The organism is Streptomyces sp. CB02400 (assembly GCF_001905725.1).
Lineage (GTDB): Bacteria > Actinomycetota > Actinomycetes > Streptomycetales > Streptomycetaceae > Streptomyces > Streptomyces atrovirens.
The window spans coordinates 227,472-285,142 of the sequence record NZ_LIWB01000007.1; the positions used below are offsets into that span (position 1 = coordinate 227,472).

Genomic DNA, 57,671 nt, shown 5'->3' on the forward strand with positions numbered 1-57,671 from the left:
GAGTGTGCAGATCTTCTCGAGCGGGACCTGGACGTCGAAGACGCGCAGGGTGACTCCGGGCTCCTGGGGCGGCACGTCGGCCTGGGACGCGGAGCCCGGCCGGGCCGATGCCAGGGGGGCTCCCCAGAGCCCGCCCGCGACGAACGCGCCGACGAGCAGTCCTGTCAGGGATCTTCGGGCGCGCCGGTACAGCCGTGCGTCCATGCTTCCTCCTGCTGAGTCGACCGGAGGGCCGGATAACTCCGGTGCCGAATGGGCGAAACGCCAACGGTTGCGGCCGACACGCTAGGAGACTTCTGCTCAACCCGTCCATACTTTGTCATCGATGAGTTCAAAGTCCTTCCGGTGGGCAGCATTCATCGATGTAATGGGTGCGCTGTGGAACCGGTGCGCGGTTACGGGGAGGGCGGGAGGCGGTAGACGGAGACGTGGGAGCGCGACTCGGCGGTGAACGCGGCGCCGTCCCAGTCCGCGTGCCTGGACTCCAGCTCGAAACCGGCCAGTTGGGCCATGAGGTCGAGTTCGGCCGGCCAGATGTAGCGGTGCGGGCTGCGGAACAGCTCCGCCTGCCGGCTGTCGTCGAAGTGGAAGTGGTGCGACACGACGTGCTGGCGCAGGACGTCGTAGGTGTCCAGGCCGATGTACCCGGACTCGGAATGCCAGACCGTGGCCGTCTGACCCGGTGGGAGTTTGCGCAGTTCGGGGACCCAGAGTTCGATCACGAACCGTCCGCCGGGGCCGAGGTGACGGGCGGCGTTGCGGAAGCACTCGACCTGCTCGGCCTGGGTGAGCAGATTGGAGATGGTGTTGAAGACGAGGTAGACCAGGGTGTACTCACCGGGGGCGACCGTGGTCGCCATGTCACCGATGATCACGGGGATCGTCGCCTCGTCGGCCTTGGTACGCAGTTGCTCCACCATCGGCAGGGACAACTCGACGCCGGTGACGGGCACTCCGCGCCCGGCGAGCGGAACGGCCACCCGGCCCGTGCCGATGGCGAACTCGAGTGCCGCCCCCTCCCCCGCGAGCCGGGCGAGGCGGTCCACTGCCGGGTCCAGAACCTCGGGCGCGAACATGCCGGTGCCGGGCGTGTCATAGCGCCGGGCGGTGTCCGCGTCCCAGATCTCCTTCTGCTCCATGCCCCCAACGCTCGCCGCCGCGCCCGGTGCTGTCCAGCGAATTACGTCAGGGCTTGCGGGCGAGACCGCCGTGCTCACCGATGGGTTCCGGGGCGGGGGTGTCGCTGTCCGGGCGCCAGAGCGGGACCGAGACGACGCCGGGCTCGACGAGGTCCAGGCCCTCGAAGTACGCCGCGATCTGATCGATGGTGCGCAGGTTGTAGGGGACGGCGCCGCTCTCGTTGTAGGCGTCCTGGGCCTGCTCGAAGACGGGGTCGATGCCGCGCGAGCCGTCGTTGACGGAGAGGTAGCTGCCGGAGGGCAGTGCGGCCATCAGCCGGGTGACGATGGAACGGGCCTGGTCGTAGTCGGCGATGTGGCCCAGGATGTTGCTGAGGATGAGGGCGGTGGGACGCTTGAAGTCCAGCGTCTCGGCGGCGACCTCCAGGATGCGGTCGGGGTCCAGGATGTCGGCGTCCACGTACGCGGTCGCCCCCTCCGGGGTGGAGTAGAGCAGGGCGCGGGCGTGGGCCAGGACCATCGGGTCGTTGTCGACGTAGACGATCCGGGACTCGGGGGCGATCCGCTGGGCGACCTGATGGGTGTTGTCGGCCGTCGGCAGTCCGGTCCCGATGTCCAGGAACTGCCGGATGCCCACCTCGCCGGCCAGATAGGTGATGTTGCGGCGCAGGAAGGCACGGCTGCTGCGGGCGATGGTGACGATCCCGGGGAAGACGGCGGTGTAGGCGTCGCCGGCCTCCTCGTCGACGGGGTAGTTGTCCTTCCCGCCCAGCCAGTAGTTCCAGATGCGGGCCGAGTGCGGCACCGAGGTGTCGATCTTCTGCTGCGCTGATCCGGGCGCCGCGGCAGGGTCGGTCATGAGTACCGTCCGTAGTCGTTCGGGAGCTGTTCTGGCCAACGCATAATCTACGGTCCCACAGCTCGGCGGCGCAGGCTTGTTCGGCAGGGACACGGGGCGACTTCACATCGCGCGGTCCGCGAAACGGGCCAGGTTCACCGCCGCGCCGCGCGGTCCGGTGGCCGCTGATTCCTCGCTCCCGCCGCCCCTTCCCGTTCCCGTCCTCAAGGGGCGCTGCCCCTTTGCCCCCGACGTGCGGGTGGGTGGGGGTTGTTCGCGTCCACGCGGCGGAGCCGCATATCGACACGGCCCCGCGCCCCTGCAGGGGCGCGGGGAACTGCGCGAACGGGGGTCCGGGGGCGGAGCCCCCAGGGACGGGAAGGGGCGGCGGGGGCGATGACCGCCTCTGGCAGCAGACGGCGGGAGCACCCTGCTGACCAGGCGGGCCGCCCAGCAGGGCGGGTCCAGCCGGCCGAAGGGCGGTCGAGGTGCGGCAGTCGGTCCACGGCGCCATCCTCCGTGCACCGGAACAGCCGAGCCGGCTCCCCTCTCAGCCGAGTTCCACCAGCAGGTCACCGCCCTCCACCTGCTGGATCCGGTTGATCGCCAGCCGGGCGACCGTGCCGGACTTCGGGGCGGTGATCGCGGCCTCCATCTTCATCGCCTCGATCGTGGCCACCGTGGCCCCGGCCGCCACCTCGTCGCCCTCGGCGACCGCGAGGGTCACCACACCGGCGAACGGGGCCGCGACATGGCCGGAGTCGGCGCGGTCGGCCTTCTCGGTGACCGGGACGTCGGAGGCCGCCGCCCGGTCGCGGACCTGGATCGGCCGCAACTGGCCGTTCAGGGTGGACATCACGGTGCGCATGCCCCGCTCGTCGGCGTCGCCCACCGCCTGCAGCTCGATGAGCAGCCGCACACCGGGGTCGAGGTCGACGCTGTACTCCGTGCCGGGGCGCAGCCCGTAGAAGAAGTCCTTGCTGTCCAGGACGCTGGTGTCGCCGAAGGACTGGCGGTGCGTCTCGAACTCCCGGGTGGGGCCGGGGAAGAGGAGCCGGTTGAGGGTCGGCCGGCGGTCCTTCGCCAGGCCCGCGCGGTCGTCGGCGGTCAGTTCCCGGACCGGCTTGGGTTCGGCGCGGCCCCGCAGGGCCTTGCTGCGGAACGGCTCGGGCCAGCCGCCGGGCGGGGTGCCCAGCTCACCGCGCAGGAAGCCGATGACGGAGTCCGGGATGTCGAACCGGTCGGGCTCCTCCTCGAAGTCCTCCGGGGAGACGCCCGCGCCCACCAGGTGCAGGGCCAGGTCGCCGACCACCTTCGACGAGGGAGTGACCTTCACCAGACGGCCGAGCATCCGGTCGGCGGCGGCGTACATCGCCTCGATGTCCTCGAAGCGGTCGCCGAGACCGAGGGCGATCGCCTGGGTGCGCAGGTTGGAGAGCTGCCCGCCGGGGATCTCGTGGTGGTAGACGCGGCCGGTCGGCGAGGCCAGGCCGGCCTCGAAGGGGGCGTAGACCTTGCGGACGCTCTCCCAGTAGGGCTCCAGGTCGCCGACGGCCGTCAGGTCCAGGCCGGTGGGGCGCTCGGAGTGGTCGGTCGCGGCGACGATCGCCGACAGGGAGGGCTGGGAGGTGGTGCCCGCCATGGAGGCCACGGCTCCGTCGACCGCGTCCGCGCCGGCCTGGATCGCGGCGAGGTAGGTGGCGAGCTGGCCGCCGGCGGTGTCGTGGGTGTGCAGGTGGACCGGCAGGTCGAACTCCCGGCGCAGGGCCGACACGAGGGTCGCCGCCGCGGGGGCCCGCAGCAGTCCGGCCATGTCCTTGACGGCCAGGATGTGCGCGCCCGCCTCGACGATCTGCTCGGCCAGACGCAGGTAGTAGTCGAGGGTGTAGAGCCGCTCGGACGGGTCGGACAGGTCGGCGGTGTAGCACAGGGCCACCTCGGCGACGGCCGTGCCGGTCTCGCGTACGGCGTCGATGGCGGGCCGCATCTGGGAGACGTCGTTGAGCGCGTCGAAGATGCGGAAGATGTCGATGCCGGTGGCCGCCGCCTCCTGCACGAAGGCGTCGGTCACCTCGGTCGGGTACGGGGTGTAGCCGACGGTGTTGCGGCCGCGCAGCAGCATCTGGAGGCAGATGTTGGGCACGGCCTCCCGCAGGGCGGCCAGCCGCTCCCAGGGGTCCTCGGCGAGGAAGCGCAGGGCGACGTCGTACGTGGCGCCGCCCCAGCACTCCAGGGAGAGCAGTCCGGGCAGGGTGTGCGCCACCACGGGGGCGACGGCGAGCAGGTCCTTGGTGCGGACGCGGGTGGCGAGCAGCGACTGGTGGGCGTCGCGGAAGGTGGTGTCGGTGACGCCGGTGGTCGGGGAATCGCGCAGCCGGCGGGCGAATCCGTCGGGGCCGAGTTCGGCGAGCCGCTGCCGGGAGCCGGCCGGCGGTTCACCGGCGGGCAGCGGCGGCAGCTTGGTGAGCGGGTCGATGAGCTGGGGCCGCTCGCCGTGCGGCTTGTTCACCGTGACGTCGGCGAGGTAGGTGAGCAGCTTGGTGCCGCGGTCGGCGGAGTGGCGGGCGGTGAGCAGCTCCGGGCGCTGCTCGATGAACGACGTGGTGACGTGTCCGGCCTGGAAGTCCGGATCGTCCAGGACCGCCTGCAGGAAGGGGATGTTGGTGGCGACGCCGCGGATGCGGAACTCGGCGACCGCGCGCCGGGCCCGGCCCACCGCGGCGCCGAAGTCCCGGCCCCGGCAGGTGAGTTTCACCAGCATCGAGTCGAAGTGGGCGCTGATCTCCGTACCGGCGTGGGTGGTTCCGCCGTCCAGGCGGATGCCGGAGCCGCCGGGTGAGCGGTAGGCGCTGATCCTGCCGGTGTCCGGGCGGAAGCCGTTGGCGGGGTCCTCGGTGGTGATGCGGCACTGCAGCGCGGCGCCGCGCAGGGTGACGGTCTCCTGCGAGAGCCCGAGGTCGGCGAGGGTCTCGCCGGCGGCGATGCGCAGCTGCGCCTGTACGAGGTCGACGTCGGTGACCTCCTCGGTGACCGTGTGCTCGACCTGGATGCGCGGGTTCATCTCGATGAAGACGTGGTTGCCGTCCCGGTCGAGGAGGAACTCCACCGTGCCGGCGTTGCGGTAGCCGATCTGCCGGGCGAAGTTCACGGCGTCGGCGCAGATGCGGTCGCGCAGCGCGGGGTCGAGGTTCGGGGCGGGCGCGAGTTCGATCACCTTCTGGTGGCGGCGCTGCACCGAGCAGTCCCGCTCGAACAGGTGGATGACGTCGCCCTGCCCGTCGGCGAGGATCTGCACCTCGATGTGGCGGGGTTCGACGACGGCCTTCTCCAGGAACACCGTGGGGTCGCCGAACGCGGACGCGGCCTCCCGGGAGGCCGCCTCGATGGACTCCCTCAGCTGGGCGGGGTCCTCGACGCGGCGCATGCCGCGCCCGCCGCCGCCGGCGACCGCCTTGACGAAGACGGGGAAGCCGATGCCGTCGGCGGCGCGGACGAGTTCGTCGACGTCGGTGGAGGGCGCCGAGGAGCCGAGCACGGGCACCCCGGCCTCGCGGGCGGCGGCCACCGCGCGGGCCTTGTTCCCGGTCAGTTCCAGGATCCGGGCGCTGGGTCCGACGAAGGTGATGCCGGCCTCTTCGCAGGCTTTGGCCAGTTCGGGGTTCTCGGACAGGAACCCGTAGCCCGGGTAGACGGCGTCGGCGTCCGCGCGGCGCGCGGCGCGGACGATCTCCTCGACGGAGAGGTAGGCCCGCACCGGGTGTCCCGGCTCGCCGATCTCGTACGCCTCGTCCGCCTTCAGGCGGTGCAGCGAGTTGCGGTCCTCGTGCGGGAAGACGGCGACGGTTCGGGCGCCCAGTTCGTAGCCCGCGCGGAACGCACGGATCGCGATCTCGCCGCGGTTGGCGACCAGCACCTTGCGGAACATTCTCGATCCCTTCAGCCTGCCGGTGACAGGGACCATCGTGTCGGTGGCAGGTCCGGTACGCCATGTGAGCCGGGCCACTCACTCCCGGCGTGTGGCGCTCAGGATGTCGAGCGCGGCGTCGACCACCTCCTCGGACGTGAACTGCCGCATGCGCGCGGGCTTCGCCCGACAGCCCCGTACGGTCAGGCCTGGCCGGTCTCGAAGCGGGAGATGCGGCCGTCGTCGTCGACGGTGAAGGACCACCGGGTGCGCATCTCGCCCCAGGTGTCGTTGCTGTAGCGGGCGAGGAGGCGGCGGCCGCCGCCGGACTCGTTGTCGACCTCCAGGTGCCCGTGGGAGGAGAAGATCTCCCGGTCGATCCACTCGGTGAGATCGCGCTCGGAACCGTCGTCCGCCATGGTCGCGCCGGGCGCCAGCAGGGACAGGAAACCGTCCCGGTCGTGGTTGTTGACGGCCGTGACGAAGGCGCGGACGGCGGGGTCGCTGAGACGGGTGCTCTGGATCGTCATGTCTGCCAGCGTCGTACCGGCCGCCGGTACCCGCCACCCGCGTCACCCGAACGGCGACCGGTGACGCGCCGGGCCGGTGGTGGGGGTGCGACGGTGGTCGGGCCAAGCCACTGCTCCGGGAGACGACGTGACCTGTTACGACCGACGTGATCTGGGCCTGCTGCTGCTCCGGCTGGGAACGGGCGGGGTGCTCGCGGCGCACGGCGCGCAGAAGCTGTTCGGCTGGTTCGGCGGCGGTGGCATCGAGGGCACCGGCCAGTTCATGGAGTCCATCGGCTATGTGCCCGGCAGGGCGAGCGCCACGGCGGCGGGCCTCGCCGAGGCCGGCGGGGGTGTGCTGCTCGCGCTCGGTCTGGCCACTCCGGCGGCGGGCGCCGCGGCGGCCGGCGCGATGGCGGGCGCGTCCGCCGTGCACGCGCCCAACGGCTTCTTCAACCAGGAGGGCGGCTTCGAGTACGCCGCGTCCCTGGGCCTGACGGCCGCCGGACTCGCCGTCACGGGTCCCGGCCGGCTCTCCCTGGACCACGCCCTCGGCCACGCGGTCAACCGGAACTGGATGATCCCGGTGGCCTTCGCGGTGACCGCGGCGGCCACGACGATGACGGTGGGGGCGCGCGTCCGGCGGCTGCGGAAGGCCAAGGAGGGCGAGCAGGAGACGCTGTTCGAGGAGTAGTCCGAGGGGCCGGCGGCCTCAGCAGCCCGTCGGCTCCGTACAGGGGCCGCCCTCGGGCAGATGCGTCTCGGCCCACTTGCCGAGTTCCTTGAGCGCGGGTCCCAGCGCCGCGCCCGACTCCGTCAGACGGTAGGTGACCCGCAGCGGCGGTCCCTCGTCGACCTCGCGGACCAGGAGTCCCGCGGCACCCAGTTCCGTCAGCCGGTCGGAGAGCATGCGCTCGCTGATGCCGGGGACGGCCCGGCGCAGATCGGCGAAGTACGCCGGCTGTTCCACCAGCACGGCCACGATCGGGCCGGTCCAGCGCTTTCCGAGCAGCTGGAAGACGCGGGTGATGCCGCCGTCCACCTTCTTGCACGCCTCTGCCTCATGCGCCTGCTCGACCGCCATGCGCCCAGGGTACTACGCCCCCACAAGGGGGTGAAAAAAAGTAAGTACCTGTGTTATTCATAGTCGAGTACGAAACTTCAGCGGTGGCGTCGTGACGCCTCCGCCCCTGCACCCATGGGAGAAACCCCGGATGGCCACCCTTCTGCACATCGACTCCTCCGTCTTCCCGGCGTCCGCCTCCGCGTCCCGCGCCGTGGCGGAGACCTTCCGCAAGGCGTGGGAGGAGCAGCACCCCGAGGGCACGGTGATCTACCGCGACCTCGCCGCGAACCCCGTTCCGCACCTCACCGCCGACGCCCACACGGCGGGCTTCGCGGACCCCGCCGCGCACACTCCCGGGCAGGCCGCCGCCTTCGCCGGGCGCCTGGAGCTGATCGAGGAGTTCGAGCGGGCGGACGCGCTGCTGATCGGCGCCCCGATGTACAACTTCACGATCCCCTCCACGCTCAAGGCGTGGCTGGACAACGTGGCCCTGATGGGCCGCACCGCGGGCGAGAACCCCTCCGCCAAGGGCACCCCGGTCACCGTGATCGCCAGTCGCGGCGGCTCCTACGCGCCGGGCACCCCGCGCGAGGGCTACGAGTACGTCCAGAACTATCTGCGGGCGGTGCTGGTCGACTTCCTCGGCCTCGACCTCGACTTCATCGTCCCGGAGCTGACCATGGCCGCGCAGAACCCGGCGATGGCCGAGCTGATCCCGCTCTTCGAGAGCTCCCGCGAGCGCGCCCACCAGGACGCGGCCATCAGGGCCAAGTCCCTCGCCGAGCGGCTGGCGGCGTAACCCGGCGGCGCCCGGCCCGCGGGGTCAGGCCCGGCGCCGGGCGTCCTCCAGGTAGTGCAGCACGGCCGCGACCCGGCGGTCCGTGCGGTCGGTCGGCGCCAGATCGAGCTTGGCGAAGATGTTGCGGATGTGTTTGTGGACGGCACCGTCGGTGACGACGAGCCGTTCGGCGATGGCCGCGTTGCCCAGCCCCTCGGCCATCAGCGCCAGCACATCCCGTTCGCGCGGGCTGAGCCGCCCCAGCCGGGCGTCCGGCCGGCTGCGGGTGAGCAGCTGGGCGACGACCTCGGGGTCGATGGCGGTGCCGCCGTCCGCCACCCGGTGCAGCGCGTCGAGGAACTCCTCGACCCGGCCGACCCGTTCCTTGAGCAGATAGCCGAGCCGGGCGCTGCCCTGGGCGAGCAGGTCGGTGGCGAAGGCCTGCTCGACGTAGGCGGACAGGACGAGGACGGCGAGCTCGGGCCGGCGCCGCCGGGCCTCCACGGCGGCGGTGATCCCCTCGTCGGTGTGGGTGGGCGGCATCCGGACGTCGACGATGGCGACGTCCGGTTTCTCCGCGTCCACGGCGGCCAGGAAGGTGTCGGGGTCCTCGGCCGTGGCCACCACGTCCAGGGACTCGGCGCGCAGCAGCAGTGCCAGCCCTTCGCGCAGCAGGGCGTCGTCCTCGGCGATCACGATCCGCATGGCAGGGTCACCTTCAGGGTGGTGGGGCCGCCGGGAGGGCTGGCCAGTTCCAGTGTTCCGTCGTGCGCCTCGGTGCGTCGGCGGATGCCGGTGAGCCCGGATCCGTTCCGCTCGTCCGCTCCGCCGCGGCCGTCGTCGTGGATCTCCACATGCAACCGGTCGTCCAGGCGGCGCACGACGACACCGGCGTCACGGGCGCCGCTGTGCTTGGCGATGTTGCTGAGGGCCTCGGCGACCACGAAGTACGCCGTCGCCTCCACGGACGCCGCGCACCGGCCGGGGACGTCGGCGTCGACGCGGCAGGGCACCGGGCAGTCGGCCGCCAGGGCGGTGAGGGCGTCGGGCAGACTGCGGTCGGCGAGGACCGGCGGGAGGATGGAGCGGACGACCGCCCGCAGTTCGGCCAGCGCCTGTTCGGCGGCCTCCTGGGCACGCTCGAGGACGGCGTCGGCCTCGGCGGGGTTGCGGGTCAGGGCGCGGCGGGCCGCGCCGAGCAGCACCGTGACCGCGACGATCCGGTTCTGTGTGCCGTCGTGCAACGCCCGCTCGACGCGTCGCAGTTCGGTGGCGTGGGCGTCGAGTGCGGCGGCCCTGGTGGCGGTGAGTTCGGCGACCCGCAGGACGAGGTCGGTGCCGGGGTCCGGGCTGAGCAGCCGCCGTCCGGGCCATGCCTGGAGCCGGGCGAGCGCGGGAACGCAGAGCACGATGGCGGCGACGAACAGCACACCGATCAGGGTGACGGACAGGGCTCCGGGCCAGTCCCGTACGGTCCACCAGCCCAGGGCCGCGGTGGACTCGCTCTCCGGCAGGAGGCGCCAGTACAGCGGGAAGGTGATGTCGTGTGCCGCGTTCAGCGGCAGCGTCGCCCCGATCAGTCCGAGGAGCAGGCCGAAGATCCCGTGCGTGCAGACCCAGCGCGCCTCACGGCGCACCGCGCGGTCCGCGAGCGCCGCCCGGAGCCCGGCCGGCGGCTCCGCGGGACCGATGAGCTCCGGGCCCCACCGGGACAGCCGGGCCCGCTCCCGGTCGGCGACGGCCCGCACCGCGTGCAGGGCGGACGGCAGCAGCAACAGGCCCACACCGGCCAGGCAGGCCACCGCCGTCAGGGCCAGCCACAGCGTCGCGAGCAGCGCCAGCAGGCCGGTACCCATTCCGCCGATGAGGTGTTCCAGGGCGTCCAGCGCGGCCCGCGCGCGGGCCGGCACGGCCCCTGAACGCCCAGGCCGGCCGGCCGCCGCCCCGTCGTGAGTCGCCACCGCCCACACCTCCCAGGCGCGGAGGATAGGGCACCGGGTCCCGGGCCCGCCGGGCCATCCGCCCAGTGGTACGGGACCGGAAGCGCTCCGGGGCCGGCGCGGCGTACTCACTCGCGGATGCCGATGCCCTCGACCGGAGGGGTGCGCAGGAGCCGGCCGACGGGAAGCACCGTGGCGACGAGCGCCAGGGTGACGGTGCCGCCGACGACGACGGCCCAGCCGGCGGCCGGAACGTGGGGCACGCGCTGCCCGGCCACGGCGTTGACGACCGAGGTCAGGGTGACGGCCGCGATCGCGCCGCCGATGACGAGCGCCACGCCCAGCAGGCCGGCCTGTTCGGCGTGCACCATCCGCTTCACCTGACGGCGGGTGACGCCGACCAGGCGCAGCAGGGCGAGTTCCCTGGGCCGGGCCAGGGCGGCCATGACGAGCGTGTTGGCGGCGGCCAGGACCGCGTAGCCGACCAGGACGGTGATGAGCAGCTTGTTCAGCCAGCCGCTGACGGCCAGGTCCTGGGCGATGTCGCCGGTGAGCCGGTCGGCGTCGACCACCGCGGCGGCCGGATACCGGACGGCCAGGTCGGCCAGGGCGGCTCCGACGTCCGCGCCCGGTGCCGTGCGGATGAGCACCTGGTCGTCGAGTCCGGTGACGGTGTGCCCGGCGAGGGTCTTCGTGTGGAGGGTGACGTCACCGAAGCCCCAGCCGCGTTCGTACAGGGCGACGACGCGCAGGGTGACGGGTGTGCCGTCGCCGAGCCACAGTCCGGCCTCGTCCCCGAGGTGCCAGCCGGCGGCGTCCGCCTGTGCGGTGGACACGGCCACGGTGCCTTCGCGCAGCCCGGCGAGGCTGCCCGACCGGACCTTCAGGTCCATCGTCCGTTCCACCCCCTTCGGGTCGATGCCCTGGGCGACCACGGTCCGTGCCTCGAGCTCGCCCGGTACGACGACCGAGGTGCGGCGCACCCCGGTCGCGGCGAGCACTCCGGGGACGCGGCGGGCCTCGGCCGTGGCGGAGGCGGGCAGGCCGGCGGCGCCGGTCAGGGCGTGCTGGGCGAGGATGCCGTCGCGGCTCTGGACGACGGTCTGCCGCTGCAGGTTGTCCTGTAGGAACCAGACGGTGCCGCCGAAGCCGACGGAGAGCACCAGCGCGGTGAGTACGGCGACCATGCCCCGCGCGTTGGCCCGCAGGTTCGCGGCGGCGAGGTAGCCGCTGTCGCCCCACACCGCCCGCAGCACGGGCCCGAGGAACCGGGCCGCGGCCTGGTTGATCCAGGGGGCGAGGAGCGCGACCCCGAGGACGAACGCGTAGAGCATGCCCATCGCGGCACCCAGCGCGGTCTGGCCGTCGGTGGCGCCGGTGAGTCCGGTCAGGGACACCGCGACGGCGAGGCACACCAGGCCGCTCACCACACGCGCCCTGCTGCCCGGGCCGCGCTCGACGGCCGCTTCCCCGAGCGCCTCGGTGGGTTTGATCCGGGTGACGCGCAGTGCGGCGATCCAGGCGGCCAGGAGTGCCACGGCGGCGACGGCCACGGTCACGGCCGCGGCGGACAGCAGCCCGCCCCGGACGGTGAAGTCCTCGGGCACGAACTCCCGGGACACCAGTTCGTCGCGGATGTACCGCGTGGCGAGCAGTCCGGCCGGGACGCCCACGGCGGCGGCGACCAGGCCGATCAGGCCCACCTCCGCGAGGAGCATCCGCCGTACCTGGCCCGGGGTGGCCGCGACGGCGCGCAGCAGGGCGAGGTCGCGGCGCCGGTGCCGTACCGACAGGCCGACGGTCCCGGCGACGGCGAAGACGATGATCATCGCGGCGTAACCGCCGAACGCGCCGCCGGCCTGGAGGGTGAAGGCCCGTGCGGCCGCGGCCTCGGGCTGGGCGGCCAGTCCGCGTTCGTCGCCGGTGTAGGTCGTCGCGTCCGCGCCGTCCGCCACCCGGCGCACTCCGGCGAGTACGGCCGAGCGGTCGGCGTCCGGTTCGGTGAGGACGCCGATGGCGTCGAAGCGGTCCGGGCGGGGGTCGAGGCGGGCCGCCCGCGCGTCGGTGAAGAACAGCGCCGCCCCCTCCCCCGGCGCGCCGTCCGTCTCGACCACGCCGCTCACCCGGTACGGCCGGCTCTCTCCCCCGGTGATGACGTCGATGCTGTCGCCGGGGGCGAGCCTGCGTCCGTCGGCGAGCCGGGTGTCGACGGCGATCTCCCCGTCGGCGCGCGGTGGTTCGCCGGCCACCGGCCGGTACGGGGCGAGGGCGGCGCTCGCCCAGCCGTGCCCCGTGACCGGCAGGTCCGGGGCCGCCGTCGTGGTGACCGGGATCGCACGGTCGCCCACCGCGCGTGCCACACCGGGCACTTCGGCCAGTTCGCCGGTCAGCTCCTCGGGGACGCTGCCGCGTTCGGGAAGCGCGATGGTGGTGTGCTCGGTCTCGCCGAACATCGTCGTGGCCACCCGCAGGTCCCGGTCGGCGACGACGGCGAGCGTGGCGTCATAACGCCCTGGCTGACCCTTGTAACGCCATCCGGACTCCACGAGCAGGGCGCAGGTCATCAGGACGGCGACGCCGGCGGCGAGCGCGACGAACGTGGCGACGAAGCCGCCTTTGCGGAAGCGCACCATCCGCGCGGCCAGGTGGAGCACGGTTCAGCCCTCCCGGCTCGCGACGGGCTGCCGGCGGCCGAGCAGTGCCAGGTGTCCGGCGATCCGCTCGGCGCCGGGCTGTGCCATGTCCCGTACGATCCGCCCGTCGGCGAGGACCAGCACGCGGTCGGCCCAGGACGCGGCGACCGGGTCGTGGGTCACCATGACGACGGTCTGCCCGAACTGGTCGACCACCGACCGCAGCAGGGCGAGGACGTCGGCGGCGGTCCGGGTGTCCAGGGCTCCGGTGGGTTCGTCGCAGAAGATCACCTCGGGCCGGGTGACGAGCGCACGGGCGATCGCGACGCGCTGCTGCTGGCCGCCGGAGAGCTGCGCGGGCCGGTGCCGCAGCCGTCCGCCCAGTCCGACCCTCCCGATCACCTCGGCGGCCCACGCCGGATCGGGCCGGTGGCCCGACAGCCGCGAGGGCAGCAGGATGTTCTGCTCCACGTTCAGCGCGCCCACCAGGTTGAACGCCTGGAACACGAAACCGATCCGGCTGCGGCGCAGTTCGGTCAGCCGCTTCTCGGACATCGACGACAGATCGGTGGCACCGATCCGTACCGTCCCCGAGTCCGGCCGGTCCAGTCCGGCCGCGCAGTGCAGCAGGGTGCTCTTGCCCGATCCGGACGGTCCCATCACGGCGGTCGCCGTGCCGCGCGTGAACACGGCGCTCACGTCGTCCAGCGCCACGACCGGCTGCTCACCGCCGTACGTCTTGTGCACATGGTCGAGGCCGACGGCGACGTCGGCCGGGGTCAGTGACATGGTGGGGCGCCTTCCGGGCGTGGTTCGTCGCGGTACCTGAACGACGGTAGGAGGCGCGGAGGCCGCCGCCCATGCAGCCAGTGACCGAACGATGGTGGTGCAGGCACTACCACCCGGCATAACGTCCGTGGTCGCGCCGTTCGCCCAGGCCCGGCGCGGTTCCGGCGGCGAGGACGCGGGACCGCAGGTCAACGGAAGATCACCTACCGGTCTCGACGGGCCCTCTCCGTGTCGTCTTTGAGACTCACCTGCAACGCTCCGTACCGCACGTTCCGGCCCGCCGCGCCGTCACAGTCACTGAAGTCGACGTCAACCGACCGAGGGGACACGGACGATGAAGTGGCACGGGACACGGCGGCCGGCCGGAGCGCTGCTCGCGCTCGCGGCGGCGAGCTGTCTGCTGGTGGGCGGCTGCGGCGCGGGGAGCGACGGCGGCTCCAAGGCGAGCGACGCCTCCTACGACCGCGGGGGCGACGGATCGGCGCCGCTGCCCGCCCCCGACCGGGGCTCGGGAGGGCGGTACGACGGTGAACGGGACGAGGGCGAGCAGGACTCCCGCGAGGTCGCCCCCGATCCCGACCACCTGTCGACCTTCGCGCTGGACGTCGACACCGCCTCGTACGGCTATGCCCGCCGCACCCTCGCCGAGGGCCGGCTGCCCGATCCGTCGACCGTCCGTCCCGAGGAGTTCGTCAACAGCTTCCGGCAGGACTACGAGCGTCCCGGCGGCGACGGCTTCACGGTCACCGTGGACGGCGCCCGCACCGAAGAGGAGGACTGGTCGCTGGTCCGGGTGGGCCTGGCCACCAGGGCCGCCGATCCGGACGGTGAACGCCCGCCCGCCGCCCTGACGTTCGTCATCGACATCTCGGGTTCGATGGCGGAACCGGGCCGCCTCGACCTCGCGCAGGACTCCCTCGCGACCATGACGGATCAGCTGCGCGACGACGACTCGGTGGCCGTCGTCACCTTCAGCGACGAGGCCGAGACCGTCCTGCCGATGACCCGGCTCGGCGGCAACCGGGGCGAGGTGCACGACGCCGTCGACAGCCTGGAGCCGACCGACTCCACCAACCTCGGGGCGGGTGTGGAGACCGGGTACGAGACCGCCGTCGAGGGGCTGCGCGAGGGCGCGACCAACCGGGTCGTGCTCGTCTCGGACGCCCTCGCCAACACCGGTGACACGGACGCCGACGCGATCCTCGAACGCATCGCGGAGTCCCGCCGCGAGCACGGCATCACCCTGTTCGGTGTCGGTGTCGGCAGCGACTACGGCGACGCGCTCATGGAGAAGCTCGCCGACAAGGGCGACGGCCACACGGTGTACGTGTCCGGCGAGGAGGACGCCCGCGAGGTGTTCTGCGAGCAGCTGCCCCGCAACATCGAGCTGACGGCCCGTGACGCCAAGGCGCAGGTCGCCTTCGCCCCGGAGACGGTCGCCGAGTTCCGGCTCGTCGGCTACGACAACCGGCGGGTCGCCGACGAGGACTTCCGTGACGACCGCGTGGACGGCGGCGAGGTCGGCCCCGGCCACACCGTGACCGCCTTGTACGCCGTACGCATCCGGCCCGGGGCCGACGGGCACCTCGCCACGGCGACCGTGCGCTGGCTCGACCCCGACAGCCGCACCCCTCACGAGGAGACGGGCGACCTTGAGGCCGACGGGCTCGCCGACTCCGTGTGGAGCGCGCGGCGCGGTCTGACGGTCACCGCGACCGCGGCCTACTTCGCCGACGCCCTGCGCTCCTTCGACCACCGCTACAGCGCGCTGCCGGGCGCCCCCGGTCTCGGTGAACTCTCCCAGCGTGCGGGTGACTTGGCGGACCGGACGGAGGACGAGGACATCCGCGGGCTGGCGAAGGCGATCCGCGCGGCGAACCGACTGGACTGACCCCCGCCCATTGACTGATTCCTACGCGCGGGTAAGTTGACTCCGGAGTAAGTAAGTACGGCAGCACCAGCACGAGAGCATCAGCCGCGACCGGGAGCCGTCATGGGCGTACGCAGGGATCTGAAACGGGCGACACGACGCACGGGTCCGACGAGCCGGACCGGAGCCGAGACCGTCAGGGACGAACACGGTGTCGTGCGTGAGGCCCGTACGGCGGCTCTGGCCCCGCGGCGGACCACCGGCAGCACGGCCGACATCCCGTTCACCAACGCGGTCGAGGCCCCCGACGCGGTGGTGCTGCGGCGCGAGGAGCACGGCACCTGGCGCCCGGTGACGGCGGCGGCCTTCGCCCGGGAGGTCACCGCCGTGGCCAAGGGGCTGATCGCCGCCGGACTGGAACCGGGCGACCGGGTCGCCGTGATGTCCCGTACGCGCTACGAGTGGACGGTCCTGGACTTCGCGATCTGGTCCGCAGGGGGCCGGGTCGTGCCGGTCTACCCCACCTCCTCGGCGGAGCAGGTGGAGTGGATCGTCCGTGACTCCGGCGCCCGGTACGTCGTCACGGAGACCGCGCAGAACACGGCCGCCGTCGCCGCCGGCACCGCCGACCACCCGGAACCCCCGCGCGTGTGGGAACTGGACGCGGACGCCCTCGCCGAACTCACCGCGCTCGGCCTGGACGTCCCCGACGAGGAGGTCACCGAGCGCCGTACGGCCCTGACCCCCGACACCGTCGCGACCGTCTGCTACACCTCCGGCACCACCGGACGCCCCAAGGGCTGCGTCCTCACCCACGCCAACCTGTACGCCGAGGCCGCCAACACGGTCGAGCTGCTGCACCCCGTCTTCAAGGAGGTCACCGGCCAGATCGCCTCGACCCTGCTCTTCCTCCCGCTCGCCCACATCCTCGGCCGCACCATCCAGATCGCCTGCCTGCTCGCCCGTATCGAGACCGGCCACTGCCCGAGCATCAAGCCCGACGAACTCCGGCCCGCGCTCAGGGCGTTCCGCCCGACGTTCCTGGTCGGTGTGCCCTACCTCTTCGAGAAGATCCACGACACCGGCCGGGCCACCGCCGAGAAGATCGGCCGGGGCGCCTCCTTCGAACGCGCCCACCGCGTCGCCGTCCGCTTCGGCGAGGCCCACCTCGACAAGTTCCTGGGGCGCGGCAAGGGTCCCGGCCCGATGCTGTACGCCGCGTGGGCGCTGTACGACCTGCTGGTCTACCGCCGGGTCCGCAAGGAACTCGGCGGGCGGGTGCGCTACGCCATCAGCGGCGGCTCCCCGCTGGAGCGGGACCTCAACCTCTTCTTCTACGCGGCCGGGATCATGGTCTACGAGGGCTACGGCCTGACCGAGACCACCGCCGCCGCCACCGTCGTCCCGCCGCTGGGCCCCCGCCCCGGCACCGTCGGACTCCCGGTCCCCGGCACCGCGGTCCGCATCGCCGGCGACGGCGAGGTACGCGTCAAGGGCGGCATCGTCTTCGGGTCGTACTGGAACAATCCGGCCGCCACCGACGAGGCGCTCGACGACGGCTGGTTCGCCACCGGCGACCTCGGCTCCCTCGACGAGGACGGCTATCTGACCATCACGGGCCGCAAGAAGGACATCCTCGTCACCTCCGGGGGCAAGAACGTCTCCCCGGCCGTCCTGGAGGACCGGCTGCGCAGCCGCCCGCCCGTCGGCCAGTGCCTCGTCGTCGGCGACAACCGGCCCTTCGTGGCCGCGCTGATCACCCTCGACCCCGAGACGGTCGCCCACTGGCTGGCGGTGCGCAAGCTGCCCGCCGGCACCCCGATGTCCGAGGTCGTCCGCGACCCCCGGATGCGCGCCGACGTGCAGAAGGCCGTCGACTACGCCAACGAGGCCGTCTCCCGCGCGGAGTCCATCCGCGCCTTCACCCTGGTCGAGGGCGAGTTCACCGAGGAGAACGGACTGCTGACCCCCTCGCTGAAGGTCAAACGGCGGGCGGCGCAGGAGGCGTACGCGGACGAGATCGCGGCCCTGTACTCCTGACCTCCGCGTCCCGCAGGACACGGAGGTAGCGCCTGCGGACGTGGAGCTGTGCCAGCAGGAGAACGGGGAAGAGCGGGCGCCAGGGGCCCGTCGGCGCCGCCCGGGTCAGGGAGCGCAGGGTCAGCAGGACCCGGCCGTCGTCGTCCCGGTGCACGATGAAGGCCTCTTCGCCGCTGACCGGGTGGCCCCGGCGGGTGCCGTAGGCGAAACCGCACCGGTCCCCGGTCTCCACCACGGCGACGACCTCGACCGGTTCCCGTACGACGCACCGGCCGAAGCCCGCCGTGACGGTGTACCGCCCGCGCTCACGCGCGCCGGTACCGCCCCCGTCGGCCGGGGCGACGGCGAAGCCGCTGCGCCGTTTGACCTCCCACCGCAGCACCGCCTCGCCGGCGGCGTTCCAGGCGTCCTCTCCCCGTCCGATCGTCACGGTCCTCTCGAACCGGCGGAACCCGGGCGGGGACTCCGGCCAGACCGGGACCTGCGGGGCGGTGGCACCGCGGGGGCCGTAGGTGAGGCCGCCGTCCTCACCCATGTGCGTCCGTCCTCCGCTCCAGGAAGTCGGACAGGCCCGTCAGCAGCCGGTCGACGTCCTCGCCGCTGGTGTAGGGGGCCAGGCCGACGCGGAGGCCGCCGGTGTCGCCGAGGCCGAGGCGGCGGGACGCCTCCAACGCGTAGAAGCTGCCGGAGGGCGCGTGGACGCCGCGGTCGGCGAGGAAACGGTAGGCGTCCTCGGTGCGGTGGCCGTCGAGGGTGAGCAGCAGGGTCGGTGTGCGCCGGGCCGCCCGGGAGTGGACGGTGACCTGCTCCAGGGCCGCCAGCCCCTTCTCCAGCCGGTCGCGCAGGACGCCCTCGTGTTCCTCGATCCCCTCGAACGCCGAGGCGAGCCGTTCACGGCGGCTGCCGCCCGGCCCGGCGCCCAGCCCGGCCAGGAAGTCGACCGCCGCACGGGTGCCCGCGAGGAACTCGTAGGGCAGCGTGCCCAGTTCGAAGCGCTCGGGCACCGCGTCCGTGGAGGGCAGCAGTTTGTCCGGGCGCAGTGTCTCCAGGAGTTCGGGGCGGGCGGCCAGGACGCCGTGGTGGGGGCCGAGGAACTTGTACGGGGAGCAGACGAGGAAGTCCGCGCCGAGCGCCTCGATGTCGGCCGGGGCGTGTGCGGCGTAGTGCACGCCGTCGACGTACAGCAGGGCGCCCGCCTCGTGCGTGATCCGCGCGATCTCGGCGATCGGGGGCATCGTGCCGATCAGGTTGGAGGCCGCGGTGACGGCCACCAGCCGGGTGCGGTCGGAGAGTTGGGCGCGGATGTCGTCGGCGGTCAGTTCGCCGGTGGCCGGGTCGAAGTCGGCCCGGCGGACGGTGCTGCCGGTCCGCTCGGCCGCCTGCACCCAGGGGCGGATGTTGGCGTCGTGGTCCAGCCGGGTGACGACCACCTCGTCGCCCGGTGACCAGGTCGCGGCGAGGGTGCGGGAGAAGTCGTAGGTGAGCTGGGTGGCGCTGCGGCCGAAGACGATGCCCGCCGGGTCGGCGCCCAGGAGGTCGGCCATGGCGCGCCGGGCCTCGACGACGACGGTCTCGGCGTTGCGCTCGCCGGGCAGGCCGTCGCCGCGGATCGAGAGCGGCCGGGACAGCGTGGCGGCGATCGCCTCGATGACGGGCAGCGGCATCTGGGTGCCGCCGGGGCCGTCGAAGTGCGCGGTGCCGGCGGCCAGTGCGGGAATCCGGGCGCGCAGTGCGGTGAGGTCGTACGTCACGGGGGCCTCCTGTCGATGCGGAAGGTGGGCGTGCCGGTCAGGTGGACGAGCCGTCGGCCCGCGGTGCGGGCGTCGGGTCGGAGAGCTGCTCGCGCAGATAGTTCCAGACGACCGCGACCAGCGCGGCCACCGGTACGGCGAGCAGGCTGCCGACGATGCCGGAGAGACTGCCGCCGAGCGTCACCGCCAGCAGGACGACCGCCGCGTGCAGTCCGAGACCGCGGCTCTGGATCATGGGCTGGAACACGTTGCCCTCGAGCTGCTGCACCACGACGATGACGGCCAGCACGAGCAGCGCGTCCGTCAGGCCGTTGGACACCAGCGCGATCAGCACCGCGACGAAGCCGGCGAACAGGGCGCCCACGATGGGCACGAACGCGGACACGAAGGTCAGCACCGACAGCGGCAGCACCAGGGGGACGTCCAGGATCCACAGGCCCAGGCCGATCAGTACGGCGTCGATCAGGCCGACGAGCGCCTGGGACCGTACGAACGAGCCCAGGGTGAGCCAGCACCGCTCGGCGACGGCTGGCACGTCCGTGGCGAGCCGGCCGGGGAGCTGCCGGCCGAGCCACGGCAGGAAGCGCGGGCCGTCCTTGAGGAAGAAGAACATCAGGAAGAGCGCGAGGACGGCCGTGACCACACCGCTGAAGACGGTGCTCACGCCGGTGACGGCGGTGGTGGCGATGGCCCCGGCGCTGTCCTGGATGCGGGCGGTCGCGGTGTCGAAGGCACCGGCGATCTGGGCGTCGTCGATGTTCAGCGGCGGCCCTGCGGCCCATTCGCGCAGCCTCTGGACGCCCTCGACGACACCGTCGGTCAGCTCGCCGGCCTCCGACGCCACGGGCACCGCGATCAGCGCCGCGGTGCCCGCGGCCACCAGCAGGAACAGCACGGTCACCAGGGAAGCGGCGAGCGCGGGGGCCAGGCCGCGCCGGCGCAGGAAACGGGTCGGGGGCCAGGTGAGCGTGGTGAGGAGGAGACCGACTATCAGCGGCCAGACCACCGACCACATCCGGCCCAGCACCCACAGCACCACCGCCGCCGCCACCAGGACCAGCAGCAGCTCACCGGAGACGCGCGCCGACGTGCGCAGCGCGGCGCGGGTTCTCCCCGCGTTCAACGTGGCAGACATGGAGGCACCTTATGGGGCCCGCCGGTCACGGTGATCGACCGGGACCCGCTCGGGATCTGCCCGGGAGGACGTCCGGCGGGGTTCCACCGTGTCGGCCGGGTCGCGGCCGGGGCCGGTGAGGCAGACTGAGGTCATGGCCGACCTCGATGCCCGCGGGACACCGTCGCGTCGGTTCCCTCCGGCACCGAAGAGCGTGGCGGAGGCCCGGCGGTTCGTGCGGGCCGCCCTCGACGGCGCCGCACCGGACCTGGTGGACACGGCTCAGCTGCTGGTCAGTGAGCTGGTCACCAACGTCGTCCTGCACGCCCGCACCGAGGCCGAGGTGACGGCCCGCGTCGACGACGGCACGGTCCATGTGCGGGTCGGCGACCGTCGGCCGGACCGCGGGCTCGTGCCGCACGAATGCCCGCCCTACGCCGGTACGGGACAGGGTCTGCCGCTGGTCGCCGGGCTGTCGTCCCGGCGGGGCGTCGACACCGGTGCCGGAGGCAAGACGGTGTGGTTCGAGCTGCGGCCGGAGGGACCGCCCCGGCACCCGGACGACTGGGAGCCCGCCGCGGCACCCTCCGTCCCGGGAACGACGGTGACGCTGCTCGACGTGCCGGCGGCGCTCTACGCGGCGTCTCAGCAGCACCGGCACACCCTGCTGCGCGAGGTGGCCCTGGCCGCCGCCGCCGGCCACGATCCCGGTGTGCCCCCGGAGGACCTGGCCGTCGCGCTGGACATGAGCCAGCTGATCACCGCGTCCGTGACGGCCGCGCTGCGGCGGGAGCCCTCCGGGCAGGCGATCCGCTCACTGCCCCTGTCGGTGCCGCCGGACGCCGAGCCGTCGGTGCAGACCCTGCGCGCGGTGCTCGACCTGGCCGAGGAGGGCGCCCGTGAGGAGCGCCTGCTGACGCTCCCGGCGCTGCCGCGGCAGCGCCTCTTCCACCAGTGGCTGTTCGACCAGATCGTCGGACAGCTTGCGGGGGCGCACCCCACGGCGTGGACGGTGATGCCCGGGGAGCCGGGCACCAGTCCCTCGGAACTGGTGGCGTGGGACGCCGGGCAGGTGCAGGCGAGCAGGACTCCGACGATCGCCGCCGACGAGCGGAACCTGATCATCGCGGCGAACGGGCCGGCGGCGGACCTGCTCGGCTGGCACGCGGACGACCTCGTCGGGCGTCCGCTCACCACGCTCATCCCTGAGCACCTCCGCCGCCGTCACATCGCGGCGTTCACGTCCCTGCTGCTCAGCGGGCAGCCCCGGATCCTGGGCCGCTCGGTGCCGCTGCCCGCGCTGCACCACGACGGCCGGCTGGTTCCCGTACGGCTGTTCATCCAGCCGCAGGAGACGGCCGACGGCCGCACCGTCTTCGTCGCCCAGCTCGCCCCGCGGGCCGCCGTGCCCGCCCCCTCGGCCCACCCGCCCGGCGTTGTCCGGCCGTCCGTGGCACTGCGAGTGCCGGACCGGCTGCCGCCGGCCGCCGCCGCGGACACCGGCCGGGAGTCGTACCTGCCCACGCTGGAGCGGCTGTCGCTGCTGGCCGACACCGCGGCCGCGCTGAGCAACGCACCGCATCTGGACGAGGGCCTGGAGCAGGTGGGCCGCATCCTCACCGAGCGGCTGGCCGACTGGTGCGTGGTGGACCTGTTCACGGAGGAAGCCCAGGTGGAGCGGGTCTCCATCGTCTACCGCTCGTCCCGCGGTCCCTGGCCCGAGGAGTACCAGGGCGTGCTCCCTCCGGTGTCCGACGCCGACCGGGGTCCGCTGGCCCGTGCGCTGCGCGGGGCGGGCCCGCTGCTGCTCACCGAGCCCCCGGCACCCAGCGAGGCCGCGGGCCCCTTCGACGCCCACCACCTGGGGCTGTTGCGGACCATGGGCGCGAACAGCGTGGTCGTCACCCCGCTGCGGGCCCGCAGGCAGATCATCGGCGCCCTCACCCTGGCCCGCCGCGGACGGGACGCGCCGTTCGCCGAGGAGGATCTGCCGCTGGTCGACGACCTGGTGCGCAATCTCGCCCTGGGGGTGGACAACCTCCGTCTCTACCAGGAGACGCGCAACATCGCCGAACGCCTCCAGCGTTCGCTGCTGCCCAGGCTGCCCGACGCCGGGAACCTGCAGCTCGCCGCCCGCTACGCGGCCTCCTCCGCCACCGCCCAGGTCGGCGGCGACTGGTACGACAGCTTCGTCCTGCCCGACGGCGACATCGCGCTGGTCATCGGTGACGTCACCGGGCACAACCTGGACGCGGCGATCGCCATGAGCCAGCTGCGCAGCATGCTGCGCGGCATCGCCGTGGACCGTCAGGAGCCGCCCGAGACCGTGCTGCACCGCCTCGACATGGCGAACCACAGCCTGTACCGCGAGGCCACCGCCACCTGCATCTACGGCCTGGTCAAGGGCGCCGAGAACGGTCCCTGGAACCTGCTGCACTCCTCCGCGGGCCATCTGCCGCCGCTGCTCATCCACGAGGACGGCCGCACCCGCTATCTGGAGGACGGCTCGGGGCTGCTGCTCGGGGTGGATCCCGATGTGCCCCGGCCCCAGGGCCGGAACGCGGTTCCGGCGCACTCGACGGTGCTGCTCTACACCGACGGCCTCATCGAGCGCCGCGAGGAGCATCTGGACGATGCCATGGAGCGGCTCCGCCGGCATGCGTCGGCGCTGGCCCGGGAACCGCTCGACGTGCTCTGCGACGAGTTGCTCATCGGGCTGGGCGCCGACAGCGACGACGACATCGCCGTCCTGGCCGTACGGCCCGTACCGCCGCGCTGACCGCCGTCCTTCGGTGGTCCGGTGGCGGCGCGTCCGGTCCGCGCGCCGCCGCCGGCCCGGTCAGTCGAAGGGGTCGAGGGTGAGGGAGGCCTGGCTCGGGTTGCCGTCGTGGACGAGCGACTCGTGGTTGCCCACGTCGTCGAAGGCGAAGGCGTACGCCTTGCCGTCGGCCATCTGCGCGTGGACGGCGCGGGCGTAGTGGTTGGTGACGGAGTCCTGGTAGAAGCCGCCGGAGCCGGAGTCGGGCTGGTTGGGGTTGGTCAGGAGCGTGGAGCGGTTGAATCCGGCGCACAGGGTGCGGGAAATGGGGCCGCGCACCTGGTCGTTGGGGGCGTCGAGCCTCCTGTGGCAGCCGAAGACGGAGGAGGCGTCCGGCTTCTGGAAGCTGGTGACGACGGCTCCCGCGCCGTTGGTGAAGTTCATGACGCCACCGGAGACCCGGCCGTGGTACTTGATGCCCGGCTGGTCGGTGAAGGGTGTGACCGTCAGGGTGGAGCCGGAGTACTTCTGCCAGACCCGGTTGATGTAGTCGTCCATGACCGACGCCGGCAGGGCGCCCGTCTCCAGTCCGTACAGCGGGGACAGGGCGCGCAGCACGGTGCCGTCGGAGCGGGTCTGGATCAGGCCGGCCCAGCCTCCGGACTGTCCCCTGAGCGTGTTGAGGACCGCGTTGTAGCCTCCGGGCCTGAGCCTGCCGGTGCTCGTCGTGCTGCCGTCGGCGCGCCGTACCCCCACCGAGTAGGGGGCGGAGAACATGTCCACCTGGGTGCTGTTGAGCCACAGGCCCGAGTCGTTGAGGGTGTACTCGGACCAGTTGAAGAGGATGTCGCGGTTGGGGTCCGTCGGGTTCTGCACGGCGGGCTGCACCAGGCCGCCGGTGGTCAGCTTGAAGACGAGTTTCCGGCCGTAGGAGAAGTAGATGCGGCCGGAGAACTTGGGGACGCGGATGGTCGTGGACTGTCCTGCCGCCGGGCCCGCTATCGAGGCGTCGGGCGCGGGGGTGGGCGGGTTGCCGCCCGCGGGCCAGGGGTGGAAGGTGCCGCTCGCGTCGGCCCAGCCCTGTCTGCCGGTCGACAGCTGGGTGCCGAGGTTGTAGACGTACACCTGCTCGCCGCGGCCCGAGTTGTTGGTGATCTTCAGGGGGATGGTGTCCGGGACCGCGGCGGCGTGGGCGGATGCCGGCACTCCGGTGGCGAGCAGTGAGCCGCCGAGCACCGTGGCGATGCCCAACCCCACCGCCATGGCCCGGCGTTTGAGTGTGCGCAGCATGCTCCTTCTCCGTTCGACTGTGGGGGAGTCGTTCTGAGAGCGCTCTCAGAATCTCGCCCTGGTATGGACCTGTCAACGGTTGGGGAGTCCGGTGTGCCGGGACGGCGGTCAGCCGCCGTTCTGCACCACGCCCCGGGTCGAGAAGGTGACGGGAGCGCCGGAGGTGAAGTCGCCCGGCGGGATGCCCGGATGGTGCCCCTCGGGCGGCTTGGGCCGCGCGGGGGCCGGGCCGAGCGCGAGCCGGGAGACGATGCGGTAGCGGTCGCCCCGGTAGAGGGAGTGGACGTACTCGACGGGACGGTCGCCGGTGTCGGTGGTGAGGCGCTCGAACAGCAGGGCCGGTGACAACTCGGGCACGTCGAGCAGGTCCGCCTCCGCGCGGGTCACGACGGTGGGCTCGATGGACTGCACCGCCTCCGCGACCCGCACACCGTGCCGGTCGCGGAAGTGCTCGTACAGATCGCCCCGTTCCAGTTCCCCCTCCGTCAGACCCGGCACCAGGTCCGCCGGGATGTGCAGGTGCTCGATGGCCATGGGTGAGCCGTCGACCAGCCGCAGACGGGCCACGTAACGGATGCGTGCCGCGGGCGAGACGCGCAGCCTGCGGCCCACCCGGGCGCCGGCCGGCAGGGTACGGAACTCCAGGACCCGGCTGGTCCACACCCCGCCGGCCCGCGGTACGGCGAAGGAGCCCCGCTCGGAGACCAGTTCCTGGGTGATCTTCTCGGCGGCGACGAACATGCCGCGGCCGTGCTCGCGCACCAGCAGCCCCGCGACCACGAGTTCGTCCACGGCCGCGCGCAACGTGGGCCGGGACACGCCGAGCCGGGCGCACAGACTGCGTTCCGAGGGGATGGCGTCGCCGGGACGCCGGGCCTCGATCAGCTCGAGGATCGCGTCGCGGACCCGTTCGCGCTTGAGCACGGCACCCGAGGCGGCGCGGTCGATCTCCATACGGGGCTCCCGTTCGTCGTCGGGCGGCGTGGCGGGCCGTGCGGCCGTCGGATCACTGGTACGGCCTCGACCATAACTGGTCCGCTCCGCAAGGGAGTCCGCCCTGGAACATCCGCGCGGAGGGTTGACGCCCACATTGGTCTATGCCACCTTCTCTCGACATCGACTGGTAAGGCCCTGGCGGCAACTGGTCAACCCGACGACGGGCCGGGCCGCCTCCGTGAGCTCCACGCCCTACCGCACAGACGATCCACCGTGCGCCACCCCCACCGCGAAAGGACACGGATGAGTACTCGTCCCACCGGCCGCCGCACCCGCGCGGCACTCGCGCTGACCGCACTGCTCGGCAGCGCCGCCCTGGCCGGCCTCCCCGCCACCGCCGCCGCCGCGGACGGCGCCGTCACCGTGCAGTACCGCACCAGCGCGGGCGGGGCCACCGCCGACCAAAGCGAACCCTGGTTCAAGGTCCGCAACACCGGTTCCACGACCGTGCAGTTGAGCCAGGTGAAGGTCCGCTACTACTTCAAGGCCGACTCCCCGGACGCCTCGTACCGCTTCGCCTGTTCCTGGGCGGTCAAGGGCTGCTCCGCCGTCACCGGCACGTTCGGGACGCTCGCCCACCCCACCGCGACCGCCGACCGCTACCTGGAGGTCGGGTTCACCCCGTCCGCCGGGTCACTGGCTCCCGGCGCCGACACCGGGGACATGCAACTGCGCTTCTACCGGTCCACCTGGCAGACGCTCAGGCAGAGCGACGACTACTCCTTCGACGGCGCCCGGACCTCATACGCCGACTGGAACAAGGTCACCGCCCAGCTCGCCGGTGCCACGGTGTGGGGCACGGCTCCCGAGGGCAACGACCCCACCGATCCGACCGACCCCACGGACCCGCCGGGCGACGGCGGCCAGACCCTGTTCGACGACTTCGACTACACCTCGCACACCGACCCGGCGATCTCCGCGCACGGCTGGAGCGTGCGGTCCGACTCCGGCGGCCCCGGTGTGCCCGGCGCGACCTGGGACCCGTCCAAGGTCACGTTCAGCGCCTCGGGCGGCAACTCGGTGATGAACCTGGAGACCTCCACCGCGGGCACCGGCGCCTCCACCAGGCACACCGAAGTCCTCACCAAGAGCACGAAGTTCAGAAACGGCACCTACGCGGCCCGCGTGCGGTTCTCCGACACCCCGAAGTACGGTCCCGACGGCGACCGCGTCGTCCAGACCTTCTTCACCATCAACGACCTCAAGGCCCCGATGGCCGACGACTACGCCGAGTACGACTTCGAGTACCTGCCCAACGGCGGCTGGGGCGAACCGTCCAACATCCTCTACACGACCTCCTGGGAGACCTACAACCCGGACCCCTGGCAGGCCGTCAACCAGCACAGCGAGAGCCGGCAGAGCTTCGCCGGCTGGCACGACCTGGTGGTGACCATCGACGACAACGCCATCACCTACTACGTCGACGGCCGGCACTTCGGCACGCACGACGCCGCGTACCTGCCGGAGCGCCCGATGTCGATCAACTTCAACCAGTGGCTGATCGACCTCGAAGGCCAGACGTCGACCGCCCCCCGCGCCTACGACCAGCAGGTCGACTACGTCCTGCACGTCAAGGACCAGGTACTCACCCCGGCCCAGGTGACCGCGAGGATCGACACGTACCGGAACGCCGGCACGTCCTTCGTGGACGAGGTCCCGGCACCATGAGTGGCTGAGCCCGACTCGCCGGCCGGCGGGAACCGCTCGGTGGAGCCCTCGTTCCGTCAGGCGGAGCGAGGGCTTTACTTGCCTGTGGCGGGTGTCTGGCGCAGGCTGGTCGCATGGGTGCGGGCCCGACGCTCATCACCTCCGTGCAGCGTGCCTTCCGGCTGCTGGAGGCGGCGAGCGCCCATCAGAACGGCGCGCCGGCGAAACAGCTGGCACGGGAGACGGGGCTGCCCCTGGCCACGGCCTACCACCTGCTGCGCACGCTGGTGCACGACGGGTATCTGCGCAAGCTGGACGACGGCGGATTCGTCCTGGGCGACCGGTTCCGGGCCCTGCCCACGGCGAGCCGGGAGCAGGCGCTGCTCAGCCGGGTCAGGCCGGCGCTCGCCGCGCTCCGGGACGAGCTGTCCACCGCCGCCTACCTCACCTTCTACGAGGACGGCGAGATCCGCGTCGCCGAGATCGTCGACAGCCCCCGCACCCCGCGGGCCGAACTCTGGGTGGGGTTCGAGGACGCCGGGCACGCCACCGCGCTGGGCAAGTCGGTGCTCCGGGAGCTCGACGACGAGGCCCGCAAGGAGTACCTCTCCCGGCACCCCCTCAACGACCTCACCCCGCGGACGATCACCACGGCCCCGGAGCTGATCCGCCGGCTGGAGAGCAGCACCCTGGCGCCGGCCGTCACCGACCTGGAGGAGTACTCCCTGGGCACCGTCTGTGTCGCGGTGCCGGTCTACAGCGGAAACACCCTGGGCTCGCTCGGCGTGTCCATGCGCAAGGACCGGCTGCACCGGCTCGACGAGGTCCGCGAGCGCCTCCTGCCCGCGGCCGGGCGGGTGACCCGGGGCCTGTCGCTCACTATCTGAAAAGCGCACCCTTGTGACGTTCGCGACGATCATCTTTCCTGTTTAAGTCAGACATTACGGACGCGCGCGTGCCGCGCAAAGGTGAGGACAGCGGACGACACATGAGTCACGCCCGTCAGCATGGACGCGACCACTGGCCGATACGGCAGTACAAGCGGGGGGCCCGCCACACATGGTCGCCCCGGGCACGGGCCGTCGCGCACTGGGCCGCCGGCACGCCGGCACTCTCCGTACTGATCGTCTTCCTGGTCGTGTTCGTCGACCTCGTCGGCGGAACGGGCAAGGTCTGGCTGCCGCTGCTTGCCGCCGGACCGGCGCTGGCGGCGGCCACCAGCCGGCCGGCCGGGGTCCTCGGGGTGGGGCTCCTCGCTTCCCTCCTCGGCGCGGCGATCGGCGCCCGGCACGGCATGGCGGCCTCGGAGCTGGCCGTCGTACTCGCCGCGCTGGTGACCGTCGCCCTGGCCGGCACGCTCGCCAGCGCCCTGCGGGAACGCCGCGAGCGGGTGCTCGCCGCCGTCCGCTCCGTCGCGGAGACCGCCCAGCACGCCCTGCTCAAGCCGGTCCCGGAGACCGTCGGCCCGTTCCAGACGGCGGTCCACTACAGCGCCGCCGCGGCGGAGGCCCGGATCGGCGGTGACCTCTACGCCCTCATCCCCACTCCGTACGGGGTCAGGATGATCGTCGGCGATGTGCGCGGCAAGGGACTGCCGGCCGTGGGGACGGCCGCCCTGGTGCTCGGTGTCTTCCGGGAGGCCGCCTACGACGAGCCCGATCTGCTGGACGTCGTCTGCCGGATCGAACGGAGCCTGGCCCGCAACCTCGGCCACGACGACTTCGTCACCGCCGTGGTCGCCGGCTACCCGGAGCCGGGGCGGCTGGAGATGGTCAACTGCGGACACGCTCCCCCGCTGCTGGTCCGCGGCGCCGAGGTGATACCGGTGGACCCCGTCAGCCCGGCGCCGCCCCTGGGGCTGCGTGCCCTGTCGGGCGAGTCCCCCGGCCTTCAGGTGGTGTCCTTCACCGAGGGGGACCAGCTGCTGTTCTACACCGACGGGGTCACGGAGGCCCGCGACGCCGGCCGTGAGTTCTACCCGCTGGCCGAGGGCCTGGCCCGGCATCTGTGCGACGAGCCGGCCCGCACGCTCGCCGCGCTGCACCAGGAACTGCTGGACCACGTGGGCGGCCGGCTGCACGACGACGCGGCCCTGCTCCTGCTGCGCAAGCCCGTCGCCACCGCCGGGGCGGCGGACGCTGGCTCCCCCGTCGTCCTGCCGCTCACGGCACGGCCGGAACCGGGCGTCGGCGGCGCCTTCGACGGCTGCGAAGGCGCCGCCTAGGGCGGCCGGTCCGTCAGGGCCGCTGGGCGGCGATCATGCGCCGGTACCAGTGGTAGCTGTCCTTCGGGGTGCGCTCCTGCGTGTCGTAGTCGACCCGGACGATGCCGAAGCGCTTGTCGTAGCCGAAGGCCCACTCGAAGTTGTCGAGCAGCGACCACACGTAGTAGCCGCGCACGTCCACGCCCGCGTCGATGGCGGCCCGCAGCGCGGTGAGGTGGTCGCGCAGGTAGGCCACCCGGTCGGTGTCGTGCACGGCGCCGTCCGCGCTCACCTCGTCGTCCTCGGAGGAGCCGTTCTCGGTGATGTGGACCGGAGGCAGGGCGTCGCCGTACTGCTCCTTCAGGTCCACCAGGAGATCGGTGAAGGTGTCCGGGGCCACCGGCCAGCCCATCGCGGTGTGCCGGACGCCGGGCATCGACGTCTCGGCGTAACGGTTGTCGGTCGCCACGCGCAGGGCGGGGTCGCCCTCGCGGTACGGGGCGTCGGCGACGACGATCGGGCGGTAGTAGTTGACGCCGAGGAAGTCCAGCGGCTGACGGATCAGCTCCAGGTCGCCGTCGCGGCGGAAGTCCTGCGCGGTGATCAGCTCGCCCCAGGTGTCCTCCTCGGTGTCCGGGTAGCGCCCGGCGAGGATCGGCTCCGTCCACACCAGGTTGTGCAGGGTGTCGGCGCGTACGACGGCCTCACGGTCGGCGGCGGAGTCGGTGGCGGGCAGGTGGTGGTCGAGGTTGAGGGTGATGCCGACCTCGCGGACCCCGGCCGCCCGCAGCGCCTGGACCGCCAGTCCGTGGCCGACCAGGAGGTGGTGGGCGGCGGCCAGGGCGCCCCGGCCTTCGCGGGCGCCCGGGGCGTGGCGGCCGACGGAGTAGCCGAGGAAGGCGCTGCACCACGGCTCGTTGAGGGTGATCCAGCGGGGCACCCGGTCGCCCAGGCGCTCGGCGACGACGGCCGCGTACTCGGCGAACCGCTCGGCGGTCTCCCGCACCCGCCAGCCGCCCCGGTCCTCCAGGGCCTGCGGGAGGTCCCAGTGGTAGAGGGTGGCGGCGGGCTCGATGCCGGCGGCGAGGAGTTCGTCGACCAGGCGGGAGTAGAAGTCCAGGCCCTTGGGGTTCACCGGGCCGGTGCCGTCGGGCACGACGCGCGGCCAGGCGATCGAGAAGCGGTACGAGCCGACGCCGAGGTCGCGCAGCAGGGCCACGTCCTCGGGGTAGCGGTGGTAGTGGTCGCAGGCGACGTCACCGGTGTCGCCGTTCGCGACCAGGCCGGGGGTGTGGCTGTAGGTGTCCCAGATCGACGGGCCGCGGCCGTCCTCGTACGCCGCGCCCTCGATCTGGTACGAGGCGGTCGCGGCGCCGAAGACGAAGCCGGGCGGGAAACGGGGGAAGTCGCTCATGCGTGTCGGTCCATCTCGGTTTGTGCGGTGGGGATCACTTGACGGAGCCCCCGGTGATGCCGGCGGCGATGTACTTCTGGGCGAGGACGAGCAGGATCGCGGCCGGCACGGCGGAGAGCACGGACGCGGCCATGACCGCGCCCCAGTCGCCGACGTGGGCGCCGATGTACTGGTAGATGCCGAGCGTGATCGGCTTGACGTCGTCGGTGGTGTTCAGGGTGAGCGCGAACATGAAGTCGCTCCACGAGAACAGGAACGCGAACAGGCCGGAGGTGATCAGCGAGTTGCGGCTCATCGGGAGCACCACCCGCAGGAAGACCCGTACCGGACCGGCGCCGTCGATCTCGGCGGCCTCGATGACCTCGCCCGGGATGGACACCATGAAGGAGCGCATGAGGACGATGGAGAACGGGATGCCGAGCGAGGCGTCCGCGAGCATCAGGCCGAAGTAGGAGTTCACCAGGCCCAGGTCGACGTACGAGTTGTAGAGGGCGTTGGCGATGACGATGCCCGGCACCATCTGGGTGATCAGGGTGCCGAAGACGATCGTGCGCGAGCCGCGCAGGCCGAACCGGGCCAGGCCGTAGGCCGCCGGGGCGGAGATGGCCAGGCAGATGGCGACGGCGCCGAACGAGACCAGCAGGGAGGTGAGCAGGTGACCGCCCTGGTCGGTGACGGCCTTGGAGAACCCGGAAAGGTCCAGGCTGCCCGGCACCGGGTCGACCTGGAGCAGGCCGGACTCGGGCTGGAGTGCCGTGTTGAGCATCCAGTACAGCGGGAAGAGCATCACGCCCAGGACGATCACACCTGCGACGGTGGAGCCCCAGCGGCGCCGGGACGCGGTGGGAGTGTGAGCGGCCATGTCGGTCACTTCCCCTCGGTGCGGTTGGCCCGCAGGTAGAACACCGCGAACACCGCGGAGATGAGAATGAGGACGTTGCCGACGACCGCGCCGGCGCCGAAGTCCAGCTCCACGAAGGAGTTCTGGTAGGTGAGCGTGCCCAGGGTCTGGGTGGCGTCGGCGGGTCCGCCGTCGGTGAGGGCGAGGATCAGGTCGAGGATCTTGACCGTCGACATGAAGCCGAGCACCAGGACGACCGTGATCACCGGCTTGAGCATCGGCAGGGTGATGGAGCGGAAGGTCCGCCAGCCCGAGGCGCCGTCCAGGGAGGCCGCCTCGTACAGCTCCTTGGGGATCTCCTGGAGGCCGCCGTAGAGGATGACCATGTTGAACGGGATGCCGATCCAGATGTTGACCAGGATCACCGACAGCAGCGCCATGTCGGGGCTGGTCAGCCATGGGGTCTGACCGCCCAGGCCCACGGTGTCCAGGAAGGTGTTCAGCACGCCGGTGTCCTGGTCCAGGATGCGGCGCCACACGATGCCGGACACCACCATGGGCACCAGCCAGGGCAGCAGGATCAGCGACCGCAGGACGCCGCCGAGGGGGAACCTGCGGTTGAAGAAGACGGCGAGGGCGAGGCCGATGCAGAACTGGCCGAGCAGGGAGCCGGCGGTGAAGACGAGGGTGTGCCACAGGGCCTTGCCGAACAGGACGTCCTGGAAGACGGACGACCAGTTGTCGGTGCCGTTGAAGGGGGCCTCGCCGGTGAAGAACGTCTTCGGGGTGTAGTGCTGGAAGCTCATCACGACGTTGCGGACGAGCGGGTAGCCGAAGAACAGCAGCATGAAGACGACGGCGGGGGCGACGAAGCCCCACTGGGCGAGCCTGCGGCGCAGGCGCTGCCGGCCCGGGTCCGGCGCGGTGGCCTTGCCGGACGTCTCGGCCGGCGCCACGGCGGTGACGGTGGATGTGGTCATGGGCGCGTACCTCAGTTCCCGCTCGTGGCGCGCTGCTGGGCGCGCTGCAGGGCGGTCTCGCTGGACTGGCCGGTCAGGGCGGACTGGAAGGCGCTCTGCAGGGCGAGCGACACGCCCGACCAGCCGGCGCCGAGCTTGGCGGTGCGGGACCGGGCGGCGGCGACCTGGTCGGCCAGCGCGTCCAGCTCGGGCACCTCCTCGCGCCACTTCGCGGCGGCCTTCTCGTTGGCGGGGACCATCCAGCTGTTCAGGGCGTAGGTGAGCTGTTCCTTCTCGCTCGCCAGACAGGCGACGATCCGGCCGGCCGTCTTCTCGCGCCCGGTGTCACCGGTGTTGGGCACGGTGAGCACGGCGCCGCCGAGCGGACCCACCGAGTCGGCGCCCGCCTCGGGGACGGGGATCTGCGCGATCTCCCAGTGCAGCGACTTCTTGGTGTTGAGGGTCTCGACCTGCCACGGGCCGTTGATCATCATCGCGGCGTTCCCGGCCATGAACTGGTCGTTCACATCGGCCTGCGTCCAGTTGACCGTGGACTTGGACAGCGACCCGTCCTGGAGCAGCGCCTTCCAGTAGTCGAGCGCCTCGACGACCTGAGGGCTGTCGAGATCCGTCTCGTCACCGCCGTTGGACCACATGAACGGCGTGAACTGGAAGACGCCGTCCTCGGCGCCGCCCGCGCTGAGCGCCAGTCCGTACCGGTTGCCCTCGGTGAGCTTCTTCGCCGCCTCGCGCAGTTCGTCCCAGGTGGTGGGCACCTGTACGCCCGCCTCGTCCAGGATGTCCTTGTTGTAGAAGAGCGCGAGGGTGTTCACGGAGCGGGCCGCACCGTAGTACGTGCCCTTGTAGGAGCCGAAGTCGACGATGCCCTCGGGGACGTCGTCGGTGGCGAGACCCAGGGTGCGCAGGTCGACGAGCCCGCCGGCGTCGGCGAAGGTCGGCATCTCGGAGGCGTCGAACTGCACGATGTCCGGCAGCGACTTCGACGAGGCCATGCGCAGGGCCTTCGTCATCACCTGCGAGGCGGGGACGCTCTGCTGCTCGATGGTGACGCCCAGCTGCTTGCCGCAGCGGGCCATCGCCTCGGCGTCCCAGCGGTGGTAGGTCTCGTCGGTCGAGGAGTTCATCACGGTGTACACGTCGCTGTCGCGCTGCTGTGCGCAGCCGGTCAGCGCCGCTCCGGCGATGAGGACGGAGACGGCGGCGAACGACGTGACGGCTCCGCGTGAACGTCCGCGCGCGCGGTGTGCGGCAACCGGAGGATGTGCTGTCACGGTGGGTGCCCTTGCGTGGGGACCGGCTCAACGTGCGCTGAGCTGGTGACTCTTTCAGGAGGCAGGTGAAGCGCTTCGACTTGAGGCGGCTCTCGCCGAGGTGTTGCCTGGCGCTGCACCGGGTGTAATTTGTTTTGCCTGATTACTAATACGCCAGCGGAAGCCGGTCGCGCTAGACCCCCAGCGATACGATCTGCTTGCGCCAAGGCGTGACAGGTTCTGCGTCTCCTGTCATAGTTCCTGGTCAGAAGCTTCCTTCCGAGCCTCTGCCGACCTCCCCCTCCGAGGAAGACCATGAAATTCACTGACGGCTTCTGGCGCATCCGCGACGGTGTCCAGATCTCGTACGCCACCGAAGTGCGCGATGTGCGCCCGGAATCGAAGCGCTTCACCGGCTACGCCGCCGTGAAGAAAGTGACGCGCAGGGGCGACACCCTCAACGCGCCGCTGATCACGGTCGAGTGCTTCTCCCCCGCCGAGGGTGTGATCGGCGTCCGGGTCACCCACCACGCGGGCAAGCACCGGCCGGGCCCCGACTTCGCCCTCACCGGGGACGCGGACGGCGCGGGGACGGTACGCCAGGACGGCACCGTCACCGAGCTGACCAGCGGTCCCCTGACCCTGCGCCTGGACGGGGCCGGTCCCTTCGGGCTCTCCTTCCACGACGCGGACGGACGCGAACTGACCCGCGCCGGCGCCAAGAGCACCGCCTTCGCCACCACCGGCGAGGGGGCCCACCATGTGCTGAGCCGGCTGTCGCTCGGCGTCGGCGAGCAGATCTACGGCCTGGGCGAGCGCTTCACCCCGTTCGTCAAGAACGGCCAGACCGTCGACGTCTGGCAGGCCGACGGCGGCACCAGCAGCGAGCAGGCCTACAAGAACGTCCCGTTCTACCTCTCGTCCCGCGGCTACGGCGTCTTCGTCAACCACCCCGGCGCCGTCTCCTTCGAGATCGGCTCCGAGTCCGTCGGACAGGTCCAGTTCAGCGTCGAGGACCAGGCGCTGGAGTACTACGTCGTCGCAGGACCCACCCCGAAGGACGTCCTCGGCCGCTACACGGCCCTCACCGGACGCCCGGCCCTCCCGCCGGCCTGGTCGTTCGGCCTGTGGCTCAGCACCTCCTTCACCACGTCGTACGACGAGGCGACGGTGACCTCGTTCGTCGACGGCATGGCCGAGCGCGGCATCCCGCTGTCGGTGTTCCACTTCGACTGCTTCTGGATGCGCGAGTACCAGTGGTGCGACTTCCAGTGGGACCCGGACGTCTTCCCCGACCCGGAGGGCATGCTGGCCCGGCTCAAGGAGAAGGGCCTGCGGATCAGCATCTGGATCAACCCGTACATCGCGCAGAAGTCCCCGCTCTTCGACGAGGCCGCCGCCCTCGGGCACCTGGTGCGCCGTCCGAACGGCGACGTGTGGCAGTGGGACCTGTGGCAGGCCGGCATGGGCCTGGTCGACTTCACCAGCCCCGACGCCCGCGCCTGGTTCCAGTCGAAGCTCAAGCCGCTGCTCGACCAGGGCGTGGACACCTTCAAGACGGACTTCGGCGAGCGCATCCCCACCGATGTCGTCTGGCACGACGGCTCCGACCCGGAGCGGATGCACAACTACTACACCCACCTGTACAACCGGACGGTGTTCGAGCTCCTGGAGAAGGAGCGCGGGCAGGGTGAGGCGGTGCTCTTCGCCCGGTCCGCGACCGCAGGCGGCCAGCAGTACCCGGTGCACTGGGGCGGCGACTGCTGGTCGTCCTTCGAGGCGATGGCCGAGTCGCTGCGGGGCGGCCTGTCCCTGTCGCTGAGCGGGTTCGGCTTCTGGAGCCACGACATCGGCGGCTTCGAGGGGACGCCCGTCCCCGAGGTGTTCAAGCGCTGGCTCGCCTTCGGTCTGCTCTCCTCGCACAGCCGGCTGCACGGCTCCACGTCGTACCGGGTGCCGTGGGAGTTCGGCGACGAGGCGGTCGACGTCGCCCGGCGGTTCACCCTGCTCAAGCACCGCCTGATGCCGTACCTGTACGGCGCCGCCGCCGAGGCCCACCGTACGGGCGTGCCGGTGATGCGGCCCATGGTGCTGGAGTTCCCGCGGGACCCGGCGTGCCGCCCGCTCGACCGCCAGTACATGCTGGGCCCCGACCTGCTGGTCGCGCCGGTGTTCAGCGAGGACGGCGAGGTGGAGGTCTATCTGCCCGAGGGCACCTGGACCCATCTGCTGAGCGGCGAGCGGGTCACCGGCCCGTGCTGGCGCACCGAGCGGCACGGCTACGACAGCCTTCCGCTGTACGTCCGTGAGGGCGCCGTGCTGCCGCTGGCCGGCGACGACTCCCGGCCCGACGGCGACTGGCTGGACGCTCCGGTCCTGCTCGTGCACCCCTCGGCCGCGTCCGACTACGCGGCCGAGGTCACCGTGCCGGACACGGCGGGGCTTCCGGCCGCGACGTTCCGGGTCCGGCGGGACGGCGACGTCCTGCGGGTCACGGCGTCCGGGACCGACCGGCCGTTCACGGTGCGCGTGGCCGGCGGGGCGGAGGCGCAGGGCGCGGGTGAGGTGACGCTGCCGCTGGGATGACGGGGTCACGTGCCCGGGTGACTGCCCGGGCCGTCGCCGGGTCCCGCGAGGGGGGTCGGTGAGAGGACCGCGGGTTCCTCACCGGCCTCCAGCAGGGTGTCCGCCGAGCCCACGATCAGCGGGTCCGGCTTGCCCAGGGCCTCGTGGTCCTTCGCCGGATAGTCGCAGCGGTCGAGGAGACTGCGCATGGCTTCCAGCCGGCCCCGCCGCTTGTCGTTGTTCTTCACCACCGTCCACGGCGCGTGGGGCGTGTCCGTCGCCCGGAACATCTCGATCTTGGCCTCGGTGTAGTCGTCCCAGCGGTCGAGCGAGGCGAGGTCCATCGGCGACAGCTTCCAGCGGCGTACCGGATCGACCTGGCGGATCGCGAACCGGGTCCGCTGCTCGGCCCGGGACACCGAGAACCAGAACTTCACCAGCATGATGCCGTCGTCGGTGAGCAGCCGCTCGAACATCGGCGTCTGCTGGAGGAACTGGCGGTACTCGGCCTCCGTGCAGAAGCCCATGACCCGCTCGACGCCCGCGCGGTTGTACCAGGAGCGGTCGAAGAAGACGATCTCGCCACGGGCCGGCAGATGGGCCACATAGCGCTGGAAGTACCACTGTCCCGCTTCCCGCTCGGTCGGCTTCTCCAGGGCGACCACGCGGGCACCACGGGGGTTGAGGCGTTCCATGAACCGCTGGATGGTGCCGCCCTTGCCGGCCGCGTCCCGTCCCTCGCAGACCACGACGATGCGCTGACCGGTGTCCTTGACCCACCGCTGCATCTTCAGCAGTTCGATCTGCAGGATGCGCTTGGTGCGGTCGTACTCCGCCCGGCGGATCCTGCGGTCGTAGGGGTGGTTCTCCCGCCAGGTCTCGATCGGGGTGCCGTCGGCGTCGAGCAGCACGGGCCGCTCCGGGCGCCGGTCGTCCACCTCCAGCCCGTGGAGCAGATCGTCGCCGTTCGGACCGGTCCCGGCCTCCGTCCGGCCGTCCGGTGCGTCCGCGTGTTCGGCCGTCACGTCACCTCCCGCCTCTTTCGAGTGCGCTACGAGAAGCGTATGCCCATCGGACGATTTGCGGTGATCCGACCGCTGGTCCGGGGAAGGAGCAGGACCGGGCGGGGCGCGTACGCGGGTAGCGCCTTCGCTCGTATCCGGCATTCGTATCCAGGCGAAGGGGACGCACGACGTGCAGATCGATCTGAAGGGCCGTACGGCGCTGGTCACCGGTTCCACCCAGGGCATCGGCGCGGCGATCGCCACCGGGCTGGCGCGGGCGGGCGCCCGGGTCGCGGTCAACGGGCGCTCCGCCGAGCGCGTACGGGACAGCGCCGCCGCCCTCGAACGGGAGGTGCCCGGCGCCGACGTCGTACCGGTCGCGGCGGACGTGACCACCGAGGCGGGCGCCGAGCGGGTCGCCGAGGCCCTGCCGCGGGTGGACATCCTCGTCAACAACCTCGGAGTCTTCGGCTCCGCGGACCCGCTGGAGATCACCGACGACGAGTGGCGGCGCTACTTCGAGGTCAACGTCCTGGCCGCCGTGCGGCTGACCCGGCTGTTCCTGCCGGGTATGACCGGGCGCGGCTGGGGGCGTGTCCAGTACATCGCCAGCGACTCGGCGATCGTCACCCCCGCCGAGATGATCCATTACGGCATGTCCAAGACGGCGCTGCTCGCGGTGAGCCGGGGTTTCGCCAAGCAGGCGGCGGGCACGGGCGTCACGGTGAACTCGGTCATCGCCGGGCCCACCCACACCGGCGGGGTGGAGGACTTCGTCTACGAGCTGGTGGACCGCGACCTTCCGTGGGACGAGGCGCAGCGTGCCTTCATGCGCGAGCACCGGCCGCAGTCGCTGCTGCAACGGCTGATCGAGCCGGAGGAGATCGCCCACATGGTCGTCTACCTCGGCTCCGACCAGGCCTCCGCGACGACCGGCGGGGCGCTGCGCGTCGACGGCGGCTACGTCGACTCGATCCTGCCCTGAGAGCGGGCGGTGGTCAGCGCAGCAGCTGGACGAGGGCGAGGGTGCCGATCGTGACGATGAGGGCGCGCAGCACCGCGGGGCTGAATTTGCGGCCGGTCCTGGCGCCTAGCTGGCCGCCGAGGGCGGAACCGACCGCGATGAGCGCGACGGCCGTCCAGTCGAAGTCGGCGACGAAGACGAAGAAGGCCGCGGCGACCGTGTTGACGATCGCGGCGAGCACGTTCTTGACGGCGTTGAGGCGTTGCAGCGGCTCGTCGATGAGCAGGCCCATCAGGGATATGTAGATGATGCCCTGCGCGGCGGAGAAGTAGCCGCCGTAGACGCTGGCCAGGGCCAGACCGGTGGACAGCGGCCATCCGCCGTCGGGACGGGAGGAGTGTCCCTTCGCGCGGCGGGCGCGTACCTTCCTGCCGATCAGGGGCTGGAACGCGACGAGGACGAGGGCGAGCCCCACCAGGGTCGGCACGATGGTCTCGAACGCCTCGGCGGGCAGGGCCAGCAGGAGCGTCGCGCCGCAGAGCCCGCCCAGCGCGGCGCCGACGCCGAACCTGCGGACGCGCCGACCCTGTCCTGCGAGTTCCCTGCGGTAGCCGATGGCGCCGCTGACGGAGCCGGGGATCAGTCCGAGCGCGTTGGAGACCGTGGCGGTGACGGGGGACAGCCCGGTGGCGAGGAGCACGGGAAAGGTGACCAGCGTCCCCGAGCCGACGACCGCGTTCATGGCGCCGGCACCGACGCCCGCCGCGAAGACGCCGGCCATCTCCAGCGGCGTCACGCCGTGGCTCCGGTCGCGTCGTCGCCACCCGAGGGTGCCCGGTGCCGGTCCTGGTCCGAGGAAACGTTCATGTGAGGACGCTAGCCTGCGGACCCTTCGGTGATCACCGAAGGGTCAGGAGAGCCGCGCCACGCCCGCGTGGATGCCGCTGTCCTCGGGCGACGGCGCCGGAGCCGTCCGGAACCACTCCGGCGCGGTCACCAGGCCCGGGTCGACGAGGTCCGGGCCGTCGAAGAAGCGGGCGACCTGGGCGCGGGTGCGGAAACCCAGGCGGATGCCGGCGCGGGCGTACTCGGCCGTGACCCGCTCGGCCAGTCCGGAGTGGAGGTCGGAGGCGGCGTGCGTCAGCACGAGGTAGCTGCCCGGCGGCAGCGCGGACCGCGGCTCACCGACGACGCCGAGGGGTCCTGGTCGTCGGGGAGGAAGTGCAGGAGGGTGATCAGGGACAGCGCGATCGGGCGCTCGAAGTCGAGCACACCGCGGGCGTGCCGGATGATGCCGTCCGGGTCGCGCACGTCGGCCTGGACGTAGTCCGTGGCGCCCTCGGGGCCGCTGCTCAGCAGGGCCTCGGCGTGCCGCAGCACGATCGGGCCGTTGTCGGTGTGGACGACCTTCGCGGTGGGGACGACACCCTGCACGATCCGGTGCAGGTTGGGCTCCGTGGGGATGCCCGAGCCGATGTCGAGGAACTGGTCGATGCCCTGGCCGGCGAGCCGGGCCGCCGCCCGGTGCATGAACCGGCGGTTCTGCCGGGCGGCGTCCCGTGCCTCGGACGGCAGTTCCTCCCCGACGGCCTCGTCGACCGGGTGGTTGTCCTTGCCGCCGAGGAGCCAGTCGTAGACCCGCGCGGGGTGCGCCCGGCCGGTGTCGAGGTGCGGAGGGTCGGTGGGTGTGCCGGCCGGCATGGCGGGGTCCGTCCCAGGGGTGCACCGAGCGTGCCCGACGACCACCAAGTCTCATACGCCAACTGACATACGGAGAAAGGGAGTTCTGTCGTCAGGTGGTTTCCGGCGGCGGTGCCGTGCTGGCGCGCCGCACCAGCCGGGTCGGGACGAGGGTGGTGCCCCGCTCGGGACCGTCCTGGCGCATCTTGCTCAGCACCGCCTGGACGCAGAGCCGGCCCACCTCGGCGAAGTCCTGGTGGACGGTGGTCAGCGGGGGCAGGAAGGAGGACGCCTCGGGGATGTCGTCGAAGCCGATGACGCTGACGTCCTCGGGGACGCGCCGGCCGCGTTCGTGCAGGGCGCGCAACAGGCCCAGTGCCATCTGGTCGTTGGCGGCGAAGACGGCCGTGCACTCGTCCCGGGCCGCGAGTTCGAGGCCGGCCCGGTAGCCCGAGTCCGCCGACCAGTCACCCCGGATGAGGGGCGGCGGCACCCGTCCGGCCTCGGTGAGGGCCGCGTGCCAGGCGTCCGTACGGCGCTGCGCGGCGAACGACCCCTCGGGGCCGCCCAGATGCCACACCGTGCGGTGGCCGAGGCCGAGCAGATGCTGGACGGCTGCGCGGGTGCCGCCCGCCTGATCGGTGTCGACGACCGTGTAGTGGTCACCGGCGTCGGAGTCGACCACCACCACCTGGACGTGCGGGGGCAGGGTGACCGTCGCCGCGTCCAGGAGGTGGACCTCCATGATGACGATCACGGCGTCGACGGCGAGTTCCTCCAGCCGGGAGAACGCCCCGCGCACCTCGTCCTGGGTGGGTACGGCGACCGGCAGCAGCGTCACCGCGTAGCCCTCGTGCGCGGCGGAGGTGGCGATCGCCTCCAGGGTGCGGACGTTGCCGGTGGTGGACAGGGTGAAGGTGATGACGCCGATGGTGCGGAACTCGCCGCGTTTGAGGGCACGGGCCGCGCTGTTGGGCCGGTAGCCGAGTTCTTTCATCGCGGCCAGCACCTGACGGCGGGTCTCCTCGGTGACCCCCGCGTAGCCGTTGGAGACGCGGGAGACGGTCTGCGAGGAGACTCCCGCGAGCCGGGCCACGTCCGCCATGGAGGCCGTGGCGCGGGCGCGGGCGCGCCGGTGGGCCGGGGCCCCGCCGGCCGTGTCCCGAGCGGTCCCGGCCGGCTCGGCGTCGGAGCCGGGCAGGTCCACCGGCGTTCTCTCAACCGTGTCCACTCGACGTCAGCCGCCTTCCTGTCGCTGCTCGCGTCACGGTTTCCCCAGGGGACCCTTGACCGTCGTCCTCGGGGCAGTGTAGACATGCCGCCACCGGATGTTTACGTAAACATAACAGCTCAGCCCTCTTTTCGCGGTGGGTGATGTTTGCGTAAACATCGAGTGTGGGAGGCCAGGCCGCCCGGCTGCGCGCCGAGAGGTCGAGCCACCGGTTCGGAAATGTTGACGAGCGAGGAACGACATGACGACGCTGCAACCGCCGGTGGCCGCGGAGCCGCGGCCGGCCCCGCCCCCGGTGAGACGGGACCGCCGCTCCTGGACGGGGTGGGGCTTCATCGGCCCCTTCGTGGCCGTGTTCGCCCTGGTCTTCCTGGCGCCGATCGCGTACTCGGTCCACTTGAGCCTCTTCCGCGACCAGCTCATCGGCGGGACCACCTTCGTCGGCCTCGACAACTACGAACAGGCGCTCCAGGACGACCGGTTCTGGGCAGCCCTCGGCCGGGTCTCGCTCTTCCTCTGCGTCCAGGTGCCGATCATGCTCGGCATCGCGCTGCTGGTGGCCCTGGCCCTGGACAGCGGCCGGCTGTACGGAAAGAACTTCTTCCGCATCTCGATCTTCCTGCCGTACGCGGTGCCGGCCGTCGTGGCCACGCTCATGTGGAGCTTCATGTACGGCACCCGGTTCGGCCTGGTCAGTGACCTCAACGACGCCTTCGGCCTCTCGCTGCCCGACCCGCTCTCCCCCGACCTGGTGCTGGCCGCGATCGGCAACATCGTCACCTGGGAGTTCGTCGGCTACAACATGCTGATCTTCTACTCGGCGCTGCGGGTGATCCCGAACTCCCTCTACGAGGCGGCGGAGATCGACGGCGCCGGGCAGATCCGCGTCATCACCGCCATCAAACTGCCCGCGATCCGCGGCGCGCTCGTCATCGCGACGATCTTCTCCATCATCGGCAGCTTCCAGCTGTTCAACGAGCCCAGCGTCATGCAGAAGCTGGCGCCCAACGCCATCACCACCGACTACACCCCGAACTACTACACGTACTCGCTGTCCTTCTCCGGCCAGCAGCACAACTACTCCGCGACGGTCGCCATCGTCATGGGGCTGATCACCATGGTCATCGCCTATGTCGTCCAGCTCCGCGGCATGCGCAAGGGAGTGTGAAGCAGCGATGACCAGTACCGTCACCCCCGCCTCCGCCGGACCGGCGGCGTCCCCGCCGGGCTCCGCCGTACGGCTGCGCACGCCCCGGCGTCCGCACTCCCCCGGCCGCCCCCGGCGCAGCGTCCTGCTGACCGTGCTCACCTCTCTGGTGCTGCTCTACAGCCTGGTGCCGCTGGTGTGGCTGCTGATCAGCGCCACCAAGACCCAGGAGGGGCTGTCCCGTTCGTTCGGCCTGTGGTTCGACGGCGACTTCGCCCTCTGGGACAACATCGCCGAGACGTTCACCTACGACGACGGCGTCTTCACCCGCTGGCTGCTCAACACCCTGCTGTACGTGGTGGTGGGCGCGGGCGGTGCCACCTTCCTCGCGGTGCTGGGCGGTTACGCACTCGCCAAGTTCGACTTCCCCGGGCGCCGGGCCGTGTTCGCCGTCGTCATCGGCGCGGTGGCGGTGCCGGGGACCGCGCTGGCGGTGCCGACCTTCCTGATGTTCAGCAACATGGGTCTCACCGACACGCCCTGGGCGGTGATCATCCCCTCGCTGATCTCGCCGTTCGGTCTCTATCTGATGTGGGTGTTCGCGAGTGAGGCCATCCCGACCGAGCTGCTGGAGGCGGCGCGGATCGACGGGGCGGGCGAGGTGCGCACCTTCTTCACCGTCGCGCTGCCGCTGCTGGCGCCGGGCATCGTCACCGTCTCGCTGTTCACCATGGTCGCGACCTGGAACAACTTCTTCCTGCCGCTGATCATGATCAAGGATCCGGACTGGTATCCGCTCACCCTGGGCCTGCACAGCTGGAACGCCCAGGCCGCGACCGCCGGCGGCCAGCCCGTCTTCCATCTGGTCGTCACCGGCTCGCTGATCACCATCGTCCCGCTGATCGCCGCGTTCCTGATGCTGCAGAAGTACTGGCAGTCGGGACTCGCCGCCGGAAGCGTCAAGGAATAACTCCCCTCCGTCCCCCTCTCTTTGCCCATCGGTCACGGTTTCGGCCACGAAGAAGTGGAAGCACGTCCATGCGCAAGCACTCCTCCCGCCGCCTGCTGCGCGGCACAGCCCTCGTCTGCGCCCTCGCCCTGGGCGCCACCGCCTGCGGCGGATCCGACGACGAGGGGTCCGGTCCCAAGACGGTCTCCGAGTCGGACGTCCAGGCCGCGCTGAAGAAGGGCGGCACCCTCACCGTCTGGGCGTGGGAACCCACGCTGAAGCAGGTGGCCGCCGACTTCCAGGAGGAACACCCGAACGTCAAGGTGAACCTGGTCAACGCGGGCACCGGCAACGACCAGTACAAGGCGCTGCAGAACGCCATGTCCGCGAAGAAGGGCGTCCCCGACGTCGCCCAGGTCGAGTACTACGCCATGGGCCAGTACGCGCTGACCGAGCAGCTCACCGACCTCAAGGGCTTCGGCGCCGACAAGCTCGCCGAGAAGTTCTCCCCCGGTCCGTGGAACGGTGTGAAGGCCGGTGGCGAGGGCGTCTACGGCCTGCCGATGGACTCCGGTCCGATGGCGCTGTTCTACAACAAGAAGGTCTTCGACAAGTACGGGATCGAGGTGCCCACGACGTGGGACGAGTACGTGGACGCGGCCCGCGCCCTGCACAAGGCGGACCCGAAGGCGTACATCACCAATGACGCCGGCGACGCGGGCTTCACCACCAGCCTGCTGTGGCAGGCCGGTTCACGCCCGTACCAGGTCGACGGCACCGAGGTGGGCATCGACTTCACCGACGAGGGCGCCAAGGCCTACACCGGCACCTGGCAGAAGCTCCTCGACGAGAAGCTGGTCGCGCCCGTCACCAGCTGGTCCGACGAGTGGTACAAGGGCCTCGGCGACGGCACCATCGCCACCCTGGCCATCGGCGCCTGGATGCCCGCCAACCTCGCCTCCGGGGTGAAGGACGCCGCCGGTGACTGGCGCGTCGCCCCGCTGCCCCAGTGGAAGGCCGGCGGCAAGGCGAGCGCGGAGAACGGCGGCAGCGCCCTCACCCTGCCCGAGCTCGGCAAGAACGAGGCCCTCGCCTACGCCTTCCTGGAGTACGCAGGCGCCGGCGAGGGCGTGGACACGCGGGTGAAGGGCGGCGCCTTCCCGGCCACCACCGAGCAGCTGAACTCCGAGGCGTTCCAGAACACCGAGTTCCCGTACTTCGGCGGGCAGCAGGCCAACAGGATATTCGCCGACTCGGCCGCGAACGTCGCCGACGACTGGTCGTACCTGCCGTACCAGGTGTACGCCAACTCGATCTTCAACGACACCGTCGGCAAGGCCTACGTCTCGGACACCACGCTCGCCGAGGGCCTGAAGACCTGGCAGGAGGCCTCCGTCGAGTACGGCAACGAGCAGGGCTTCACCGTCGAGAAGTAGCACTTGTCGGGCGGCGCGGACGTCCCGCGCCGCCCCATCCGGAAGGACCGCCATGATCTCCACCCTCCTGTCCCGCACCGGCGGGGCGGACGGTGACCCCGCCCCCCGTCTCGTCTACGGCGCCGACTACAACCCCGAGCAGTGGCCCCGCACCGTGTGGGAGGAGGACGTCCGGCTGATGCGCGAGGCCGGCGTGAACCTCGTGTCCGTGGGGATCTTCTCCTGGGCCCGGCTGCAACCGGCCGAGGACACCTGGGACTTCGCCTGGCTCGACGAGGTGATGGACCTGCTGCACGAGGGCGGCATCGGCGTCGACCTCGCGACCGCCACCGCCTCCCCGCCGCCCTGGCTCACCACGGCCCACCCGGAGATCCTCCCGGTCACGGCCACCGGCGAGACCCTGTGGCCGGGGGCGCGCCAGCACTGGCGCCCCACCTCGCCCGTCTTCCGCGCGTACGCGCTGCGCCTGGTCCGGGAGCTGGCGACCCGGTACGCCGGTCATCCGGCGCTCGTCGCCTGGCACGTCAACAACGAGCTGGGCTGCCACAACGTCTACGACTACTCCGACGACGCGGCCCGCGCCTTCCGGGACTGGCTGCGCGCCCGCTACACCACGGTGGACGCGCTCAACACCGCCTGGGGCACGGCGTTCTGGTCGCAGCGGTACAGCGACTGGGAGCAGATCCTGCCGCCGCGGCTGGCCGCCTCCCACCCCAACCCCACCCAGCAGCTCGACTTCAAGCGGTTCTCCTCGGACGCGCTGAAGGACCATCTGCGCGCCGAGCGGGAGATCCTGCGGGAGCTCACCCCGGACGTCCCCGTCACCACCAACTTCATGGTGATGGGCGGCACCAAGGGCATGAACTACCCCGACTGGGCGGACGAGATCGACTTCGTCTCCAACGACCACTACGTCCACCCCGGCCCGCAGGACCGCGACGAGCTGTCCTTCTCCGCCAACCTCACCAGCGGCATCTCCGGCGGGCGGCCCTGGTTCCTGATGGAACACTCCACCAGCGCCGTCAACTGGCAGCCCGTCAACGTGGCCAAGCGCCCCGGCGACCTGGCCCGCGACTCGCTGCTGCACGTCGCCCACGGCGCCGACGCGGTCTGCTTCTTCCAGTGGCGGCAGTCGGCGGCGGGCGCCGAGAAGTACCACTCGGCGATGGTCCCGCACGCCGGTGCGGACAGCGAGCTGTTCCGCGCGGTGACCGGCCTCGGCGCCACCCTCAAGGACCTCGCCCCGATCGCCGGGTCCGAGCGGGAGCCCGCCCGGGTCGGCATCCTCTACGACTGGGAGTCGTGGTGGGCGAGCGAGCAGGACTCCCACCCCACCTCCCTGCTGGACTACCGGCAGGAGGCGCTCGACTGGTACTCGGCGCTCCTCGCCCTCGGCGTCCGCGCCGACCTCGTCACCACCCGGGCCGACCTGCACCGCCACCAGGTGCTGATCGCCCCCGTGCTGCACGTGGTCCCGGCCGACCTGGCGAAGACCCTCACCCGGTACGCCGAACAGGGCGGCCATCTGATCACCACGTACTTCTCCGGTGTCGTCGACGAGCACGACCACGTCTGGCTCGGCGGCTATCCGGGCGCCCTGCGGGACCTGCTCGGCATCCGCATCGAGGAGTTCGGCCCGCTGCTCGCCGGTGACAGCGTGGAGCTCGACGACGGCACGAGCGGCGCCCTGTGGACCGACCGGATCACCGTGACCGGCGCCGGGACGGAGGTGCTGGCCCGCTACCGCACCGGCGAGCAGTCGGGCAGGCCCGCCGTCACCCGGCGGCCGGCGGGCGGGGGTTCCGCCACGTACGTCTCCACCCGGCTCGGTGTCGAGGGGCTCACCTCGCTGCTGCCTCGCCTGCTGGAACGGGCCGGGGTGGAGAGCGAACTGCCCGTCTCGGTACGCGGGTCGGTCGAGCCGGTCGTACGCCGGGGTACCGAGGGACGGTTCCTGTTCCTGGTGAACCGGACCGACGACACCGTTGTGGTGCCCGGCCTCGACGGAGAGGTGCTCGTCGGCACCACCGGCACCGACGGCGCCCTCACGCTCGGGCCCCGCGCGGTCGCCGTACTGCGGCAGCCGCCCGCCTGACACCCACCCCCACCACTCCCCGGAACGGCACGCACCCGTTCCGGGGGCCGTCCCCTCCCGCCGGCAGCGACTGCGACGGGAGGGTCCACCGAAGCGCGACCACACCTCATTGTTGGGAGCACACCGATGGCACGCCGCACCCGCAACAGACGGCTCCTTACCGCCGCCGGGCTCACCGCAGCCCTGGCCACCGGGGCCGCCCTGATCCCCGGGCCGACGTCCGCCGCCGCCCAGGCAGCGGACCTCCCCTCCGTCACCGTCCGGCCCGACCCCTCCTACCAGCAGGAGGAGTTCGAGGGCTGGGGCACCAGTCTCGTCTGGTTCGCCAACGCCACCGGCGACTACCCGCCGGAGATCCGCGAGAAGCTCGCACGGCTGCTGTTCGGCGACGACGGTCTCGCCCTGAACATCGCCCGGTACAACGTCGGCGGCGGCAACGCCCCCGACGTGCAGGACTACCTGCGCGCCGGCGGCGCGGTCGAGGGCTGGTGGAAGGCGCCCGCGGGCACCACCCGCGAGGACACCGACTGGTGGGACGCCGAGGATCCCGCCGACTGGAACGAGAACGCCGACGCCACCCAGCGGTGGTGGGTGGACCGCATCAAGAAGGACATCACCCACTGGGAGACCTTCAGCAACTCCCCGCCCTGGTTCATGACGGTCAGCGGTTATGTGTCCGGCGGGTTCGACGCGACCGCCGACCAGTTGAAGACCGAGTCGGTCGACGACTTCGCCGCCTACATGGCGGGCGCCACCAAGCGGCTGGAGAAGGCGCACGGCATCAAGGTCGACACCGTCGACCCCTTCAACGAGCCGAACACCGACTACTGGAGCACCCGGCTCGGCGCGGACGGCGAACCCGTCGGCGGCCGTCAGGAGGGCGCCCACATCGGTCCCGAGCTCCAGGAGAAGGTGCTCCACGCGCTCGCCCCGGCGCTGAAGAAGGCGAAGACCAAGGCGGAGATCTCCGCCATGGACGAGACCAACCCGTCCATCTTCGCGCGGAACTGGAACACCTACTCGCCCGAGGCGCGTGACCTCGTCGGCCAGATGAACGTCCACACCTACGGCACCGGTCAGCGCACCACCGTGCGCGACATCGCCAAGGCCGAGGACAAGCGGCTGTGGATGAGCGAGGTCGAGGGCGACTGGGGCGACGGACAGAGCTTCACGGACATGCGTCCCGGTCTCGGCCTCGCCCAGCGCATCGTCGACGACCTGCGTGAACTGGAGCCGCGCGCCTGGGTGTTCTGGCAGCCCGTCGAGGACTACGACAACATGAAGCCCGGCGGCGAGTCCGCCAAGGGCGGCAACTGGGGCGAGATCCAGCTCCCCTTCAGCTGCACCTCCGAGGACACCCTCGAGACCTGCCCCATCCACACGAACACCAAGTTCGACACCGCCCGCAACTTCACCCACTTCATCAAGCCGGGCGACCGGCTGATCAAGGTGGACGACACCTCCAGCGCGGCGGCGGTGACGAAGAACGGCAAGGGTGCCTCGCTCGTCCACGTCAACAGCACCACCGAGGCGCGCGACGTCACCGTCGACCTGTCCAAGTTCCGTCACATCAGCCGGAACGCGACCGTCACGCCCGTGGTGACCAGCGCCGACGGCAAGCTGGAGCGGCACCGGGCCATCAAGGTCACCGACCGCGCGGCCACCTTCGCCGTGCCCGCCCAGTCGGTGACGTCCTTCGAGGTCAAGGGCGTCTCCGGCGTCGCGAAGGACGCCCCGCTGCTGCGCAAGGGCCACACCTACACCCTGACCGGTGTGCAGAGCGGCAAGGCGGTCACCGTCGCGGACGACGGCACGCGCCTCGTCATCGGCACCGGTGACGACTCGGCCGCCCAGCAGTGGCGGCTGAGCGCGGTGCGCCCCGACGACGGCGTGCGGGAGCGCTACGAGTTCACCAACCCGGTGGACGGCGGGCGGCTGACCGTACGGGACGACGTGCCGGTGACCGAGCCCGACACCGGACAGCGGGACCCGGCCGCCGAGTGGATCATGTCGACCACGGGTGACGGCACCTGGACCCTGGTCAACGCGGCCACCGGGCGCCTCCTGGAGGTCGGCGGGCAGGCCACGCACGAGGGCGCCGCGGTCACGACCTGGCAGCCCAACTCGGGTTCCAACCAGCGCTGGACGGTCACGGACGTGACGGACTGACCGATCCGCCCGCATCCGGCCGCACCACCGTCCGGTGGTGCGGCCGGACCGCTTCCACGACACCCATGGAGAACCAGTGGCACACGACGACGACGCCGAGCGCGAGGTACGCCGCCGCATGGCGGCCCACGAGCTGTACACCGACTCGGCGCCCGGCCTCGGACTGCTCGAGGAGCAGCGGCTGCGCGGCAAGGAACTCGCCGCCGAGTACAACGCCACCGGGCCGCGCGACGAGGAGGCCCGCCGAGCCCTGCTGGGCGAACTGCTCGGCTCGGTGGGCCGGGGCGTGTGGATCGAGCCGCCGTTGTACGTCGCCTACGGCCGGCATGTGCACCTCGGCGACGACGTGTACGTCAACTTCGGTCTCACCCTGGTCGACGACGTCGAGGTCTTCGTCGGCGACCGCGTGATGTTCGCGCCCCATGTCACCATCAGCACCACCGGTCATCCCGTCCACCCCGAACCGCGCCGGGACGGCAGCCAGTTCTCGGCGCCGGTGCGCATCGAGGACGACGTGTGGATCGGGGCCGGCGCGGTGATCCTGCCCGGTGTGACCGTCGGGCGGGGCTCGGTCGTCGGCGCGGGCGGCGTGGTGACCGCCGATGTGCCGCCGATGACGGTCGTCGCCGGGACCCCGGCCCGCGTACTGCGGCCGATCACCGACGCTGACCGGGAGTGGACGTACCGGTCGCCGGGTACCGCGCGGAGCTGAACGGTTCCCGCCGCCCCTCATCGGGCATCGGCGCCCAGGGTCACCACACGGGCCCAGTCGGGCGGGGTGTCCGGTACGTAGTCGGGGTCGTCCTCGTCCCATGACGTCCGCGCACGGGGGAACAGGCCCACCACCGTCCGGCACGGTGGCCGGGTGTCCGGCCACGGTGTCTGTCCGTCGGTGAGGACGACCACGACATCCGGCCGGGGCCGGGACCCGAGGGCCTTGGCGAAGCCGGTCCGCAGATCCGTGCCGCCACCGCCCGTCAGCGGTATGCCCTCGGCACGGCACAGCCGGTGCACCCGGCCGGCCTCCGCGTCGCAGGACACCACGGAGACCATGTCGCGGCGACCGCCCACGGCCCGGGAGATCGCGGTGACCTCCAGCAGCGCGCTGCCCAGTTCGGCGTCGCTGACCGAGCCCGAGGTGTCGATGACGACCGACACCCGGGGCGGTCTGCGCCGCAGGCTCGGCAGGACGGCACCGGGCACCCCGGCCGCCCGCCGGGCCGGCCGCCCGTAGCTGTAGTCGTCCCCCGCACCCGGTCCTGAGACCGCCGACCGGAGTGCCGCGCCCAGCAACTCCCGCCAGGGCTGCGGCGGATGGAACGCCTCCTCGGCCCACCGCCGCCATCCCTTCGGCGCGTTGCCCGGCCGTGCGGTGATGCCCTGCGCCACCCGGAAGCGCACGGCGTCGCGTTCCTGCTCGCTGAGCCCGTGCGCGCCGTCCGGGCCCAGGTCCCAGTCCCGTTCGAGCCCGTCGGCGCCGCTGCCGCAGTCCAGCCAGACCATGCCCTGGGTGTACGGGCCGAGCGTGAACCGGCGCAGGTAGTCCTCCATCAGCTCCCCGGAGGTCAGCCCCAGGGTGCCCGGCAGCACCACGTCGTCGGGGCGCGCCAGCCCGTCGCCGTAGATGTCGTCGTTGATCTCGCAGTCGGCGGCGATGTTCATCCGCAGCCGCTCCCCCGGACCGTGCAGTCCGCGTTCGCGGGCGACGCGGTCGCCGCGTCCGTGGTGGTCGCGCAGCAGGTGCGACACCTCGTGCACCCAGACGCCGGCCAGTTCCTCCACCGGTGTGGCGTCCACGAACACCGGCGAGACATAGCAGCGCCAGTGCCGGTCGACGGCCATCGTGGGGACGCGCCGGGACTCGACGGGGTGCAGCGCGAACAGCGCCGTGGCGAGGTAGGGCCGGGCGCGGGCGGCCTGCAGCCGGGCGGAGAGGAGCTTGTCGAGGTCGAGTGCGGGGCCGGTCTGAGGCGGGTGCGTGGTCATCGGCCCGCCGTCGCCCCGGCCGCGACGCGGGCGGCGGCCCGGTCCGCGCGCCGGGACAGGGACACGGCCGAGGTGAGCCGTTCGATCGTCGCCGGTACGTCCCAGTCCTCGCGGCGCAGCGCGGCGAGGGTGGTCGCGGGGACGACGACCAGGTCGGGTGCCCCGGTGTCGACGGCGCGGGCGAGGAGCGCCCAGGCGGCGTCCCAGCGGGACTTCTCGGGGCGTGCGCGTACGGCGGCGACCACCGCGTCGAGCACGGCCTGGCGCAGATCGCCCCGCTCGGGCAGGTCGGCGCCGGCCGGGTCGGCGAGCAGTACCTCGGGGTCGGGGAGGTCCATCCGGTCCAGGCTCGCCAGCAGCTCCAGGCCGGGTCCGTCGCCGACGGTGCCCCGGACCAGCAGGGAGAGGACGTCGCGGGTGGAGCCGGCCGCGGTCGCGAAGGCGATCAGGGTGAGGGTCATGTCCCAGCTTCGCGGGGAGGGCCAGGGGCCGCCCCGGCGGGTCTCGCTGTCGGGCAGCCGGTGCACGAGCGGGGGCCGGGCGGTGAGGAACTCGCACACCGCGCGGCGGGCGAAGCGCACGGCCTCGGGCAGCTTCCCGGGGTCGAGCCGGGGCAGGGTGGTGCGGGGCCAGGTCCCGCCGAGGCCGCGGACGACGACCTCGTGGTCGTGGGTCCAGTTCAGGTGCACGAACCGGTTGGCCAGCGGCGGGCTGAGTTCCCAGCCGTCGGCCGCCGAGGCGCGCGGATTGGCGGCGGCCACGATCCGTACGCCGGGCGGCAGTCGCAGGGCGCCGATCCGCCGTTCCAGCACCAGCCGCAGCAGGGCGGCCTGGACGGCGGGCGGCGCGGTGGACAGCTCGTCGAGGAACAGCAGGCCCCGGCCGGCCCGGACCAGGCGCACGGCCCAGTCCGGCGGGGCCATGGGTACGCCCTGTTCGGCGGGGTCGTCGCCGACGACGGGCAGCCCGGAGAAGTCGGACGGCTCGTGCACGCTGGCGATCACGGTGGTGAGGGGGAGGTCCAGGGAGGCGGCCAACTGGTTCAGGGCGGCGGTCTTGCCGATCCCCGGCTCGCCCCACAGCAGGACGGGCAGGTCGGCGGCGACGGCCAGGGTCAGGGCCTCCAGTTGGACGTCGGGGCGCGGTTCGGTGGAGGTGTCGCGCAGGAGGGTGAGCAGGTCACCGGCGACGTCGAGTCGGGAGGGCGCGGAAAGGGCGGGGGAAGACATGGGTGATCACCTGTGTAAGTAAGTGTGCGGGAACGCGAGTCCCCGGGGAGTCAGCCGTGCGTCGCGTGGCGCGGGTGGGAGCGGCGGTCGTCGGGGCGGGGGCGAGCCGGGTGGAGCCACTCGGGTGCGGGTCCGCTGAGACCCGACCGGTACAGTCCGTAGGTGATCCGCCGCCGCGCGGCCGCCTCGAGTTCGTCCCGCAGGGGTCCGCCGCGCAGGCGCGCGTCGGGTCCCAGCAGGTTCTCGACGACGGCCAGCGCCCCGGCGATGTCACCGTGGTCGAGGCGTTCGCGTACGCCCGTGAGGCAGTCCGGCCGCCGGTGTGCCCGGTCGATGGCCTGGAGGCAGGGAAGCGGGGTGCCGGTCAGTTCGGCCAGCAGTTCCTCGCACCGGATCTCGTCCGGGTCGTGGTCCAGGGGGACCAGTACGCCGTCGACCAGGCCGATCCGGTGCCGTGCTCCGCGGCACTCCACGAGGTGGGGCCGGACCGCCGGGTCGGATGTCCGGGGCTGGCCGGTCGCCGCGCGCTCCGGTGCGAGCGCGGCGGCGACCAGCGGATGCAGCCGCTCGGCCCGGATCGCCCCGGTGCGGAGCAGTTCGAGGTCGGGCAGGACATGGGTCGCCGCGTCGGGCAGCACGGGCAGGGCCGCGACGGAGCCGGCGCCGGCCGCGGGCGTGATGCGCGCGGCGGACGGCGGAGCCGGTCCGTCGCCGTCGTCGGGCAGGGTCAGCACCAGCCGGTGTCCGGCACCGATCCGCACGGTGACGGACCCGGTCGTGCGCCCGGCGTCGCGGAGCACGATCCGTGCCTCGTCGGCCCAGCGGTCCACGGCGCAGTGGTGGCCGGGCGGGACGAGCCCGCGCGGATCGGCGTCGGCCGTCGGCCGGTCGGCGCCGGAGCGGACCCGCAGTTCACCGCTCCTGCGGGCGTCCCACAGGTGGCGGTGCAGGTCCAGGCGGAACCGGGGCCCGGGACGCGGATGCGGATGGTGCCGGGCCTCGGCGCCGAGCCGCGAGGTGTCCCACAGGGCGAGGCTGATCCGTTGGCCGCCGTCCGCCCAGGCGGGCGGCGTCCGGACCACGAGGTGGACCGGATCCTGCCGGCCGTACCGGGCCAGGGCGATGGTGAGGCCGGGGCGCAGCAGTCCGTCCGGGGCGATCCTCGGCATCTGCCAGCGCAGCAGGTCGGGCGCCAAGTGCCGTAGGTCGTCCCGCACTTGGGACGCGAGCTCCCGGCCGTGGGTGCGGGCCAGAGGGCGCAGCCGGAGGTCGACGTCGATCCCGGCGGCGGCGCAGGCGCCGGCCCAGTCGCCGACGTGTCGGCGGGCGGTCGCGGTCTCGATCATGGAGGGCGGCACGGCGTACTCACGCACGCGCAGCCAGAGGGAAAGGCGGGAATCCCCGTCCGCGATGTGTGGGCGCATCAGCACTCACCTTGCACGGACGGGACCCCCAATCTGAGAACAGAGTGAGTGGTCATCGCGGCGAGCATAGCCCGCCGCGTCACGACCTGTCAGGTGACTTACGGCTACAGCGTCACGTCACCGCACAGATGGACCTCGACGCCCAGTTCGGCGAAGAGGGCGGCCTTGGCGCGCAGCGCCTTGTCGGCGGTGTCCGCGTCGGGCGCGTAGGCGACGTTGAGGTGGTTGGCGCGGTGGCGGGCCATGAACTGGTCGCGGGTGACGCCGTGCAGCACCGCGTGCATGATCGGCCACTGGGGGTTGGTGGCGTCGAGCCGGCGCCGCGTCTCCTCCTCCGGCAGTTCGACGGCGCTCGCGCGGCCGAGGTCGACGTGGAGGCGGCCGTCCATCAGGAAGACGCGCGACCAGACGATCTCGCCCGGCTTGGAGACACCGCTGAGCGTGCCGCCGCCGAGCGGGAAGAACATCGGGGGCTGGCGCATGCTGTACGACTTGTCGTAGCCGCCGTGGTGGGAGGCGGGGACCGAGCCGGAGATCTCGAAGACCCACACGAACCGGCCGTCGTACTCCTCGCCCCAGCGGATGTCGTGCAGCGTGGTGGCCGGGTCCAGGCCCATGGCCGTCCAGATGCGGTTGGTGACGAGGGAGTCGACGGCGACGCCCTCGTCGACCTCGTTGAAGTGCGGCAGCGGCGCGCCGGCGTAGAGTTCGCGGGCGCCGTCCCGGCTGTGTACGGGCGGACGCTGCACGTTGTTGAGCAGTCCCTCGGCGAGGTCGCTGGCCGGGACGGTGTCCTTGAGGCCCTGCTGGTACTGGATGCCGACCGCGTCGAGTCCGAAGTCGTCGGAGATGCGCAGCGCGGCGATGTACATCTTGAACTGGCTGAGCAGTTGGGCGTCGGTGAGTTCGGTGGCCTCGTCGGTGCCGGTGTGGAAGGTCATGCCGGCGTCGTCGAGCCAGGCGCGGACGGCCCGGGCCTCGGCGTCGGAGACCTTGCTCATCTCGGCGACTAGGGCGCTCTGCGAGAGGCGTTCCTTGTATATGCCCAGGGGGTTGAGGAGTTCGTCGTCGATGATGGCGTTGTACATGCCCATGCAGCCCTCGTCGAAGACGCCGATGATCGCCTTCTCCTCGCGCAGCTGCCGGGCGAGGGCGGTGCCGAGTTCGGTCTCGGCGTCCTTCGCCAGCGGCGGCAGGGGGCGGACGTGGCCGGTGTCGTGGGTGAGGGTGCCCGTCTCCAGCCAGGTGCGCAGTCCGTCGCGCGCCCAGTCGTCGGTGAAGTCGGGGCTCCACAGGACCGAGTAGTCACGGCCCGCCTTGGTGAGGCTGCCGGCCAGGTTCAGCAGGCCGACCAGGCCCGGGAACTCACCGCTCCAGTTGGCGACGACCAGGATCGGGCCCTCGTGGCTGCGCAGGCCGGCGAGGACGTGGTGGCTGTACTGCCAGACGGCCTCGACGACGATCAGCGGGGCGTCCTTGGGGATGTTCTTGAACACCTCGATGCCGGCGCGCTGGCTGTCGATGAATCCGTGGCCCTTGGCCTGGTCGACGGGGTGGCCGCGGCGGACCGTCCAGCCCAGGTCGGTGACGGTCGCGGCGAGGTCGCTCTCCAGTTTCTCCTGTGTGGGCCAGCAGGTGGTGTTGGCGGCGGGGCGGAGATCGCCGCTGGCGACGGTGTAGACGGTGTTCGGCTCGGCGGCCGGCAGCCGGTGGAGCTCGGGCAGGGTGTACGCGGTCATGCGTTCTCCGTTGGTAGTGCGTCCGGCCCGGGGTGCGGGCGGAGGGTCTTGCGGTCGGTGGTCGGCGTCCGGTGTCCGGTCACCGTGTCGGCGCACGGGGAGGTGAGGGCCTGTGCCGTGGGCGGCCTCGCGGCCGGGTGTCAGCGGTCCTGGAAGGACGCCAGGGCGTGCACCGTCGCCATCGTGTCCGGGTACAGGCGGCGGTACAGGGCGTACAGCTCGTCGTAGCGCCCGGTGTGCTCCGCGCGGGGGGTGACCGTCTCGCGCACCGGGTTCCAGTCGTCGATGGAGACGTCCGTGACGAGCTGCGCGGCCAGCAGGGCGCCGCCGTAGCTCGCGCCGATGGTGACGGTGCGCAGTTCCTGGGGGCGGCCGGTGATGTCGGAGACGATCTGGGTCCACAGCGCGCCCTGGGTGCCGCCGCCCACGGCGACCACGCGGCGGATGTCGCCGCCGGCCGCCTCGATGCCCTCGATGTTGTGGCGGACGCCGAAGCCGGTGGCCTCCAGGGCGGCCCGGTAGAGGTCGCCGCGGGTGTGGGAGAGGGTCAGTCCGGCGATCACTCCGCGGGCGTCGGGGTCCATGACCGGGGTGCGTTCACCGGAGAAGTACGGGAGCATCAGCAGCCCGTTGGCGCCGGGTCCGGACTCGGTCGCGAGGCGGGTGAGTCCGGTGTGGTCGGCGTCGGCGAACAGGTCGCGCAGCCAGTTGGTGACGGCGCCGGAGGTGGCCATGCCGCCGGCCAGGTTGCGGGTGCCGGGCAGCGCGCCGACGGTGCCCCACAGGGACGGGCTGGTGAGCGGCTCGGGCACCGTGTGGATGAGGAACATGGTGGTGCCATACATGAGCATCAGGTCACCGATGTGCTGAGCGCCCACGCTGAGGGCCTCGGCCCAGGCGTCGATGGTGCCGGTGGTGACGGGGATGCCGGCCGGCAGCCCGGTCTCGCGGGCCGCCTCGGCGGTGAGCACGCCGGCCGTCTCGCCGGACCAGCGCAGCGGCGGCAGGTCGATGCCGGGGGCCACCTCGACGGCCCAGGGGGCGTACCAGTCACCCGCGTGGGTGTCGTACAGCGGGGTGCACTGGCTGGCCGAGTGGTGGTCCAGGACGTAGGCCCCGGTGAGCTTCCTGACCAGCCAGGAGCTGGGCATGTAGAGGCGGCGGGCCCGTGCGTGGAGTCCGGGTTCCTCCTCGGCGATCCAGGTGATCTTGGGGCCCGCGGCCTGGGTGGTCAGGGCGGAGCCGCAGCGGCGGATGATCTCGTCGGCGCCGAGCCGCTTCTCGAGGCGGTGGATCTGCGCGACGGAGCGGGTGTCCACACCGTAGAGGACGGCCGGCCGCAGCGGGGTGTCGTGCTCGTCGGTCAGCAGGACGCAAGGGCCCATGCCGCTGACGCCGACGGCGACCACCGTGGTGTCACCGGCGGCGGTCAGCTCCCGGGCGAGCTCGGTGAACTCGCGCCACCAGATCGAGGCGTCCATCTCGAAGCGGCCGGGTCCGGGCCTTTCGGGAGTGTGTTCCCGTACGGCGGAACGGATCAGCGTGCCGTCGAGGCCGACGAGGACGCCCTTGCTGCTCGAGGTGCCGATGTCCACACCGATGACTGCGTTGCGAGGCATGACCCGCACGGTTGCAGAAATCGATTTCAGCGTCAAGGGGACATACGCAAGTGGCTGGCTTCCTGGATAAAGGCATGTCAGACGGGCGAGGGGACACAGGAAAGCGACCGACCGTCTCACCTCTTGACACCCCCAAGGACCCGCTCTACGTTTCGGTGAAATGGATTTCATAGGTGCTCGGACCAGCCGGTCCGGCGGCGCCTCGACCGAGCGCCACCACGCCCCGGGGCGTCCGGCGCACCGTAACCCCACCCACTTGAGGCAAGACACGATGACGACCTTTGGACTCGACGGCATCTCGCGCAGGTCGCGTGCCGTGAGTCGTTCCATCAGCGCCGAGAACTTCACCGGCGCCAAGTCCGGCGGCGGCCGTGCCACCGAGGGCACCGGAGCGGTCGCGGCGAGCCGGCTGGGACCGGGCTGGAAGATCTCCCCCAGCATCGACATCGCCGCCGGCGAGACGGCGGTGCTCGCGGACATCGACGGCCCCGGCACCATCCGCCATCTGTGGTGCACCACCGACCCGCACCGGGCGTGGCGCGGCACCCTGCTGCGGATGTACTGGGAGGGCGAGGAGACCCCGGCCGTCGAGGTCCCGCTCGGCGACTTCTTCTGCAACGGCTGGAACACCTTCAGCCAGGTGTCGTCCGTGCCGGTCGCGGCCAACCCCAACGGCGGTTTCAA

Annotated in this window: 44 protein-coding genes and 1 pseudogene (2 of these 45 cut by a window edge); 17 read left to right on the top strand and 28 right to left on the bottom strand. The window is 72.0% G+C overall.

Features of this window, described 5'->3' with window-relative positions; all coding sequences use genetic code 11:
• The 5 genes from AMK33_RS19165 to AMK33_RS19185 all read right to left on the bottom strand — a co-directional run.
• Positions 1-204: the beginning of a family 16 glycoside hydrolase gene (locus tag AMK33_RS19165; RefSeq protein WP_073934054.1), read on the bottom strand. The gene continues 2,808 nt to the left of window position 1, outside the view; 204 of the gene's 3,012 nt are visible here — the first part of the coding sequence; its start codon is at positions 202-204; the stop codon falls past the left edge of the window.
• 191 nt (positions 205-395) lie between these two features.
• Positions 396-1,139: a class I SAM-dependent DNA methyltransferase gene (locus tag AMK33_RS19170; RefSeq protein WP_073934055.1), complete on the bottom strand. Its 744-nt coding sequence runs from the start codon at positions 1,137-1,139 to the stop codon at positions 396-398.
• A 46-nt stretch (positions 1,140-1,185) separates the two neighbouring features.
• On the bottom strand, positions 1,186-1,998 hold the full coding sequence (locus AMK33_RS19175; RefSeq protein ID WP_073934056.1) for an SAM-dependent methyltransferase: 813 nt from the start codon (positions 1,996-1,998) through the stop codon (positions 1,186-1,188).
• A 529-nt stretch (positions 1,999-2,527) separates the two neighbouring features.
• A complete protein-coding gene (locus AMK33_RS19180; protein ID WP_073934057.1) occupies positions 2,528-5,902 on the bottom strand; it encodes a pyruvate carboxylase in 3,375 nt (1,124 codons plus the stop codon).
• A gap of 182 nt (positions 5,903-6,084) precedes the next feature.
• Positions 6,085-6,411: a hypothetical protein gene (locus AMK33_RS19185; protein WP_073934058.1), complete on the bottom strand. Its 327-nt coding sequence runs from the start codon at positions 6,409-6,411 to the stop codon at positions 6,085-6,087.
• Positions 6,412-6,538: 127 nt separating this feature from the next.
• Between AMK33_RS19185 and AMK33_RS19190 the strand changes: the two genes are divergently transcribed.
• Positions 6,539-7,084, top strand: coding sequence for a DoxX family protein (locus AMK33_RS19190; protein WP_073934059.1), 546 nt, complete (start codon positions 6,539-6,541; stop codon positions 7,082-7,084).
• 18 nt (positions 7,085-7,102) lie between these two features.
• Here AMK33_RS19190 and AMK33_RS19195 read toward each other — a convergent pair whose 3' ends face one another.
• Positions 7,103-7,474: a winged helix-turn-helix transcriptional regulator gene (locus tag AMK33_RS19195; RefSeq protein ID WP_073934060.1), complete on the bottom strand. Its 372-nt coding sequence runs from the start codon at positions 7,472-7,474 to the stop codon at positions 7,103-7,105.
• A gap of 130 nt (positions 7,475-7,604) precedes the next feature.
• Here AMK33_RS19195 and AMK33_RS19200 point away from each other — a divergent pair, with 130 nt between their 5' ends.
• On the top strand, positions 7,605-8,255 hold the full coding sequence (locus tag AMK33_RS19200) for an FMN-dependent NADH-azoreductase (protein ID WP_073934061.1): 651 nt from the start codon (positions 7,605-7,607) through the stop codon (positions 8,253-8,255).
• Between the two features lie 24 nt (positions 8,256-8,279).
• Here AMK33_RS19200 and AMK33_RS19205 read toward each other — a convergent pair whose 3' ends face one another.
• From AMK33_RS19205 to AMK33_RS19220, 4 genes are all read right to left on the bottom strand, one after another.
• Entirely contained in the window at positions 8,280-8,939 is a 660-nt protein-coding gene (locus AMK33_RS19205) for a response regulator (protein ID WP_073934062.1), read from the bottom strand.
• A complete protein-coding gene (locus AMK33_RS19210; protein ID WP_073934063.1) occupies positions 8,927-10,195 on the bottom strand; it encodes a sensor histidine kinase in 1,269 nt (422 codons plus the stop codon). The genes AMK33_RS19205 and AMK33_RS19210 overlap by 13 nt, the downstream gene beginning before the upstream one ends.
• A gap of 107 nt (positions 10,196-10,302) precedes the next feature.
• Positions 10,303-12,828: an FtsX-like permease family protein gene (locus AMK33_RS19215; protein WP_107425145.1), complete on the bottom strand. Its 2,526-nt coding sequence runs from the start codon at positions 12,826-12,828 to the stop codon at positions 10,303-10,305.
• 3 nt (positions 12,829-12,831) lie between these two features.
• Positions 12,832-13,596, bottom strand: a complete 765-nt coding sequence (locus AMK33_RS19220) for an ABC transporter ATP-binding protein (RefSeq protein ID WP_073934064.1) — start codon at positions 13,594-13,596, stop codon at positions 12,832-12,834.
• Between the two features lie 334 nt (positions 13,597-13,930).
• Here AMK33_RS19220 and AMK33_RS19225 point away from each other — a divergent pair, with 334 nt between their 5' ends.
• Together AMK33_RS19225 and AMK33_RS19230 are read left to right on the top strand one after the other, a co-directional pair.
• Positions 13,931-15,487 (top strand): vWA domain-containing protein, encoded by a 1,557-nt coding sequence (locus AMK33_RS19225; protein ID WP_073934065.1) that lies wholly within the window; start codon positions 13,931-13,933, stop codon positions 15,485-15,487.
• Positions 15,488-15,589: 102 nt separating this feature from the next.
• The gene (locus tag AMK33_RS19230) at positions 15,590-17,506 is read left to right on the top strand and encodes an AMP-dependent synthetase/ligase (RefSeq protein WP_073934066.1); all 1,917 of its coding nucleotides are present in this window, start codon (positions 15,590-15,592) and stop codon (positions 17,504-17,506) included.
• On the opposite strand, the gene AMK33_RS19235 is transcribed toward AMK33_RS19230, so the two are convergent.
• Genes AMK33_RS19235 through AMK33_RS19245 form a run of 3 tightly spaced genes read right to left on the bottom strand, consistent with a single transcriptional unit; the run spans position 17,448 to position 20,392 of the window.
• Positions 17,448-18,041: a DUF1990 family protein gene (locus AMK33_RS19235; RefSeq protein WP_073934067.1), complete on the bottom strand. Its 594-nt coding sequence runs from the start codon at positions 18,039-18,041 to the stop codon at positions 17,448-17,450. The genes AMK33_RS19230 and AMK33_RS19235 overlap by 59 nt on opposite strands.
• On the bottom strand, positions 18,034-19,257 hold the full coding sequence (locus AMK33_RS19240; protein WP_073934068.1) for a cysteine desulfurase-like protein: 1,224 nt from the start codon (positions 19,255-19,257) through the stop codon (positions 18,034-18,036). The genes AMK33_RS19235 and AMK33_RS19240 overlap by 8 nt, the downstream gene beginning before the upstream one ends.
• 37 nt (positions 19,258-19,294) lie before the next feature.
• The gene (locus tag AMK33_RS19245; protein WP_073934069.1) at positions 19,295-20,392 is read right to left on the bottom strand and encodes an AI-2E family transporter; all 1,098 of its coding nucleotides are present in this window, start codon (positions 20,390-20,392) and stop codon (positions 19,295-19,297) included.
• 133 nt (positions 20,393-20,525) lie between these two features.
• On the opposite strand from AMK33_RS19245, the gene AMK33_RS19250 reads away from it, so the two are divergent.
• Positions 20,526-23,150 carry a SpoIIE family protein phosphatase gene (locus tag AMK33_RS19250; protein ID WP_073934070.1) on the top strand — a complete coding sequence of 875 codons (2,625 nt, stop codon included), beginning with the start codon at positions 20,526-20,528 and terminating at the stop codon, positions 23,148-23,150.
• A gap of 60 nt (positions 23,151-23,210) precedes the next feature.
• Here the strand turns inward: AMK33_RS19250 and AMK33_RS19255 are convergent, their stop codons facing one another.
• Both AMK33_RS19255 and AMK33_RS19260 read right to left on the bottom strand, forming a co-directional pair.
• Positions 23,211-24,419 carry a glycoside hydrolase family 64 protein gene (locus tag AMK33_RS19255; protein WP_073934071.1) on the bottom strand — a complete coding sequence of 403 codons (1,209 nt, stop codon included), beginning with the start codon at positions 24,417-24,419 and terminating at the stop codon, positions 23,211-23,213.
• 108 nt (positions 24,420-24,527) lie between these two features.
• Positions 24,528-25,373: a GntR family transcriptional regulator gene (locus tag AMK33_RS19260; RefSeq protein ID WP_073934072.1), complete on the bottom strand. Its 846-nt coding sequence runs from the start codon at positions 25,371-25,373 to the stop codon at positions 24,528-24,530.
• A gap of 285 nt (positions 25,374-25,658) precedes the next feature.
• On the opposite strand from AMK33_RS19260, the gene AMK33_RS19265 reads away from it, so the two are divergent.
• The 3 genes from AMK33_RS19265 to AMK33_RS19275 all read left to right on the top strand — a co-directional run bounded on the left by AMK33_RS19265 (position 25,659) and on the right by AMK33_RS19275 (position 29,286).
• Positions 25,659-27,083 (top strand): cellulose binding domain-containing protein, encoded by a 1,425-nt coding sequence (locus AMK33_RS19265; protein WP_073934073.1) that lies wholly within the window; start codon positions 25,659-25,661, stop codon positions 27,081-27,083.
• Between the two features lie 113 nt (positions 27,084-27,196).
• The gene (locus AMK33_RS19270; protein WP_073934074.1) at positions 27,197-27,949 is read left to right on the top strand and encodes an IclR family transcriptional regulator; all 753 of its coding nucleotides are present in this window, start codon (positions 27,197-27,199) and stop codon (positions 27,947-27,949) included.
• 101 nt (positions 27,950-28,050) lie between these two features.
• Positions 28,051-29,286: a PP2C family protein-serine/threonine phosphatase gene (locus AMK33_RS19275; RefSeq protein ID WP_073934075.1), complete on the top strand. Its 1,236-nt coding sequence runs from the start codon at positions 28,051-28,053 to the stop codon at positions 29,284-29,286.
• Positions 29,287-29,299: 13 nt separating this feature from the next.
• Here the strand turns inward: AMK33_RS19275 and AMK33_RS19280 are convergent, their stop codons facing one another.
• Genes AMK33_RS19280 through AMK33_RS19295 form a run of 4 tightly spaced genes read right to left on the bottom strand, consistent with a single transcriptional unit; the run spans position 29,300 to position 33,771 of the window.
• Positions 29,300-30,679, bottom strand: a complete 1,380-nt coding sequence (locus AMK33_RS19280) for a GH1 family beta-glucosidase (RefSeq protein WP_073934076.1) — start codon at positions 30,677-30,679, stop codon at positions 29,300-29,302.
• Between the two features lie 34 nt (positions 30,680-30,713).
• On the bottom strand, positions 30,714-31,541 hold the full coding sequence (locus AMK33_RS19285; protein WP_073934199.1) for a carbohydrate ABC transporter permease: 828 nt from the start codon (positions 31,539-31,541) through the stop codon (positions 30,714-30,716).
• A 5-nt stretch (positions 31,542-31,546) separates the two neighbouring features.
• Positions 31,547-32,500: a carbohydrate ABC transporter permease gene (locus AMK33_RS19290; RefSeq protein ID WP_073934077.1), complete on the bottom strand. Its 954-nt coding sequence runs from the start codon at positions 32,498-32,500 to the stop codon at positions 31,547-31,549.
• A gap of 11 nt (positions 32,501-32,511) precedes the next feature.
• On the bottom strand, positions 32,512-33,771 hold the full coding sequence (locus tag AMK33_RS19295) for an ABC transporter substrate-binding protein (protein WP_073934078.1): 1,260 nt from the start codon (positions 33,769-33,771) through the stop codon (positions 32,512-32,514).
• A 294-nt stretch (positions 33,772-34,065) separates the two neighbouring features.
• Here AMK33_RS19295 and yicI point away from each other — a divergent pair, with 294 nt between their 5' ends.
• The gene (gene yicI, locus AMK33_RS19300; protein WP_073934079.1) at positions 34,066-36,336 is read left to right on the top strand and encodes an alpha-xylosidase; all 2,271 of its coding nucleotides are present in this window, start codon (positions 34,066-34,068) and stop codon (positions 36,334-36,336) included.
• A 5-nt stretch (positions 36,337-36,341) separates the two neighbouring features.
• Here yicI and ppk2 read toward each other — a convergent pair whose 3' ends face one another.
• On the bottom strand, positions 36,342-37,340 hold the full coding sequence (ppk2, locus tag AMK33_RS19305; RefSeq protein WP_073934080.1) for a polyphosphate kinase 2: 999 nt from the start codon (positions 37,338-37,340) through the stop codon (positions 36,342-36,344).
• A 169-nt stretch (positions 37,341-37,509) separates the two neighbouring features.
• On the opposite strand from ppk2, the gene AMK33_RS19310 reads away from it, so the two are divergent.
• The gene (locus AMK33_RS19310) at positions 37,510-38,304 is read left to right on the top strand and encodes an SDR family NAD(P)-dependent oxidoreductase (protein WP_073934081.1); all 795 of its coding nucleotides are present in this window, start codon (positions 37,510-37,512) and stop codon (positions 38,302-38,304) included.
• A 13-nt stretch (positions 38,305-38,317) separates the two neighbouring features.
• Here AMK33_RS19310 and AMK33_RS19315 read toward each other — a convergent pair whose 3' ends face one another.
• The 3 genes and pseudogenes from AMK33_RS19315 to AMK33_RS19325 all read right to left on the bottom strand — a co-directional run bounded on the left by AMK33_RS19315 (position 38,318) and on the right by AMK33_RS19325 (position 41,068).
• Entirely contained in the window at positions 38,318-39,064 is a 747-nt protein-coding gene (locus tag AMK33_RS19315) for a sulfite exporter TauE/SafE family protein (RefSeq protein ID WP_383460128.1), read from the bottom strand.
• Between the two features lie 129 nt (positions 39,065-39,193).
• A pseudogene (locus AMK33_RS19320) lies at positions 39,194-39,984 on the bottom strand (SAM-dependent methyltransferase).
• A 91-nt stretch (positions 39,985-40,075) separates the two neighbouring features.
• Positions 40,076-41,068 carry a LacI family DNA-binding transcriptional regulator gene (locus tag AMK33_RS19325; protein ID WP_073934200.1) on the bottom strand — a complete coding sequence of 331 codons (993 nt, stop codon included), beginning with the start codon at positions 41,066-41,068 and terminating at the stop codon, positions 40,076-40,078.
• 367 nt (positions 41,069-41,435) lie between these two features.
• On the opposite strand from AMK33_RS19325, the gene AMK33_RS19330 reads away from it, so the two are divergent.
• The 6 genes from AMK33_RS19330 to AMK33_RS19355 all read left to right on the top strand — a co-directional run bounded on the left by AMK33_RS19330 (position 41,436) and on the right by AMK33_RS19355 (position 49,702).
• Positions 41,436-42,362: a carbohydrate ABC transporter permease gene (locus AMK33_RS19330; RefSeq protein WP_073934083.1), complete on the top strand. Its 927-nt coding sequence runs from the start codon at positions 41,436-41,438 to the stop codon at positions 42,360-42,362.
• Positions 42,363-42,369: 7 nt separating this feature from the next.
• Positions 42,370-43,311 (top strand): carbohydrate ABC transporter permease, encoded by a 942-nt coding sequence (locus AMK33_RS19335; protein WP_073934084.1) that lies wholly within the window; start codon positions 42,370-42,372, stop codon positions 43,309-43,311.
• A 68-nt stretch (positions 43,312-43,379) separates the two neighbouring features.
• Complete coding sequence (locus tag AMK33_RS19340; protein WP_073934085.1) at positions 43,380-44,726, top strand: ABC transporter substrate-binding protein; 1,347 nt, start codon at positions 43,380-43,382, stop codon at positions 44,724-44,726.
• Between the two features lie 52 nt (positions 44,727-44,778).
• Positions 44,779-46,821 (top strand): beta-galactosidase, encoded by a 2,043-nt coding sequence (locus AMK33_RS19345; RefSeq protein WP_073934086.1) that lies wholly within the window; start codon positions 44,779-44,781, stop codon positions 46,819-46,821.
• Positions 46,822-46,947: 126 nt separating this feature from the next.
• Positions 46,948-48,990, top strand: a complete 2,043-nt coding sequence (locus tag AMK33_RS19350; protein ID WP_073934087.1) for an RICIN domain-containing protein — start codon at positions 46,948-46,950, stop codon at positions 48,988-48,990.
• Between the two features lie 76 nt (positions 48,991-49,066).
• Positions 49,067-49,702, top strand: a complete 636-nt coding sequence (locus AMK33_RS19355) for a sugar O-acetyltransferase (protein WP_443030922.1) — start codon at positions 49,067-49,069, stop codon at positions 49,700-49,702.
• A gap of 17 nt (positions 49,703-49,719) precedes the next feature.
• Here the strand turns inward: AMK33_RS19355 and AMK33_RS19360 are convergent, their stop codons facing one another.
• The 5 genes from AMK33_RS19360 to AMK33_RS19380 all read right to left on the bottom strand — a co-directional run bounded on the left by AMK33_RS19360 (position 49,720) and on the right by AMK33_RS19380 (position 56,987).
• A complete protein-coding gene (locus AMK33_RS19360) occupies positions 49,720-50,976 on the bottom strand; it encodes a vWA domain-containing protein (protein WP_073934088.1) in 1,257 nt (418 codons plus the stop codon).
• Entirely contained in the window at positions 50,973-52,205 is a 1,233-nt protein-coding gene (locus tag AMK33_RS19365) for an AAA family ATPase (protein ID WP_073934089.1), read from the bottom strand. The genes AMK33_RS19360 and AMK33_RS19365 overlap by 4 nt, the downstream gene beginning before the upstream one ends.
• 50 nt (positions 52,206-52,255) lie before the next feature.
• Positions 52,256-53,629 carry a hypothetical protein gene (locus AMK33_RS19370; protein ID WP_073934090.1) on the bottom strand — a complete coding sequence of 458 codons (1,374 nt, stop codon included), beginning with the start codon at positions 53,627-53,629 and terminating at the stop codon, positions 52,256-52,258.
• A gap of 104 nt (positions 53,630-53,733) precedes the next feature.
• Entirely contained in the window at positions 53,734-55,368 is a 1,635-nt protein-coding gene (locus tag AMK33_RS19375; protein WP_073934091.1) for a fucose isomerase, read from the bottom strand.
• Between the two features lie 140 nt (positions 55,369-55,508).
• Positions 55,509-56,987, bottom strand: coding sequence for an FGGY-family carbohydrate kinase (locus tag AMK33_RS19380; protein ID WP_073934202.1), 1,479 nt, complete (start codon positions 56,985-56,987; stop codon positions 55,509-55,511).
• A 316-nt stretch (positions 56,988-57,303) separates the two neighbouring features.
• Here AMK33_RS19380 and AMK33_RS19385 point away from each other — a divergent pair, with 316 nt between their 5' ends.
• Positions 57,304-57,671 carry the 5' portion of a glycoside hydrolase family 172 protein gene (locus AMK33_RS19385; protein WP_235618137.1) on the top strand. It continues 289 nt past the right edge of the window, so 368 of the gene's 657 nt are visible here — the first part of the coding sequence; it begins with the start codon at positions 57,304-57,306; its stop codon lies off the right edge, out of view.

Bases quoted from the DNA above. Each gene is read 5' to 3' on its own strand.
- AMK33_RS19170 (WP_073934055.1), bottom strand. From the start codon at position 1,139: ATGGAGCAGAAGGAGATCTGGGACGCGGACACCGCCCGGCGCTATGAC.
- AMK33_RS19175 (WP_073934056.1), bottom strand. From the start codon at position 1,998: ATGACCGACCCTGCCGCGGCGCCCGGATCAGCGCAGCAGAAGATCGAC.
- AMK33_RS19180 (WP_073934057.1), bottom strand. From the start codon at position 5,902: ATGTTCCGCAAGGTGCTGGTCGCCAACCGCGGCGAGATCGCGATCCGT.
- AMK33_RS19185 (WP_073934058.1), bottom strand. From the start codon at position 6,411: ATGACGATCCAGAGCACCCGTCTCAGCGACCCCGCCGTCCGCGCCTTC.
- AMK33_RS19195 (WP_073934060.1), bottom strand. From the start codon at position 7,474: ATGGCGGTCGAGCAGGCGCATGAGGCAGAGGCGTGCAAGAAGGTGGAC.
- AMK33_RS19200 (WP_073934061.1), top strand. From the start codon at position 7,605: ATGGCCACCCTTCTGCACATCGACTCCTCCGTCTTCCCGGCGTCCGCC.
- AMK33_RS19205 (WP_073934062.1), bottom strand. From the start codon at position 8,939: ATGCGGATCGTGATCGCCGAGGACGACGCCCTGCTGCGCGAAGGGCTG.
- AMK33_RS19220 (WP_073934064.1), bottom strand. From the start codon at position 13,596: ATGTCACTGACCCCGGCCGACGTCGCCGTCGGCCTCGACCATGTGCAC.
- AMK33_RS19225 (WP_073934065.1), top strand. From the start codon at position 13,931: ATGAAGTGGCACGGGACACGGCGGCCGGCCGGAGCGCTGCTCGCGCTC.
- AMK33_RS19230 (WP_073934066.1), top strand. From the start codon at position 15,590: ATGGGCGTACGCAGGGATCTGAAACGGGCGACACGACGCACGGGTCCG.
- AMK33_RS19235 (WP_073934067.1), bottom strand. From the start codon at position 18,041: ATGGGTGAGGACGGCGGCCTCACCTACGGCCCCCGCGGTGCCACCGCC.
- AMK33_RS19245 (WP_073934069.1), bottom strand. From the start codon at position 20,392: ATGTCTGCCACGTTGAACGCGGGGAGAACCCGCGCCGCGCTGCGCACG.
- AMK33_RS19250 (WP_073934070.1), top strand. From the start codon at position 20,526: ATGGCCGACCTCGATGCCCGCGGGACACCGTCGCGTCGGTTCCCTCCG.
- AMK33_RS19255 (WP_073934071.1), bottom strand. From the start codon at position 24,419: ATGCTGCGCACACTCAAACGCCGGGCCATGGCGGTGGGGTTGGGCATC.
- AMK33_RS19260 (WP_073934072.1), bottom strand. From the start codon at position 25,373: ATGGAGATCGACCGCGCCGCCTCGGGTGCCGTGCTCAAGCGCGAACGG.
- AMK33_RS19265 (WP_073934073.1), top strand. From the start codon at position 25,659: ATGAGTACTCGTCCCACCGGCCGCCGCACCCGCGCGGCACTCGCGCTG.
- AMK33_RS19270 (WP_073934074.1), top strand. From the start codon at position 27,197: ATGGGTGCGGGCCCGACGCTCATCACCTCCGTGCAGCGTGCCTTCCGG.
- AMK33_RS19275 (WP_073934075.1), top strand. From the start codon at position 28,051: ATGAGTCACGCCCGTCAGCATGGACGCGACCACTGGCCGATACGGCAG.
- AMK33_RS19280 (WP_073934076.1), bottom strand. From the start codon at position 30,679: ATGAGCGACTTCCCCCGTTTCCCGCCCGGCTTCGTCTTCGGCGCCGCG.
- AMK33_RS19285 (WP_073934199.1), bottom strand. From the start codon at position 31,541: ATGGCCGCTCACACTCCCACCGCGTCCCGGCGCCGCTGGGGCTCCACC.
- AMK33_RS19290 (WP_073934077.1), bottom strand. From the start codon at position 32,500: ATGACCACATCCACCGTCACCGCCGTGGCGCCGGCCGAGACGTCCGGC.
- yicI (WP_073934079.1), top strand. From the start codon at position 34,066: ATGAAATTCACTGACGGCTTCTGGCGCATCCGCGACGGTGTCCAGATC.
- AMK33_RS19315 (WP_383460128.1), bottom strand. From the start codon at position 39,064: ATGGCCGGCGTCTTCGCGGCGGGCGTCGGTGCCGGCGCCATGAACGCG.
- AMK33_RS19325 (WP_073934200.1), bottom strand. From the start codon at position 41,068: ATGGCGGACGTGGCCCGGCTCGCGGGAGTCTCCTCGCAGACCGTCTCC.
- AMK33_RS19330 (WP_073934083.1), top strand. From the start codon at position 41,436: ATGACGACGCTGCAACCGCCGGTGGCCGCGGAGCCGCGGCCGGCCCCG.
- AMK33_RS19335 (WP_073934084.1), top strand. From the start codon at position 42,370: ATGACCAGTACCGTCACCCCCGCCTCCGCCGGACCGGCGGCGTCCCCG.
- AMK33_RS19340 (WP_073934085.1), top strand. From the start codon at position 43,380: ATGCGCAAGCACTCCTCCCGCCGCCTGCTGCGCGGCACAGCCCTCGTC.
- AMK33_RS19345 (WP_073934086.1), top strand. From the start codon at position 44,779: ATGATCTCCACCCTCCTGTCCCGCACCGGCGGGGCGGACGGTGACCCC.
- AMK33_RS19350 (WP_073934087.1), top strand. From the start codon at position 46,948: ATGGCACGCCGCACCCGCAACAGACGGCTCCTTACCGCCGCCGGGCTC.
- AMK33_RS19360 (WP_073934088.1), bottom strand. From the start codon at position 50,976: ATGACCACGCACCCGCCTCAGACCGGCCCCGCACTCGACCTCGACAAG.
- AMK33_RS19365 (WP_073934089.1), bottom strand. From the start codon at position 52,205: ATGTCTTCCCCCGCCCTTTCCGCGCCCTCCCGACTCGACGTCGCCGGT.
- AMK33_RS19370 (WP_073934090.1), bottom strand. From the start codon at position 53,629: ATGCGCCCACACATCGCGGACGGGGATTCCCGCCTTTCCCTCTGGCTG.
- AMK33_RS19375 (WP_073934091.1), bottom strand. From the start codon at position 55,368: ATGACCGCGTACACCCTGCCCGAGCTCCACCGGCTGCCGGCCGCCGAG.
- AMK33_RS19380 (WP_073934202.1), bottom strand. From the start codon at position 56,987: ATGCCTCGCAACGCAGTCATCGGTGTGGACATCGGCACCTCGAGCAGC.